The sequence below is a fragment of the Rahnella sp. GSA61A genome (assembly GCF_019969905.1).
In the GTDB taxonomy this organism is placed as follows: domain Bacteria; phylum Pseudomonadota; class Gammaproteobacteria; order Enterobacterales; family Enterobacteriaceae; genus Rahnella; species Rahnella aceris.
This window is the reverse complement of sequence record NZ_JAHXYO010000014.1, coordinates 114,804-156,330: the sequence shown is the minus strand read 5'-3', so window position 1 is coordinate 156,330 and position 41,527 is coordinate 114,804. Positions and strand designations below refer to the sequence as shown.

At 53.1% G+C, this 41,527-nt stretch carries 43 protein-coding genes (1 of these 43 running past the window's edge); 15 read left to right on the top strand and 28 right to left on the bottom strand.

Annotation, left to right across the window (positions count from 1 at the left end; all coding sequences use genetic code 11):
- Positions 1 to 148: 148 nt before the first annotated feature.
- A complete protein-coding gene (locus tag LC431_RS17965; protein ID WP_131638583.1) occupies positions 149 to 634 on the bottom strand; it encodes a hypothetical protein in 486 nt (161 codons plus the stop codon).
- Positions 635 to 688: 54 nt separating this feature from the next.
- Positions 689 to 1,591 carry a LysR family transcriptional regulator gene (locus LC431_RS17960; protein WP_013577332.1) on the bottom strand — a complete coding sequence of 301 codons (903 nt, stop codon included), beginning with the start codon at positions 1,589 to 1,591 and terminating at the stop codon, positions 689 to 691.
- Positions 1,592 to 1,712: 121 nt separating this feature from the next.
- On the opposite strand from LC431_RS17960, the gene LC431_RS17955 reads away from it, so the two are divergent.
- The 3 genes from LC431_RS17955 (at position 1,713) to LC431_RS17945 (ending at position 3,168) form a co-directional block, all read left to right on the top strand.
- Positions 1,713 to 2,453: an SDR family oxidoreductase gene (locus LC431_RS17955; protein ID WP_013577331.1), complete on the top strand. Its 741-nt coding sequence runs from the start codon at positions 1,713 to 1,715 to the stop codon at positions 2,451 to 2,453.
- Positions 2,454 to 2,569: 116 nt separating this feature from the next.
- The gene (locus LC431_RS17950) at positions 2,570 to 2,824 is read left to right on the top strand and encodes a transcriptional regulator (protein WP_223510138.1); all 255 of its coding nucleotides are present in this window, start codon (positions 2,570 to 2,572) and stop codon (positions 2,822 to 2,824) included.
- A complete protein-coding gene (locus tag LC431_RS17945; RefSeq protein ID WP_013577329.1) occupies positions 2,824 to 3,168 on the top strand; it encodes a type II toxin-antitoxin system PemK/MazF family toxin in 345 nt (114 codons plus the stop codon). Before LC431_RS17950 ends, LC431_RS17945 begins: the two co-directional genes overlap by 1 nt.
- Before the next feature lie 21 nt (positions 3,169 to 3,189).
- Here the strand turns inward: LC431_RS17945 and LC431_RS17940 are convergent, their stop codons facing one another.
- Together LC431_RS17940 and LC431_RS17935 are read right to left on the bottom strand one after the other, a co-directional pair.
- On the bottom strand, positions 3,190 to 3,570 hold the full coding sequence (locus tag LC431_RS17940) for a tautomerase family protein (protein ID WP_013577328.1): 381 nt from the start codon (positions 3,568 to 3,570) through the stop codon (positions 3,190 to 3,192).
- A gap of 116 nt (positions 3,571 to 3,686) precedes the next feature.
- Positions 3,687 to 4,592, bottom strand: a complete 906-nt coding sequence (locus tag LC431_RS17935; protein ID WP_013577327.1) for a DMT family transporter — start codon at positions 4,590 to 4,592, stop codon at positions 3,687 to 3,689.
- A 188-nt stretch (positions 4,593 to 4,780) separates the two neighbouring features.
- On the opposite strand from LC431_RS17935, the gene LC431_RS17930 reads away from it, so the two are divergent.
- The 3 genes from LC431_RS17930 (at position 4,781) to LC431_RS17920 (ending at position 6,937) form a co-directional block, all read left to right on the top strand.
- Complete coding sequence (locus LC431_RS17930) at positions 4,781 to 5,659, top strand: AraC family transcriptional regulator (protein WP_162906083.1); 879 nt, start codon at positions 4,781 to 4,783, stop codon at positions 5,657 to 5,659.
- An 85-nt stretch (positions 5,660 to 5,744) separates the two neighbouring features.
- A complete protein-coding gene (locus LC431_RS17925; RefSeq protein WP_013577325.1) occupies positions 5,745 to 6,278 on the top strand; it encodes a GNAT family N-acetyltransferase in 534 nt (177 codons plus the stop codon).
- A 35-nt stretch (positions 6,279 to 6,313) separates the two neighbouring features.
- Entirely contained in the window at positions 6,314 to 6,937 is a 624-nt protein-coding gene (locus LC431_RS17920) for a glutathione S-transferase family protein (RefSeq protein ID WP_217217597.1), read from the top strand.
- Positions 6,938 to 7,162: 225 nt separating this feature from the next.
- Here the strand turns inward: LC431_RS17920 and LC431_RS17915 are convergent, their stop codons facing one another.
- The gene (locus LC431_RS17915; RefSeq protein WP_015690537.1) at positions 7,163 to 8,278 is read right to left on the bottom strand and encodes an SDR family oxidoreductase; all 1,116 of its coding nucleotides are present in this window, start codon (positions 8,276 to 8,278) and stop codon (positions 7,163 to 7,165) included.
- A gap of 447 nt (positions 8,279 to 8,725) precedes the next feature.
- On the opposite strand from LC431_RS17915, the gene LC431_RS17910 reads away from it, so the two are divergent.
- On the top strand, positions 8,726 to 9,583 hold the full coding sequence (locus tag LC431_RS17910; RefSeq protein WP_013577322.1) for a PA4780 family RIO1-like protein kinase: 858 nt from the start codon (positions 8,726 to 8,728) through the stop codon (positions 9,581 to 9,583).
- 28 nt (positions 9,584 to 9,611) lie between these two features.
- On the opposite strand, the gene LC431_RS17905 is transcribed toward LC431_RS17910, so the two are convergent.
- The 3 genes from LC431_RS17905 to LC431_RS17895 form a co-directional block, all read right to left on the bottom strand.
- Positions 9,612 to 10,352 carry a molybdate ABC transporter substrate-binding protein gene (locus tag LC431_RS17905; RefSeq protein ID WP_013577321.1) on the bottom strand — a complete coding sequence of 247 codons (741 nt, stop codon included), beginning with the start codon at positions 10,350 to 10,352 and terminating at the stop codon, positions 9,612 to 9,614.
- Between the two features lie 47 nt (positions 10,353 to 10,399).
- Positions 10,400 to 11,488, bottom strand: coding sequence for an ABC transporter substrate-binding protein (locus LC431_RS17900; protein WP_112151065.1), 1,089 nt, complete (start codon positions 11,486 to 11,488; stop codon positions 10,400 to 10,402).
- Between the two features lie 81 nt (positions 11,489 to 11,569).
- Entirely contained in the window at positions 11,570 to 12,202 is a 633-nt protein-coding gene (locus LC431_RS17895; protein ID WP_013577319.1) for a LysE family translocator, read from the bottom strand.
- 157 nt (positions 12,203 to 12,359) lie between these two features.
- Here LC431_RS17895 and LC431_RS17890 point away from each other — a divergent pair, with 157 nt between their 5' ends.
- A complete protein-coding gene (locus tag LC431_RS17890; protein ID WP_013577318.1) occupies positions 12,360 to 13,163 on the top strand; it encodes an inositol monophosphatase family protein in 804 nt (267 codons plus the stop codon).
- A gap of 235 nt (positions 13,164 to 13,398) precedes the next feature.
- Entirely contained in the window at positions 13,399 to 14,961 is a 1,563-nt protein-coding gene (locus LC431_RS17885) for a methyl-accepting chemotaxis protein (RefSeq protein ID WP_223510137.1), read from the top strand.
- Between the two features lie 10 nt (positions 14,962 to 14,971).
- Here LC431_RS17885 and LC431_RS17880 read toward each other — a convergent pair whose 3' ends face one another.
- On the bottom strand, positions 14,972 to 17,065 hold the full coding sequence (locus LC431_RS17880; protein WP_015690534.1) for a bifunctional diguanylate cyclase/phosphodiesterase: 2,094 nt from the start codon (positions 17,063 to 17,065) through the stop codon (positions 14,972 to 14,974).
- 268 nt (positions 17,066 to 17,333) lie between these two features.
- Here LC431_RS17880 and LC431_RS17875 point away from each other — a divergent pair, with 268 nt between their 5' ends.
- The 3 genes from LC431_RS17875 to LC431_RS17865 all read left to right on the top strand — a co-directional run bounded on the left by LC431_RS17875 (position 17,334) and on the right by LC431_RS17865 (position 21,697).
- Positions 17,334 to 18,002, top strand: a complete 669-nt coding sequence (locus LC431_RS17875) for a glutathione S-transferase family protein (RefSeq protein WP_013577315.1) — start codon at positions 17,334 to 17,336, stop codon at positions 18,000 to 18,002.
- Between the two features lie 409 nt (positions 18,003 to 18,411).
- Positions 18,412 to 19,779 carry an NCS2 family permease gene (locus LC431_RS17870; RefSeq protein ID WP_223510136.1) on the top strand — a complete coding sequence of 456 codons (1,368 nt, stop codon included), beginning with the start codon at positions 18,412 to 18,414 and terminating at the stop codon, positions 19,777 to 19,779.
- A 268-nt stretch (positions 19,780 to 20,047) separates the two neighbouring features.
- On the top strand, positions 20,048 to 21,697 hold the full coding sequence (locus LC431_RS17865) for a Na+/H+ antiporter (RefSeq protein ID WP_013577313.1): 1,650 nt from the start codon (positions 20,048 to 20,050) through the stop codon (positions 21,695 to 21,697).
- A gap of 58 nt (positions 21,698 to 21,755) precedes the next feature.
- Here LC431_RS17865 and LC431_RS17860 read toward each other — a convergent pair whose 3' ends face one another.
- Positions 21,756 to 22,634, bottom strand: a complete 879-nt coding sequence (locus tag LC431_RS17860; RefSeq protein ID WP_119262147.1) for a LysR family transcriptional regulator — start codon at positions 22,632 to 22,634, stop codon at positions 21,756 to 21,758.
- 144 nt (positions 22,635 to 22,778) lie between these two features.
- Here LC431_RS17860 and LC431_RS17855 point away from each other — a divergent pair, with 144 nt between their 5' ends.
- Entirely contained in the window at positions 22,779 to 23,201 is a 423-nt protein-coding gene (locus tag LC431_RS17855; protein ID WP_013577311.1) for a CidA/LrgA family protein, read from the top strand.
- The gene (locus tag LC431_RS17850) at positions 23,194 to 23,883 is read left to right on the top strand and encodes an LrgB family protein (RefSeq protein ID WP_013577310.1); all 690 of its coding nucleotides are present in this window, start codon (positions 23,194 to 23,196) and stop codon (positions 23,881 to 23,883) included. The genes LC431_RS17855 and LC431_RS17850 overlap by 8 nt, the downstream gene beginning before the upstream one ends.
- Before the next feature lie 391 nt (positions 23,884 to 24,274).
- On the opposite strand, the gene LC431_RS17845 is transcribed toward LC431_RS17850, so the two are convergent.
- The 18 genes from LC431_RS17845 to msrP form a co-directional block, all read right to left on the bottom strand.
- A complete protein-coding gene (locus LC431_RS17845) occupies positions 24,275 to 25,036 on the bottom strand; it encodes an amino acid ABC transporter ATP-binding protein (protein ID WP_013577309.1) in 762 nt (253 codons plus the stop codon).
- 8 nt (positions 25,037 to 25,044) lie between these two features.
- Entirely contained in the window at positions 25,045 to 26,154 is a 1,110-nt protein-coding gene (locus LC431_RS17840; protein WP_041673173.1) for an amino acid ABC transporter permease, read from the bottom strand.
- A gap of 9 nt (positions 26,155 to 26,163) precedes the next feature.
- Positions 26,164 to 27,342, bottom strand: coding sequence for an amino acid ABC transporter permease (locus LC431_RS17835; protein WP_013577307.1), 1,179 nt, complete (start codon positions 27,340 to 27,342; stop codon positions 26,164 to 26,166).
- A 103-nt stretch (positions 27,343 to 27,445) separates the two neighbouring features.
- Positions 27,446 to 28,471 (bottom strand): amino acid ABC transporter substrate-binding protein, encoded by a 1,026-nt coding sequence (locus LC431_RS17830; RefSeq protein ID WP_013577306.1) that lies wholly within the window; start codon positions 28,469 to 28,471, stop codon positions 27,446 to 27,448.
- 417 nt (positions 28,472 to 28,888) lie between these two features.
- The gene (locus LC431_RS17825; RefSeq protein ID WP_112151061.1) at positions 28,889 to 29,074 is read right to left on the bottom strand and encodes a hypothetical protein; all 186 of its coding nucleotides are present in this window, start codon (positions 29,072 to 29,074) and stop codon (positions 28,889 to 28,891) included.
- An 86-nt stretch (positions 29,075 to 29,160) separates the two neighbouring features.
- Positions 29,161 to 30,081 (bottom strand): kdo(2)-lipid IV(A) palmitoleoyltransferase, encoded by a 921-nt coding sequence (lpxP, locus tag LC431_RS17820; protein WP_013577304.1) that lies wholly within the window; start codon positions 30,079 to 30,081, stop codon positions 29,161 to 29,163.
- 420 nt (positions 30,082 to 30,501) lie between these two features.
- Entirely contained in the window at positions 30,502 to 30,933 is a 432-nt protein-coding gene (locus LC431_RS17815) for a DoxX family protein (RefSeq protein WP_370447499.1), read from the bottom strand.
- Between the two features lie 197 nt (positions 30,934 to 31,130).
- Positions 31,131 to 31,427, bottom strand: a complete 297-nt coding sequence (gene fis / locus LC431_RS17810) for a DNA-binding transcriptional regulator Fis (protein ID WP_004097144.1) — start codon at positions 31,425 to 31,427, stop codon at positions 31,131 to 31,133.
- Positions 31,428 to 31,448: 21 nt separating this feature from the next.
- The gene (gene dusB / locus LC431_RS17805; RefSeq protein ID WP_013577302.1) at positions 31,449 to 32,414 is read right to left on the bottom strand and encodes a tRNA dihydrouridine synthase DusB; all 966 of its coding nucleotides are present in this window, start codon (positions 32,412 to 32,414) and stop codon (positions 31,449 to 31,451) included.
- Positions 32,415 to 32,803: 389 nt separating this feature from the next.
- Positions 32,804 to 33,556: a carbonic anhydrase family protein gene (locus LC431_RS17800; RefSeq protein ID WP_223510135.1), complete on the bottom strand. Its 753-nt coding sequence runs from the start codon at positions 33,554 to 33,556 to the stop codon at positions 32,804 to 32,806.
- 149 nt (positions 33,557 to 33,705) lie between these two features.
- Entirely contained in the window at positions 33,706 to 34,590 is an 885-nt protein-coding gene (gene prmA / locus LC431_RS17795) for a 50S ribosomal protein L11 methyltransferase (RefSeq protein WP_015690531.1), read from the bottom strand.
- A 43-nt stretch (positions 34,591 to 34,633) separates the two neighbouring features.
- A complete protein-coding gene (gene panF / locus LC431_RS17790; RefSeq protein ID WP_015690530.1) occupies positions 34,634 to 36,079 on the bottom strand; it encodes a sodium/pantothenate symporter in 1,446 nt (481 codons plus the stop codon).
- Positions 36,069 to 36,311, bottom strand: coding sequence for a YhdT family protein (locus LC431_RS17785; protein ID WP_015690529.1), 243 nt, complete (start codon positions 36,309 to 36,311; stop codon positions 36,069 to 36,071). The genes panF and LC431_RS17785 overlap by 11 nt, the downstream gene beginning before the upstream one ends.
- A gap of 85 nt (positions 36,312 to 36,396) precedes the next feature.
- Positions 36,397 to 37,746, bottom strand: coding sequence for an acetyl-CoA carboxylase biotin carboxylase subunit (gene accC, locus LC431_RS17780; RefSeq protein WP_013577297.1), 1,350 nt, complete (start codon positions 37,744 to 37,746; stop codon positions 36,397 to 36,399).
- 11 nt (positions 37,747 to 37,757) lie between these two features.
- The gene (gene accB / locus LC431_RS17775) at positions 37,758 to 38,222 is read right to left on the bottom strand and encodes an acetyl-CoA carboxylase biotin carboxyl carrier protein (RefSeq protein ID WP_013577296.1); all 465 of its coding nucleotides are present in this window, start codon (positions 38,220 to 38,222) and stop codon (positions 37,758 to 37,760) included.
- A gap of 32 nt (positions 38,223 to 38,254) precedes the next feature.
- Complete coding sequence (aroQ, locus tag LC431_RS17770) at positions 38,255 to 38,707, bottom strand: type II 3-dehydroquinate dehydratase (RefSeq protein ID WP_013577295.1); 453 nt, start codon at positions 38,705 to 38,707, stop codon at positions 38,255 to 38,257.
- Positions 38,708 to 38,948: 241 nt separating this feature from the next.
- Positions 38,949 to 39,551, bottom strand: coding sequence for a protein-methionine-sulfoxide reductase heme-binding subunit MsrQ (gene msrQ / locus LC431_RS17765; RefSeq protein ID WP_217243759.1), 603 nt, complete (start codon positions 39,549 to 39,551; stop codon positions 38,949 to 38,951).
- 18 nt (positions 39,552 to 39,569) lie between these two features.
- Positions 39,570 to 40,571: a protein-methionine-sulfoxide reductase catalytic subunit MsrP gene (gene msrP, locus LC431_RS17760; RefSeq protein WP_121019659.1), complete on the bottom strand. Its 1,002-nt coding sequence runs from the start codon at positions 40,569 to 40,571 to the stop codon at positions 39,570 to 39,572.
- Between the two features lie 316 nt (positions 40,572 to 40,887).
- Between msrP and csrD the strand changes: the two genes are divergently transcribed.
- Positions 40,888 to 41,527, top strand: the 5' portion of a protein-coding gene (gene csrD / locus LC431_RS17755; RefSeq protein ID WP_112151056.1) for an RNase E specificity factor CsrD. 1,295 nt of this gene lie beyond the right edge of the window; the window shows 640 of its 1,935 coding nt (coding positions 1-640); it begins with the start codon at positions 40,888 to 40,890; its stop codon lies off the right edge, out of view.

Genomic DNA, 41,527 nt, shown 5'->3' with positions numbered 1-41,527 from the left:
GGGGGCAGTGAGATTGATAATACCGAGAGCTTGTGAAAGTTCCATTTAAAAAGGGTCCATGATGAGCATGAACCCTTTTTACACGAGCCACCGGATCGGTCAACTGATCCTTAAACGATCGGCATTACCCTGACGGGGCTGTTAATCATTACATCTCAAATTTCATGCCTCTCACCACAATTTCATCAAATTGCAGATGATGCATAAATTCGCGCAAAATCAGCAGCGTGGCGGCGAAATCATTGCCGTCGGGGATACCTTCGAAATGCGCCGGGCGGCCATTAATGACCAGCGCCAGCCGGTCGAAAGTGCGTTCCACCGCGTCGAGCGACAACGTCATCACTTCATTTTCCGCCTCACCGGCAATGCGGGCCAGCGCACGGATATCGTTGTCCGTGCTGAACAGTTTAGCGCCCGGCGGAATGCCGTGCCGGATGCGTATCACTTCGTCCTCGACCACCATAATGGCAGTTTCCATTTCATCCGGCGTCGGCGGTGAATGATGAAAATAGCCGACAGAGGTGAGTTGTGAGCCCAGTGTCAGGAGCAAACTTTTATCGTCGTTATCATCATTACGGACGATAACTTGCGTTTCTTCGCTGCCGATATGCAGCAATACAGCAGGTGTGGTCATCGGCGTCTCCAGTCGTTAACGTTGTGACGTCATGCTTTCAGAGCAGAAAAACTATCATGTCAGATGCGGATCGCGCCGCGCAAACTCTTTCACCATCCAGTCGATAAACACCCGTACGCGCGGTGAAAGCTGGCGGTTACGCGGGTAAAGCAGGGAAACCGGCAGTGAACCGGCCGGGAAATCCGCCAGGATTTGTACCAGACTTCCCTGCGCCAGATCCTCCAGCAGGCCGTAATGCGGCACCTGAATAATCCCCATCCCGCGCCGTGCCGCTTCTTTCATGCTTTCCGCGCCGCTGACCGACAAACTGGTCGGCAGCAGGATTTCACGGTTTTTGCCCTGCACCTGAAAAATCAGCGGCAACAGCCCGCCGGTTGCGCTGGAACGAAAACCAATCATCCGGTGACCGGCGAGATCGTCTGGCGTTTCCGGTATGCCAAAACGTTGCAGATAGTCCGGGCTGGCGCAGGTAATTTCCGGCAGCGTACCGAGCGGGCGCGCCACCATATCGCTGTCTTTCAGTTCACCGGCGCGGATCACGCAATCAATGCCTTCCCGCACCAGATCCACCAGCCGGTCGCCTTCGCTCATGTAAAACTCAATGTCGGGATACTGCGCCAGAAAATCCGCCAGGCCGGGCAGCAGAAAATGCCGCGCCATCGAACCGTGTACATCCACCCGCAATAACCCCTTCGGCTGCGCACCGGCAAACGCCATTTCAGCATCTTCCACATCTGCCAGAATACGCAGACAGCGCTGGTAATAGGCTTCGCCATCCAGCGTCGCGCTGACGTGTCGGGTGGTACGCTGCAGAAGCCGGATGTTCAGCCGCGACTCCAGTTGTTTAATGGCATCGGTCACCGTGGAACGTTTCAGATTCAGCGCTTGTGCAGCCTGCGTAAAACTGCGCAGCTCCACCACGCGGGTGAATAACTGCATGCTGTCGAGTTTATCCATGATGATTGTTCGCCTTTTCCGGATAGTGATAACGAATATCAGGTAATTATCCGGCAGCGTCAATCGGCTACGCTTTCCTCACTGACAACAGATCCGAATCACTGAAAAAAGGAAACGCATCATGACTTCATCCAAACAGAACGTCGCGCTGGTCACCGGCGCATCACGGGGTATTGGCGCCGCCATCGCAGAACGTCTGGCGCACGACGGTTTTACCGTGATTGTGAACTACTCACGCGGTGCGGCAGAAGCCGACGCGGTGGTCAGAAAAATTGAACAGGCAGGCGGAAAAGCTATCAGCGCGCAGGCGGATGTCAGCGACGCGGCGGCGGTCGGCCGGATGTTTGCCAGCGCGGAACAGGCGTTTGGCGGCGTGGATGTGCTGGTGAATAATGCGGGTATTATGACGCTTTCCGCCATTGCCGAAACCGACGATGCAGCATTCGACCGCCTTATCGATATCAACCTGAAAGGCACTTTCAACACGCTGCGTGAAGCGGCGAAACATCTGCACGACGGCGGACGTATCATCAATTTCTCATCAACCGTGGTCGGGTTATATCAGCCGACTTATGGCGTGTATGCCGCGACCAAAGCGGCTGTCGAGGCGCTGAGCCGCGTGCTCACCAAGGAAATGCGCGGCCGTCAGATAACCGTCAATACTGTTGCGCCCGGCCCGACAGCAACGGATTTATTCCTCAACGGTAAATCGGATCAACTGGTGGAAACCATCGCCAAAACCTCGCCGCTCGAGCGCCTCGGTCAGCCGGAAGATATCGCCTCCGTCGTCGCCTTCCTCGCCGGTCCCGACGGTGCGTGGGTCAACGGCCAGACGCTGAAGGCGAATGGCGGGATTATTTAATCCTTCCGTTTAACGCAGGAAAATAAAAAGCCGGAATGCAGCTCGCAAAAACCCGTATCAGGAATACTGTTACGGGTTTTTGGTTGTATACTCTTTGTAGATACAACGGTGGAGAAATGAACATGCGTACTCAGGCCACATTACAGAAATGGGGTAACAGCATCGCGTTACGGCTGTCCGGAAATTTGAAGTCAATTCCACAATTCGAGGAAGGTGATGTCGTTGATATCGAGATTTCTGAAGACGGGCTGCAAATTCGTAAAGCCGATAAGCAGAAGGTCACTGAGGCCAGCTTGTTATCGGGGCTGAGCGCGTATAATGCTCACGCTGATGAATTGGCAGAACCGACTGACAGGGAGCTTGATTATTAATGTATTTACCAAAGCGCGGGGATATTTGCTGGCTGGATTTTGAGCCCACCAAAGGAAAGGAAATAGGCAAATATCGACCGGCGCTGATCCTGTCTCATGAAACGTATAATCAGGTTACCGGGCTGGTGATTTGTATGCCGGTGAGCAGCAGCATCCGGGGCGCGCCGACCGAAGTGCCGGTCAACAATCTGAGCGCACCTTGTGTGGTTGCCACCACGTTGATCCATACAATGGACTGGCGGCACCGTCAGGCAAAGTTTATCGCTGTTGCGGAAAGTGGCGTCTTTAACGACGTGCTTGCCCGAATCATTCCGCTGATTGGTGGTGAGAACTTGTTGGCCTGAAGTTTACCTTCAGACCTTTTCTCACGCGTATTGCGCTTCGCCGTTGCCGAAGGACCAGTTTTCTTTCGGCACTTCCACCAGGCTGATGAACACATCTTCCAGACGTAATCCGACTTTTTCATGCAGCCCGTAAGCGACGGCGTGATAGAACGCCTTTTTCATTTCCAGTGTACGGCCGGTGTTGAGCGTTACCTGAATCACAATGCAGTTCGGGCTGCGCTGTATATTCAGATAATCAGGGGAAATCATCATTTCTGCCGGAGAGTGTTCGGAGATGACAATAAACTTGTCGTTTTCCGGCGCATTAAGAGCTGAGCGCAGCGCGTCATAGATCACATCGCCGACGGTTTTGCGGTAGGTTTCGGGTTTTCCTTCGACCATATCAATACGTACAAAAGGCATTTTATTCTCCTCATTATTTTCTGTAGGGCGCGCATCTCTTAGGATGCGGCCTTTCAGGTATGCAACACGAGGAGGAGAGTTGTCGAGTGTTTTTTTGTACCCGCCGGTAAGCCGCCCTACGCCGCAGCGGCTTTGCGCCTGAACATCTCCAGCCAGGCCGGACGGCAGAACATCACCAGATTACCGAGCAGGATCAGCGCCAGCCCGATAACCGCATTGGCATGCCATTGATAATTTTCATAAAATGTGGAAACCGTCAGTGCGACCAGCGGGAACAGCAGCGTACTGTAGGCCGCCTGACTGGCACCGATGCGGCCGACCAGCGTGAAGTAAATGCCGAAAGCCAGTACCGAACCAAACACGGAAAGATAGACCAGCGAGCCGAGATATTGCGGCGTCAGGTCGATGGCGAAGGAAGCGCCCTGCATCAGGCTCAGCGCGCCCATGACGGCTGTACCGTAAAACATCGCGTAGGTATTGGTGGAAAGCACATCCAGCCCGTGACGCTGATGGCGTGAGCTGATCATGTTGCCGAGTGAGAAACCGTAAGTGCCGAGCAGGCTGAGGCCGATGCCTTTGAGCAATTCCGGTGCGATATGCGCGGCGCTGAGGTCATGCCAGAAAAGCGTGATAATACCTGCCAGCCCGAGAACCGACGCCGGGATCACTGCCGGAGCCAGTTTCTGACGGAAAAACAGCATGCCGTTGAACGCGTTGAACAGCACGGCCATCGAGAAAATCACCGATTCCAGCCCGCTGGTGATGTAGGCTGCGGCGTGATAGAAGCAGTAAAAATTGAAGCAAAAAACGCAGCAACCCTGAACCAGGCAGAAAAGGTGATCTTTCAGCGCCAGACGACGCAACCTGCGTGTCGCCAGCAATGCCACCAGCATGATCACCGCAGCCAGCAGGAAACGGTAGAAAACCGACACCGTGACCGGCACGTCGCCCTGTTGCAGATAAATCGCAAACCAGGTGGTACCCCAGATCAGGATCACCAAAATATAAAGCAGTGCGTTCATAGAATTCTCTCACTCAGACAGTAATGACTGAGGACATTCTGCGGTAACGGCAGACCGCTGGCTTTCAACGTTTTGCGCTGAGTTGCATATTCTTGCGCATTTTTTCAGTCACCCGCACAGCAAGATCTGGTACCGGGGCGGGGGAAAAACGTAAAATGGGCGTCATCTTTCCTCCACACGGGTACGCCATGACTAAGGTCTATCAGGCTTTTGAAACGCTGCGTCAGCACAAAGCGGTTCTGCATGACAGTGTGGAACTGGGTTCCGGTATTCAGCTGGCGGCGTGGTCGAACAAAAATGACATCGTGAATCAGGAAAGCGCTGATCACCATACGCTGAGCCTGTACGTTGCCGACGGCTACGAGTGTTACCACAAAACCCGCAGCGGCTGGCGGAACGGCGGCGGGCCGGATCGTTTTTGTCTGATGCCGAAAGGCAGTATGTCGAGCTGGGATGTGCGCGACGATTTGTCGTTTGTGCATCTGTATTGCTCCGACGAACACCTGCGACATCTGGTGGAACAAACCTGGGATCGCAGCCCGGCGGCGATTGAACTGGAAGAACGCACATTCGGAGAAGATCCGCAAATTACGCTGTTGTATCGCCACTTTTTGCTCAGCAGCCAGTGGCAGGAAAACAGCAATCAGCTGATGCTCAGCAGCGCCGCCAATCTGCTGATGGCGCATCTGGTGAAACATTACACCCATCTGCAATGGGCGCTGCCAACGGTACGCGGCGGGCTGGCACCGCATATGCTCAACCGCGTAAAAGATTATATTCACACGCATCTCGGGCAGCCTTTATTACTGCCGGAACTTGCCGCGCTGGCAGAACTCAGCGAATTCCACTTCGCCCGCATGTTTAAACAAAGCATGGGGCTGGCACCGCATCAGTACGTGATGAATGCCCGGCTGATCCGCGCGGAAAACTTGCTGAAAACCAGTCAGATGGACATCACGTCCATTGCGCTGGAATGCGGATTCAGCTCCGCCAGCCATTTCAGTAACCGTTTCAAATCCGTGCGTGGCATAACGCCGACGGCACTGCGCGGCGGCATTATCGTCTGATTTTTATTTCCCGCTAAAACCTCTCTTCCGGTCAGCACAATTGTGGTGCTAAGTTAATGGTAATTCACCTTATTCAGGAAAAACCATGCAGACCAGTGCTCCCGTTATCGAAACCGAACGTCTGATTTTACGTGGCCATCATGTTGATGATTTTGAAGATATTGCCGCGCAATGGGCCGATCCGGCGGTTGTGAAATACATCGGTGGCACGCCTTCGGGTCGCGAAGCCAGCTGGAGTCGTCTGCTGCGGTATCCGGGCCACTGGCAGATGCTCGGTTTCGGTTACTGGATTGTGTTCGAAAAAACGGCGGGTGCAGAAGGCGCGTTTGTTGGCGAAATTGGTCTGGCGGATTATCAGCGCGATATCACACCCTCGCTCAAAGGCATGGCGGAAATGGGCTGGGTCGTTTCTCCGGCATTTCACGGCAAAGGCTACGCCTTTGAAGCCGCGCAGGCAGTGCTGAAATGGGCCGGTACACACGTCGATCGTCAGCTATGCTGCATTATTGCGCCGGAGCATCAGGCCTCAGTTCGTCTGGCGGAAAAATGTGGTTTCGTGGCAAAAACGGATACCACTTATCACGGCTCAGCCACGCGGATCTTTATTCGTCCGTCGTGACCGGCTATTCGTGTACCACGTTAACAGGGGAAATCATGCTAAAGATTTTGGGTAAATCACCGTCGATCAATGTGCGTAAAGTGTTGTGGACCTGTCAGGAACTGGGGCTGGATTTCGAACAGGAACAATTCGGTTCGGGTTTTCAGTCTGTCCAGACTGCGGAATTTAAAGCACTGAACCCGAATGCGATGGTGCCGGTAGTGCTCGATGGCGAATTTGTACTGTGGGAATCCAACGTGATTTGCCGCTATCTGGCGGCGCGGGAAGGGCGCGAAGATTTGCTGTCATCTGACCCGAAACGTCGTGCGCTGACCGAACAGTGGATGGACTGGCAATCCGGTGAACTGAATAATTCCTGGCGCTATGCGTTTCCGGCGCTGGCGCGCAACAGTCCGCAGCATCAGGATCCGGCACTGATTGATGCCGGTGTCAGCGAATGGAACCGTCATATGCAGATACTGGAGGAACAACTTCAGCGCAGCGGCGATTATGTGCTGGGGGATAATTTTACGCTGGCGGATATTCCGCTCGGGCTGGCGGTGAACCGCTGGTCGATGACACCCATGTCCCGTCCGGCGTTACCGGCAGTGACGGCGTATTATGACCGCCTGAATCAGCGCGAAGGTTTCAGGCTGTATGGCCGAAACGGCCTTGTCTAATCCCCGTCATCCTTCACGCTGCTTCTGCGTTGGTTGCGTTACTCGGCCCATCCATGGACCTCGCTCCTGAAGGAGCCGCTGCAAGCAGCGTTCCAATCTGCTCCCTGCAGATTGGTCACTCACCCCGGTCACTTACTTATGTAAGCTCCCGGGGATTCATTCAGTTGCCGTCTTGAAGCAACTGAATGATTTAGGGGAGTGTTTAATATTTAACAGACACCGGGTTTATTTAAAATCAACCTGCATCAGTTCGCTGATAGATTGTCCGCGGGTTGAGGAAACACATTTATCAATATAACTGTTAAAGGCAGCAGGTTTTGGAATGCCCATATCTAATAAACGAGAATTATCAAACTTCACGTTTAACTGAGCAAAACCGCCATAAAGTTTAATGGCACGTAAAATAATTTTATCATTACACGGGCCGAGCACATCTTTAAATTGTTTGCGGATGCCGGTAAATTCCTGATAACTGGTCTGTTCATATTCACTGATAATACGTGAAGTATTATTGGCTTTTGCCACCGAGGTATCTATTGCATGGAATGGCGTACACATCTCTTCGCCGGAAGAAATATGATAAAAATTATGGCTGAGGTCTTTGGCGAGACACAGTTTTACCAGCACCATCGCGCAATAGTCTACCGGAATAACATCCACCTGATCGTCGAGCGTACAGGTGAATTTCTTCAGTTTAATCGCCATCATGAACACCCAAAAGATGCTGCTTGAAGGCTGGCAGCCATGCTGCGTGTGACCGACGATAATCGACGGTCGTGCAACCACGAACGGCAGCGACGGGCATTCGGCGCGGACAAGATTCTCAATCGCCCGCTTGGAAGCCGTATACTGCACCAGATCTTCGTTCTGTTCGTTGTCCGGCATGCCTTCGTAGAAGACGCTGTCTTTATCCGGCATCGATGCCATCGCCGTGCCAACATGCACAAATCGCTGCAAACCTTTTACCTGCACCATACGTTTGGCGAAGGCCAGTGAACCTTCGACATTCACACGCCACATGGCCGGATTATGACCAAACGAGGCGATGGCGGCGCAGTTAATAACGTGAGTGACATTATCTAAACGCGCGTCATGAATAAAACTTTCCGGATCGGCCAGATCGCCGGTCAATATTGATTGCTCAGTTAGCGGAGAAAGCTGAGTATCATGTAATTCAAACTTCTTCAAATTATCGATAATTCTGGCGAGTCCCGTCGCATTATCGTCAGCCCTGACTAAGAGTAATAATGCATTATTGGTGGTGAGTTGCTGGCGAAGAAAATATTCAACGACAGCTCCGCCAACAAAACCAGTGGCACCGGTTATTAAAATAGTATTCATATCAGAAGACCTGCAACGGGAAATTACCGGCACAGTATCACCTCTATTCTAAACGGAACGTATACCGTTTTTTGCCTTGAATAAACGAAGCGTAAACAGCACGAAAAGCTTAAGTTAAAGAAAAAGTTCCGAAGACATAAAAATTTATTAACTGGCATGCTTTATTTACAGTAAGAAATAATTAGCGGACATAAATTAATTATTTAAGTTAAATTTAATCAGGGTGCCATAAAACCCCGGCGGGCGTTGACGGTGAAAAGCAGCGGTAAAAAGTGATAACGTATGTGCATAAAGTATCCACTCCATCGCCACTACGTTAAACTGTACCCTTGAGAACAGTAAGCGATAAGGATCAGAAAGGATGACGCGAACGGCGTGTCTGGTGTGTAATGCAGGGAATATTGCGCAGGTCATTCCCTCATGCGCTGAAATAAGGTACAAGGCTGCATGAAAATCCCAAATAGAATCCAACCTCTGGTGGATGACGGCCTGATTGATGATGTGGTCCGTCGACTGAAAAGTGGCAAAGAAGCCGATGTTTACACCGTTTTATGCGGTGAAGAGATCCGCTGCGCCAAAGTGTATAAAGAAGCGACACAACGTAGCTTCAAGCAGGCCGTGCAGTATCAGGAAGGCCGTAAAGTCCGTAACACCCGCAACGCGCGTGCGATGCAAAAGGGTTCAAAGTTCGGGCGTAAACAGCAGGAAGAATCCTGGCAGACAGCCGAAGTGGATGCACTGTTCCGTCTGGCGAATGCCGGTGTGCGCGTGCCGCAGCCTTACATTTGTCTGGACGGCGTGCTGCTGATGGAGCTTATCACCGACGCTGACGGCGTAGTCGCGCCGCGTCTGAGTGACGTCATCCTGACTGAAGAAGAAGCGGTAGCCGATTTCGACACCATGATCCGCAACATCGTGCGCATGCTGTGCGCCGGTATCGTTCACGGTGACTTGTCAGAGTTTAACGTGTTGATGGACGCTGAAGGGCCGGTGATTATCGACCTGCCGCAGGCCGTGGACGCCGCTGCCAATAACCACGCTGAATCGATGTTCGAGCGCGATGTGAATAACATGACCGAGTACTACGGGCAGTTTGCACCGCAGTTGCTGGAAACGCGCTTTGCCAAAGAAATCTGGGCATTGTACGAAGACGGCAAACTGACACCGGAAACTATTCTGACCGGATTGTTCACCGAAGATACGCACAAAGCCGATGTGGATTCGCTGCTCGATGAAATCACTGCCGCTGAAGATGAGTATTACGATCGTCAGCGGGCAATGAAAGAAAGAGACCTCGATCACTAAGGTCGCGTTGTACCTGTTTGTATTTTTTCTATTCCGGCATCACCGCATGTCTCCCGCAAAAACCGGCGTTCTGCAAAATATGCTGGCCGGTTTCTGAAAGAATAAATTCTGCCAGCGGTTTCCCTTTCTCCGTGCAGGTCGCGAGCGCGTATCTGGCCCGCACGTTGTAATCCGCCGGAATGTTGTAGACTTCCAGCGCATCATTTTCCCGCAACAGCGCGGCATAACTGGTGTATCCGATAAAAACATCGGCCTGACCGCTGCAAATCAGCCATTCTGCCGCCAGTTTGCCTGCCGGAATTTTGGCCGATTTCTCACCGCCCACCAGACGCAGCGCCTTGTTGCGTAAAATAGCCCCGGCATCGGGATGTCGCCTTTCGATCTGCTCAAACATTTGCCAGGTGTAATCACCGGAAGGATCGCTTTGCGGCGTCGATGTCGCCAGCCGAAAACGGGGATCAAGTAATACGCTCAGCCAGTTGAGTTTATCCAGTTCCGGCCCTTTTCGGGCGGTGACACACAGGCTGTTGCCGCAAAATGCTTCCACGTCCAGCGCCTTACCGTGCTGCTGCAACGTCAGCGGATGCGCGGTATTGGCCGAGGCAAACAGATCGACCTTTTCCCCTTGTTCGATACGTTCGCGCAACAGCCCGGCGGGGCCGAATTCCACGTCGACTTTGCTGTCGGTTTCTTCCGTAAAAGCATCGCACAGCGGCGCCCATGCGCGGCGTAAACTCCCTGCCGCCAGCACTTTAATCGTATTTGTCATCAGGTCTCCTTGTCACATTGCCTCAACGTAAAGCGCCGGAGACGAGGCTATTTCCCCGCGCGCGCCGCGTCTGCCGCGGGTTTAAAATCCGTCCGGTAGAAGCGCTGGTACCAGGCATCAGCCTGTTTTTGCATATCGATGTCAGCGAATTTTTGCGGGTAGAGTTTTTTCGCCATCCACAGTTCGCCGATCGCCATCGCTTCAGGCATCGGATAGCCCCAGGCTTTGGCGTATTCCGGCATCAGATAAACGCGGTGATTTTTGACCGCATCAATACCCTGCCATTTTGGATCACCGGTGATCTGCCCGACCACTTCCGGATACCGGTCCTGCACGAAGATCACCTGCGGGTTCCAGGCGATCACCTGTTCCAGCGCGACCTGCTTAAACCCTTTCACTGTGGCTGCCGCAACGTTCATCGCACCGGCATGCGCCATCATCAGGCCGGTATATTTGCCGGAACCGTAAGTGGTCAGATCGGGATTTGCCATATACGTGCGGATCCGCTGATTGGCCGGAATATCTTTCAGCCGCTCGCCAGTTAACTGACGCTGAGAAAAAGTATAGTCGATCAACGCCTGTGCCTGTTTCTGGTGATTGACCACGTCGCCAATCAGCGCGATGCCTTTCTTCAGCCCTTCGGTGTACGCCTCATCTTCATCCGGCAGCACCGGGTTCATCATATGTTCTTCGCCTTTCGGATCATCCCGCAATGAAACCGCCACGACGGCGATCCCGGCCTGGCTGATCTGGTCGATCATTTCCTGTGGTGCATAGTTGGTGACGAACACCACTTGCGGATGAAGCGCCACCACGCTTTCCAGGTTCACGCTGGTCAGGTCGCCGACCACCGGCGTTTTCGCCAGTTCCGGCGCAAGACGCACATAACCGCTGCCCAGTTGTCGCTGCCAGTTGTTCAGCACGCCGACAATATCTTTGGTGGCATCCAGCTGAACCAGCAGATTAAGGGTCTGATGTTGCAAAACGACGACGCGATCCACCTGATCGGGAATCGTGACCTGACGGCCAAGCTGATCGGTTATCTGGCGTGTGGCAAAAGCGCAAGGGGAAGCCAGGCTCAGGGCAAGCCCGAGCAAGGCAACGGAAGGCAAAAATCGGGATGAAAATAGACGCATGGAAAAATCCTCTGGTTTCGTTATGCAAAGGATTATATAGCGTTGATGCGGAACTGAATATGACGCGTGACAAATGGCCGGTTATTTACGCCCGTCGAGCAACATACGCATAGCCAGCCCGCCCAGCACTGCGCCCATAAACCAGCGCTGGATGACCATCCACAATGGTCGTCCGGCCAGGAAGACGGCAATGTAACCGGCCGAAAGGGCAATGAGCGCGTTGACCGTCGCACTGATCAGAATTTGCGAGCTGCCCAGAATCAGCGACTGCGTCAGCACATGCCCTTGTTCAGGCACGATAAACTGCGGTAACAGCGTCAGATATAACACCGCCGCTTTCGGGTTCAGCAGATTAGTGACCAGCCCCATGGTGAACAGTTTTTTATTGCTGTCGCGGGGTAAATCCCTGACCTGAAACGGCGAGCGTCCGCCGGGTTTCACCGCCTGCCACGCCATATACAGCAAATACGCAGCGCCGCCGATGCGCAGGGCGTCATAAGCGAAGGGCACCGCCATCAGCAGCGCGGTAATGCCGAGCGCAGCAAACAACATGTAAAACAGGAAGCCCAGCACTACGCCGCCGAGGGAAATCAGTCCGGCTTTCGGCCCCTGACAGAGTGAGCGTGAAATCAGGTAAATCATGTTCGGGCCGGGCGTTAATACCAGCCCGAGACAAATCAGCAGAAAGGGCAACCAATGGGCGGCATCGGGCATGGAAATCTCCGGCAAAATTCAGAAAGTTGAAGCACACAGATATAGAGTGTTTTACGCTATTTTAGCAAGTGGCAGGTTGTCATTTTTTATTCATCGATTCCGATGCATTCTATGAAGACAGCTTTTGTTCCTTCCGACTGAAAACTCAGGATTTATCATGACCAACACTATGATGTCCCCGCGTCTGGCGGTTGCCAGTCAGATTGCGGCGCAGGCCGCCAGACTGGCGCTGGACTTTTTTCACCGCCGGGACGCTATCGAAATCAGCAGTAAGCGTACGCAGGATTTCGTTTCAGAAGCCGATCTGGCGGTTGAGCAGTTTATCCGCACCCGGCTGGCAGAGCATTTTCCGCAGGATGCGGTGATCGGCGAAGAGATGGGCGGCATTCTGACCGACGCGCCGTGCTGGGTGATTGATCCTATCGACGGCACCTCGAATTTCCTGCGCGGTTCGCCGCTGTGGGGCGTGTCGCTCGGGCTGGTGGAAAATAAACAGCCGGTGATCGGCATTGTGGCACTGCCGGTTTTAAACGACCTGTTTGCAGCAGAATCCGGAAAGGGGATTTTCCTCAACGACAAACCCTTCCGTCGCGATGATCGTTTTGAAGATGTACAGATTGTGTCGCTGGGCGACAGTGCGGACGACAAGCTGGACGAAGCCTCGGCCTTTTATCAGGGGATCCGCGCGGCTGACTGGTCAGTACATTGTTATCGCTGTACCACGGTCGGCATGGTGTTTGCGGCAAAAGGCATTATCGACGGCCATCTGCAACGGCGCACCACGCTGTGGGATATCGCTGGCGGCACGGTGTTGTGTCAGGAAGCCGGGCTGGAAACGGTGGTGAAATTCGCGAAGACAGCGGACGGCAGCGACAATTTCCGACACATGTCGGTGGCGGCCGGTACGGCGAATCTGTTGTCGGCAGTCACTCCGTTATGGCCCGCTTTTGAACCGAAGTGAGCCAAAGTGAGTCGCGCTGAGTGCTCTCTCTTTATGAGAGAGCAAATCTTTGCAACGCGTGGCAGATCATGTTTTTAAGGCGGGCCGGTAACATGAAAAATTCGTCCGGTAACCCTAAAATTACATTACGAAAGACAGCGCTTAACAAAATGAAATATAGTTTCATTTTCCCTAAAGTTCCCTTCATTCCGGCCGTTATGAGTGTTTCCTGTCACTGACTTTCCGATGTGCCCAGATGAAAAAGATCACCAACCTTTCCATACTTGCCCGTTTGCTGGGTGCATTCGCACTCGTCCTGAGCCTGCTGTTGATTCTGGCGGCGATGTCAGCCTGGCTGCTCAACAGCAGTAATCAGCAGATTGAAAACTACCGTGCCTACCGGCTTCCCGGCGTGCAGTATCCGCTGGTGATGCGCGGCACGCTGGCGGAATTACGCCTGCAACAGGTGCAATATATCGCCTCGCCAGAGGGGGCGCCGCGCGACGGCCACCGGGTCGAAATCCTTCAGGCGGTTGCCACTTTTAAAGACGCGGAAAATGCGTATCTGAAGCTGGACAGCGGCGGCAGTCAGTCAGATCTGTTTAAGCAAATCGTCGCTAATTTTGAGCAGTTTTCGCTGGCGAATAATGATGTAATTGCGGCGGTTGAACGCAACGACATTGCGCAGGCCACGAAAATCAGTGGCGATAACTCACGGAAATATCGCACACAGTTAATGGCGGATCTGGCAACGCTGGTCAAAAACGAGCTGACCAACAGTGAGCAGGCGGCAGCGGATGCGCGCAGCAGCTATCACACGGCCAGCGCAATGTTTTTAGTGCTGGTCGGCGTGGCGTTTATTCTTTCACTGACGATGGCGCTGCTGCTGGCGCACCATCTGGTGAAACAACTGGGTGGTGAACCGGCTTATGCCGCCTCTATTATGCGTGAAATCGCTGCCGGTAATCTGGCGGCAAAAATCACGCTGAAACCGGGTGATGACGGCAGTTTGCTGGCTTCGCTGAACGGCATGAACCAGCAACTGAATAAAACTATTCATCAGATTATGGAAGGCAGTGAATCCATCAATCATGCCGCCAGTGAAATTGAACAGGGTAATGTGGATTTATCACAGCGCACCGAAGAACAGGCGGCCTCGCTGGTGCAGACCAGTTCCAATATGCAAAACCTGACCGCGACCGTCAGCCAGAACGCTGAGAACGCCCGGCAGGCCAGCCAGCTGGCGCTGGAAACCTCGAGAACAGCGTCTCAGGGCGGCGTGATTGTTACGGGGATGCAGGCACATATGCGTGATGTTTCCGGCAGTTCGAATGAAATTATCAATATCATCAGCGTGATTGAAGGCATTGCCTTCCAGACCAACCTGCTGGCGCTGAACGCCGCCGTGGAAGCGGCGCGTGCCGGTACGCAGGGTAAAGGGTTTGCGGTGGTGGCGAGTGAGGTGCGGGTGCTGGCGCAAAAAAGCGGGCAGGCGGCGAAAGAAATTAAAGATCTGATTCAGGGCACCGTCAGCAAAATTGCCGAAGGGTCATTGCAGGCTGATCGCGCCAGTAAAGCCATGAATGAGATTGTCAGCTCGGTGAATAAGGTGGCTGAAATTGTCAGAGAAATCTCGACAGCAAGTTCTGAGCAGCACACCGGTATTCACGAAGTGGGGATTGCCGTTGACCAGATGGACAGGGTGACGCAGCAGAACGCCGCGCTGGTGGAACAGGCAGCGGCAGCGGCGCAATCCCTGACGGAACAAAGCGTTGAGCTACGCAACGCCGTGCGATTTTTCCGCACGGCGACAGCCTGAGCCGGGGGCATCAGGCTTTATCTGTGAGGGTTATCTGCGACTCCCAGTCCGTATCGGGGTGTTGGGCAATCTGCTGTGGCGTCATCGGACGCCCCAGAAGATAACCCTGTAAGGTGTCGCAGCCCAGTTGCGTCAGAAATTCCTGCTGTTGGATCGTTTCAACGCCTTCGGCCACCACTTTCAGGTTCAGCGTCTGGCCGAGGGCAATGATCGCAGAAACGATACTGGCGTCTTCGCTACCGGCAATCAGGTCATTAATAAATGCACCGTCGATTTTCAGCTCACTGGCCGGCAGACGTTTCAGATAGAGCAGGCTGGAATAGCCGGTACCGAAATCATCAATGGAGGCTTTTACGCCGTACTGTGTCAGGCGCTCCAGAATTTCCACGCTGGCATCCGGGTTACGCATCGCGGTGGTTTCTGTCACTTCCAGCGTCAGCATTTCAGGCGGGATCTGATGGCGTTCAATGGTTTCAATCACCATTTCGACCAGATTCGCCTGCTCAAATTGCAGCGTGGAAAGATTCACCGCTACCGTCCATTGCGTATGACCGGCCAGATGCCATTCCCGCAACTGGCGACAGGCTTCATTGAGCACCCATTCGCCAATCGGGATAATCAGTCCGGTTTTTTCCGCCAGCGGCAAAAACACATCCGGGCTGAGGAGGTTACCGTCGCGCTCCCAGCGCAGCAGCGCTTCGAAGCCACTCACCGGCCCGTAAGGCGCAATAAATTTCGGCTGATAGTGCAAACGCAGCTCATGGTGTGCAACCGCCAGACGCAAATCATTGAGCATTTGCAGCTGGTTCTGGGCATTGGCATTCATCGACGGCTGGAAGAAACTGTGACCGTTACGGCCGGAATTTTTGGTGTGATACATCGCGGCGTCAGCATTGAGCATCAGCTCGCGTTCATTCTCGCCATCGCCCGGATACACCGCGATCCCCACGCTGGCAGAGACCAGCAGTTCGTAGCGGGAAACGTAAAACGGACGCGCAATAAGATGCACCAGTTTATCGGCCAGTTGCGAGGCATCGGTGGGTTCGGTGATCTCAACCAGCAGCACAAACTCATCGCCGCCGAGCCGCGCCAGCGTATCTGTCGCCCTCAGCTGCGATTGCAGGCGTTCGGTGACTGAAATTAACAGCTGATCGCCGATGTGATGGCCGAAGGCATCGTTAACGGCTTTGAATCCGTCGAGATCGAAAAACAGCACCGCAAACTGTGATTCGCCACGTGACGCTTTCTGAAACGCCTGACTCAGGCGGTCTTCCAGCAACAAACGATTTGGCAAATGGGTCAGATTGTCGTGCAGCGCCAGTTGGGTCAGCTCGCGGTTCGCCTGTGCCAGCGAAGATGCCAGAATCGAGGTGCGTGCCTGCATCCGGCCATCAAGGATAGAAATGATCAGGGTGATCGCCAGAATCGCCAGCGTGACCACAATCACCAGCAGTGCCAGCCAGTTATTGTCTACGCCGCTGAACGCCGCCATACTGTGGCTGTCCATCGGGAATTGTGCCGCAGCCATGCCAATGTAATGCATACCGACAATGGCAGCGCCCATTACCACCGCAGCGCTGATGCGCAGCAGACGGACATTGGGTGACTGATGACGCAGATTGAATGCCATCCACAGCGCCGCGCCGGAGGCGACAATCGCCACTCCCACGGATAACGCGACCCAACGGTAATCGTAGACAATGGGCGGCATCATCTGCATCGCCGCCATACCCGTGTAATGCATCGCGGCAATACCGCCGCCCATCAGCAAGGCACCGGCAAGTAACCGCCCGGTGGGTAACTCCTCAAGGCATACCAGCCACAGCGCAAAAGCTGAGGAAATGATGGCAATCAGCATAGAAAGCAGGGTAATTAAAGGGTCGTAACCCATTGGCATCGAAGCATTAAAGGCCAGCATGCCGATAAAATGCATCGACCAGATGCCGATACCCATTGCAATGGCGCCACCTGTTAACCAAAGTCGGGAAGCCTTTCCCTCTGTGGTGGCAACCCGGCCTGCCATATCAAGCGCGGTATAAGAGGCAAGCATTGCAACAATGAACGAAAACATCACAAGCACATTGTTGTAATTACTGGAAAACATGTGAGGCTCCACCAACAGAGAGTCGAAAGCGACGGGTTAATTTGTTATCCGGCGATAATGGCATTAAGCCTTATTAAAGGCGAACGAAGTTGCGATAATTTTTTTGGCATAATTAAGATTAATCCGTAAGTGATTTTAATCAAATAAAAAGATTTTTGATAAATTAACCCTGAAGAAAGTCAGGGTTAATAAAGCGAATCTGATACGCGCTTTGAAAGTGTTGTCTATAGTTAACAAATAATTAATTGAAAAAGGACAGAAGACTTTTATGCTAACTGTGCATCATTTGGATAATTCCCGTTCACAGCGAATCTTATGGATGCTCGAAGAATTGGGCGTCCCTTACGAAATCAAATGTTATCAGCGGGATAAAGGAACCATGCTGGCGCCGCCATCGCTGAAAAAAGTCCATCCTCTGGGCAAGTCGCCGGTGCTGGAAGACAACGGGCTGATCCTTGCGGAATCTGGCGCCATCATTGAATACCTGCAGGAAGTGTACGATGAGGCGGGCACGCTGAAACCCACGGCGTTTGCTGAGCATCAGCAGTATCGTTACTGGATACACTACGCTGAAGGTTCTCTGATGCCTTTGCTGGTGATGAAGCTGATTTTTAGCCGTCTGGGTAAACCGCCGATGCCGTGGCTCATCCGTCCGATTGCCGGCGCCATAGGACAGGGCGTGCAGAAGAATTATCTGGATAAGCAGATTTATACGCATATGGATTATCTGGAACAGCATCTGAGTACACATCCTTATTTCGCCGGTCAACAGTTCAGCGCGGCAGATATTCAGATGAGTTTCCCGATAGAGGCGATCAATGCCCGCGCCGGACTGGGAAAATATCCTCTGCTGAAGGCCTGGTTATCGAATGTCACCGCGCGTCCGGCATATCAGAAAGTGCTGGAAAACGGCGGTTCGTTTAATATTTTGCGTTAATTTCTTATCCATTTTTTATATTTTCAGGCGTTCATTACGGGCGGAGTTTTACGTAATAAACGTCTTATAAAAGATAAACCACAATAAATACCCTGTTATTTATTTCCCTTCTTTCCCCTCCTTGTTTGTCTCTTTTTCTGCCACCGGATAAATTTCCACCACAACCGCGTTTTTATTGACCAGACAACGGTAAATTGTTGTCATTCACGGTTGATGTACGGCGGTTAAAGGCAGGATAATCGTTTGCGTAATTTTTTGTCCTGCCACACGCGATGCGAGTTAAACGTTTGCCTTGCCGTTCTGACGCCGTTTTCGGCGATTTCAGGCGACAAATAAGGAAGTGAACGTGCAGAAACGGTTTCATAATGACCACGCCGGCTAATCAGTAAAGACATTCAGAGGATTTTCCATGTCGAGTCAACAACCTCAAGCTGGCCGCGCAGTTGCGCCAAAAGGCCCGCTTGATGCTTTTTTCAAAATCAGTGCGCGTGGCAGTAACGTCCGCCAGGAAGTTATCGCTGGCTTAACCACCTTTCTGGCGATGGTCTATTCGGTGATTGTCGTGCCCTCGATGCTCGGCAAAGCGGGCTTCTCGCCAACCGCAGTGTTTGTCGCGACCTGTCTGGTCGCCGGTTTCGGCTCCCTGCTGATGGGGCTGTGGGCGAATTTGCCGCTGGCGATTGGTTGCGCCATTTCTCTGACTGCTTTTACCGCGTTTAGTCTGGTTCTCGGCCAGCACATCAGCGTACCGGTGGCGCTCGGCGCGGTATTTCTGATGGGCGTGTTGTTCACCATTATCTCGGTGACCGGCATCCGTTCGTGGATTTTGCGCAATCTGCCAACCGGCGTTGCGCACGGTACCGGTATTGGTATCGGCCTGTTCCTGTTACTGATCGCCGCCAATGGCGTCGGTCTGGTGGTGAAAAACCCGCTGGACGGCTTACCGGTGGCACTCGGCGCATTTACCTCATTCCCGGTCGTGATGACGTTGCTTGGTCTGGCGGTGATTTTTGGCCTGGAGAAACTGCGCGTTCCGGGCGGTATCTTGCTGGTGATTATCGCGATTTCCATTATCGGCCTGGTCTTCGATCCAACAGTGAAATATCAGGGTTTATTCGCCATGCCTTCTCTGGCGGGGGCTGACGGTAAATCGGTGATTTTCGATCTCGATATTCTGGGTGCACTGAAAGCTGCGGTATTGCCCAGCGTGCTGGCACTGGTGATGACAGCGGTGTTTGATGCCACCGGCACCATCCGCGCTGTCGCCGGACAGGCAAACTTACTGGATGAAAACGGCCAGATCATCAGCGGCGGTAAAGCCCTGACGGCTGACTCCGTGAGCAGTATTTTCGCCTCCCTGGTTGGCGCATCTCCGGCAGCGGTTTATATCGAATCGGCAGCCGGTACGGCGGCGGGCGGCAAAACCGGTCTGACGGCTACCGTCGTCGGTGTGCTGTTCCTGCTGATGCTGTTCCTCTCTCCGCTGTCTTATCTGGTACCGGCTTACGCCACCGCACCCGCGCTGATGTACGTGGGTTTGCTGATGCTCAGCAATGTCACCAAACTGGATTTCAATGATTTCGTGGATGCGATGTCAGGGTTACTGTGCGCAGTATTTATCGTTCTGACCTGTAACATCGTCACCGGTATTATGCTCGGTTTCAGCGCACTGGTGATTGGACGCATCTTCTCCGGCGAATGGCGAAAACTGAACATCGGCACGGTGATTATCGCCGTAGCGTTAGTGGTGTTTTATGCGGGCGGATGGGCTATTTGATCTGTTTGCTCCCTCCCCTGCGAAGGGGAGGGTTGGGGTGGGGTATTAATGACGAATCAGTAGGTTGAAGTGTGCTTTGGCATGAGTTTTGTCATTAAAACCCCCTCCCGTCCTCCCCCTTCGCAGGGGGAGGAGCAAACCCTCTCTGATGTAACCGCACGCACTGATTTAAATCCCGTCCCCTTTTGATCTACTATTCCAAGGTTCGCTCCGGACTCACTCACCTGTGTCTGGCTGAAATTCATAAAAACAAGAGTCTAAGGAAAGCATGGAAATCTTCTTTACCATTCTGATTTTGATTCTGGTGGTGTCGCTCTCCGGTGTCGTCACCAGAATGTTGCCATTTCAGGTTCCTCTTCCATTAATGCAGATTGCCGTCGGTGCTTTGCTGGCGTGGCCCAATTTTGGCCTGCACGTGGACTTCGATCCGGAACTGTTTCTCGTCCTCTTTATCCCGCCGTTGCTGTTCGCCGATGGCTGGAAAACCCCGACCCGTGAATTCCTCCACCACGGGCGCGAAATTCTCGGGCTGGCGCTGGTGCTGGTGCTGCTCACTGTCGTCGGTATCGGTTATCTGATTTATATGATGGTGCCGGATATTCCGCTGGTGGCCGCGTTCGCGCTGGCTGCGGTGCTGTCGCCGACCGATGCCGTGGCACTGGGCGGCATTGTCGGTAAGGGCCGCATTCCGAAGTCGATCATGAGCGTGCTGGAAGGTGAGGCGCTGATGAATGACGCGTCCGGTCTGGTGTCGCTGAAATTCGCTATCGCCGTGGCGATGGGCACGATGATCTTTACCGTCGGTGGTGCCAGTGTTGAGTTCCTGAAAGTCGCGATTGGCGGTCTGATGGCCGGTGTGGCGGTGACGTGGTTGTACAGTAAATCGCTGCGCATTATGAGCCGCTGGAGCGGTGATGATCCGGCGACACAAATCGTCTTCCTGCTGCTGTTGCCGTTCGCGTCTTATCTGATTGCCGAACACATTGGTGTGTCGGGCATTCTGGCCGCTGTGGCTGCAGGGATGACCATCAGCCAGTCCGGCATTATTCGTAACGCACCGCTGGCGATGCGTCTGCGTGCGAACAGCGTCTGGGCGATGCTTGAGTTCGTGTTCAACGGCATGGTGTTCATCATGCTGGGCCTGCAATTGCCGGGCATTCTTGAGAACTCAATTGATCAGGCGACACACGACCCGTCTATCGTGACGTGGCACCTGTTTGCCGATGTCGGGATTATCTACTTTGCGCTGCTGATCCTGCGTTTTGTCTGGCTATGGGTGATGAAGAATTTCAGCAACCGTTTCCTGAAAAAGAAACCGCTGCTGTTTGGCAGCTACAGTACGCGTGAACTGTGGGTGGCGTCTTTTGCCGGTGTGCGCGGAGCCATTACGCTGGCCGGTGTGTTGTCGATTCCGTTATTCCTCGCCGATGGTTCGGCGTTTCCGTCGCGTTATCAGCTGGTGTTCCTGGCGACCGGCGTCATTCTGTTCTCGCTGATTGCCGGTGTGATTGCCTTGCCGTTCCTGCTCAAAGGCGTGGTGGTGGCTGATGGTACCGCTTATCGCGAAGAAGAGCGCATGGCGAAATCGGTCGCGGCGGAAGTGGCGATTGAAAGCCTGCATAAGATGGAAGAGCGTCTGGCGGCGGATACCGAAGAAAACATTGATGAACAGACGCTGAAGGAAATCAGTTCGCGGGTTATCGGGACGTTACGGCGACGCACGGCCAACCGCGATGATATGGAAACCGCGCTGAAGCTGGAAAACCTCGAGCGCCGCTTCCGTCTGACCGCGCTGCGCGCTGAACGTGGTGAGCTGTATCACCTGCGTGCCACGCAGAAAATCAGTAACGAGACGCTGCAAAAACTGCTGCATGACCTCGATTTACTTGAAGCGCTGCTTGTCGAAAAAGAAGTGTAGTTTCTGTCAGAAATGAAAAAACCGCGTGCGCTGCCAGGTTCACGCGGTTTTTTATTGGCTATTTCCAGTAGTCGCGGCACAACGTGATCCACGCCTGTGCACTGTGCGAGAGATAGCTGCCCTGATGCCAGATCAGCCCGAGCTGCCACGGCATCAGCGGATCCAGTGGCAGCCACATCAGGACATTCTTATCCAGCCGCTGACAGACCGGTTCCGGCAAAATCGCCACACCCATACCGGTTTGTACCATCGCCGCCAGGAAATCCCACTGCCCGCTGCGCGCCGCAATTTTTGGCGTAAAGCCGTGTGAGGTAAAGGCATCCATCAGCTGGCGGTACAGGGCAAAATCTTCGTTATAAATCAGGATGCTTTCTTCAGCCAGATCACTGAACCCGATGCGCGTGCGGTTCAGCCAGTGCGGTGTGCGCGGCACCACAACGCACAGCGGATGACTGAACAGCAGCAGTGAGGCGATAGAAGGCACGGCGTCAGCGGGCAGGGCAGTCAGCGCCAGATCCAGCTCGCCGGAAATCACAGCCTGTTGCACGGTCAGCCCGCCAAACTCGGAAATAATCAGTTCAATGCCGGGATATTGCTGGCGGAAGCTGCCGATAAGCGGCGCGATTTGCGTCCCGACCATCGGCGGAATGCCCAGCCGCAGATGACCGGATTTCAGCGAGTTAATGTCTTCCAGTTCCGCTTCAAGCTGGCGGAATTCCTCAAGGATATTCAGGCCACGCTGATACAACGCCTGACCGCTGTCGGTCAGGTGTAAACGCCGTCCTTCGCGGACAATCAGCGTGCATTCCAGTTCTTCTTCCAGATGACGCAGCATTTTGCTGATCGTTGGCTGGGTGACGAACAACTTTTCCGCCGCGCGGGTAAAGCTCTGCTGGCGAACCACTTCGACAAAATAGCGTAAGGTACGGACGTCCATGGGCTGATGTTTCCCCGGTCAGATCGGCGAGTTACAAAGTATTCCAAACTGGAATCATTTTTATGATTTTAATTCATTTCTTTACCAGTTTCCTGCCAGCGTATACTTCATTTTCACACTTTTCCCTCTTTCGAGGTCGTCCCCATGTTGTTGGCGTTGCGCACTAAAGCGCCGTCCCTGCTGACCCGTTGTCAGATCCCTGTTCAGGTGGTGTTGTACGCGGTGTTATTCGTTATCGCTGATCGTCTGGTCACTGCGTTACATCTGCCGTTACCCGCCAATATTGTCGGGATGCTGATGCTTTTACTGCTGATTATGTTGCGTATTTTGCCTGTGAAATGGGTGAAAGCCGGTTCCCGCTGGTTGCTGGCGGAAATGCTGCTGTTCTTCGTACCAGCCGTGGTGGCTGTGGTGAATTACGCCCAGTTGCTGATGATCGAAGGCTGGAAAATCTTTCTGGTGATTGGGATCAGCACGATGCTGACGCTCGGGGCGACTGCCGTGGTGGTCGATAAAGTGTATCGTCTGGAGCAGCGTCTGGCGGCAAGGAAGGCGAGCCGTGACTGATTTACTGATCAGCATGTTGTGTTTTGTGGTCACCCTCGGGTTGTATTACGGCAACAAAAAACTGTACCGCCAGAAGCGCACACTGCTGCTGATGCCACTGGTGTTCACGCCGATTGTACTGGTGATTTTGCTGGTGGTGACGCACACGTCGTATCAGGATTACCTCGGTGAGACGCACTGGTTGTTATGGCTGCTCGGGCCGTCAACCATCGCGTTTGCGGTGCCGGTTTACGAGAATATGGCGGTGATCCGCCGTCACTGGATGTCGCTGAGTGCGGGCGTGCTGACGGCGATAGTCGTTGCCGTCGGCAGTTCCGTCTGGCTGGCGCGCATGCTGACCCTGCCCGAAGAAATCCAGCGTAGTCTGGCGGTACGCTCTATCACTACGCCGTTTGCGCTGGCAGCCGCGAAACAAATGGGTGGCCAGCCTGATCTGGTCGCGTTGTTTGTGGTGATTACCGGCGTATTCGGCATGGCGGTCGGGGATATGCTGTTTCTGCGTCTGGCGGTAAAAAGCGGCCTCGCAAAAGGTGCCGGTTTCGGTGCGGCGTCGCACGGAGCGGGTACGGCGAGAGCTTATGAACTGGGTGCGGAGGAAGGCGTGGTATCGAGTCTGGTGATGATGCTGGCAGGGGTTGTCACCGTGGTGATTGCGCCGGTGATCGGGGGAGTGATGTGGTGATGATCTTTTGAAAAAGATCTGAAACATTAAGGTCAAGACCTTGGGTTGCCACCCAAACTGGCCTTAAGGGCGGCTTATCGCCGCCGCCCTTAAGAATCCCGGGCTCTTTTACTGCACGCTTCGCTCGCTGGCTATGTTTCAGGTGCCGCAGCGATAGCCGCAAAATTCCGCCGCTGCGCGGTGCCCTCCGTTCGGGTTACAACCCGCGCAAAAAGACGCGCGGTTTTCCACCTCTCCTCCGGCGGTATTTTGGAACCGGCCTCAACTTTAACTTCACAACCTCACCATCCCCTTTTGGGCGGTTTCGGCGCAGCGCGATAAGTGATCACCGCTAATGAGAAACCGAAATTTTCACCATTCCGTCAGATGCCGGTCAAGCTGCGGCCTCAGCTCAGTGAATCACCTGTGACAAGAACTCCCGCGTCCTCGCTGACTTCGGATTGGCAAAGAACTCCAGCGGCGGAGCCTGTTCCACGATCTCCCCGCGATCCATAAAGATCACCCGGTCGGCGACCGTTCTTGCAAAGCCCATTTCATGCGTTACACACAACATGGTCATGCCTTCTTCCGCCAGCGTGATCATGGTGTCCAGCACCTCTTTCACCATTTCCGGATCGAGCGCAGAAGTCGGTTCATCAAACAGCATAATTTTGGGCTTCATACACAGCGAACGGGCGATCGCCACACGCTGTTGCTGACCACCGGAAAGCTGGCCGGGGAATTTATGCGCATGCTCGGCGATACGGACACGTTTCAGGTAATGCATCGCCAGTTCTTCGGCTTCTTTCTTTGGCATCTTACGCACCCAGCAGGGTGCCAGGGTGCAGTTTTGCAAGACGGTCAGATGCGGGAACAGGTTGAAATGCTGGAACACCATACCGACTTCGGTGCGCACGCGTTCGATATTGCGCAAGTCGTCGTTCAGTTCGGTTCCGTCCACCACGATGCGCCCTTGCTGGTGCTCTTCCAGATGGTTAATGCAACGGATGGTCGTTGATTTCCCCGAGCCGGAAGGGCCGCACAACACGATACGTTCACGCGGTTTCACGCTCAGGTTGATGTCTTTCAATACGTGGAACTGTCCGTACCACTTATTCACGTTTTCCAGCGTGATCATCATATTTTGGTTTTCAGTGACTTGATGGTCGCTCATGGTTTACCTCAGTGTGCGGAACGTCCGGTGTGAAAGCGTCTTTCCAAATGCTGGCTATAACGCGACATGCTAAAACAGAAAATCCAGTAGACGGCGGCGGCGAAGACGTAGCCTTCGGTTGACATGCCCAGCCATTCAGGATCGACGGTGGCTTGCTGGACGCTGCTGAACAAATCAAACAGGCCGATGATGATCACCAGACTGGTGTCCTTAAACAGCGCGATAATAGTGTTGACCAGACCCGGTATCACCATTTTCAGTGCCTGCGGCAGAATGACTAAGCCTTGCGTTTTCCAGTAGCCGAGCGCCAGTGATTCGGCGGCCTCCGTCTGGCCTTTCGGCAGCGCCTGTAACCCGCCGCGCACCACTTCCGCGACATACGCCGACTGGAACAGCACCACCCCCACCAGCGCACGCACCAGTTTGTCGATACTCGTCCCTTCGGTCATAAACAGCGGCAGCATCACCGAGGACATGAACAGCACGGTGATAAGCGGCACGCCGCGCCAGAACTCGATGAAAATCACCGACAGAATACGCACGACAGGCAGGCTTGAACGCCGTGCCAGCGCCAGCATAATGCCCAGCGGTAACGCACCGGCAATGCCGACAGCGGCAATGATCAGCGTCAGCGTCAGGCCACCCCACTGGCGGGTTTCGACGCGACTCAACCCCAGGAAACCGCCGTACAGCATGATCCAGGTGAAAATCGGGAAGAGCACCATCCAGCAGGCGATATAACGTCCGCGGCGTGGCATGGCTTTAAAGAAGATCGGTGCAAGGGTCAGCAGACCGACGATCAGTGTGACGTTGATGCGCCAGCGTTGATCGAACGGATACAGCCCGTACATGAACTGGCCGAAACGTGCGTGGATAAACACCCAGCACGCGCCAGCTTTGGTGCAGTCAGTGCGCGCCGTGCCAACCCAGTTGGCCTGGAAAATCACCCAGTTCAACAGCGGAGGGATCAGCAGCCACATCAGCCATAAACAGAACAGCGTCAGCAGGCTGTTAAACCAACTGGAGAACAAATTTTTACGCGCCCAGAGCACGGCCGTTCCGAGTGGCGTTCCGGGTTTCACGGCTCTGACTCCCGGAGGAAGTGTTGTCATTGTCATGGGATTCCCTTAACGCTCGACCAGCGCGATACGCCGGTTGTAAATGTTCATCAGGAAGGAAATTGCCAGGCTGATGATCAGGTACACCGACATCGTAATAGCAATGGTTTCAATTGCCTGACCGGTCTGATTGAGCACGGTACCGGCGAACAGCGACACCATATCCGGATAGCCAATTGCAGCCGCCAGAGAGGAGTTTTTCACGATATTGAGATACTGGCTGGTCAGCGGTGGAATGATCACCCGCATGGCCTGCGGCAAAATCACCTGACGCAACGTGACAGGATTCGGCAATCCTAACGAACGGGCGGCTTCATGCTGACCGTGTGAGACAGACTGAATGCCGGATCGGATCACTTCGGCGATAAACGTTGAGGTATAGACCGATAATGCCAGCGTTAACGCCGCCAGTTCCGGGATCAGCACCATGCCGCCACGGAAGTTGAACCCGCGTAGCGCAGGCACGTCCCAGTGCAGCGCAGGCCCGAAAATCAGGTGCGCCAGCGCCGGAAAGACAACCAGCATCACAATCGCCCACGGCCAGATATGCCAGATCCGGCCGGTGTGGATCTGGCGGAAATGGTTGTAGCGTTGCAGCGCGATGATGCCAAAAATCGCCAGCAGCACGGCGATAAAGCCCGCCAGACTGCCCGGTGCCAGTTCCGGTGAGGGCAGATACAGGCCACGGTTACTGACGAAAGCCAGGTCAAAAGCATTCAGACTCTGACGCGGTCCCGGCAGGTTACGCAGTACGGCGAAATACCAGAAGAAGATTTGCAGCAGCGGGGGAATGTTACGGAACGTCTCGATATATACCGTCGAGACTTTGCGAATCAGCCAGTTATCGGAAAGGCGTCCTAAGCCGATAATGAACCCGAGAATCGAGGCAAAAACGATACACAGCGCGGAAACCAGCAGCGTATTCAGCAGACCGATAACAAATACGCGGGCGTAGGTGTCACCTTCCTGGTAATCAATAAGATGCTGAACAATGCCGAAACCGGCACCTTTTTCAAGAAACGCAAATCCCGAGGTGATCCCTCGTGTAGTCAGATTGGTAATGGTGTTGTGGAGCAGGTAACCCAAACAGGCTACCAGCAACACCACCGCGAAAATTTGGTAAATCCAGGCTCGTACGGCTGGGTTGGTCAGCGATAACGAACCTTTTTCGGTTGGGCGTTGCGACATAGTGAATGGCCTTTAGCAATCTTTCACCGGGAAGTGATGCACCGGGGAACGACCGGTGCATCAACATCCTTAAACACTTTTCAACTTCATGAAGAAAGGATATTTAGCGAACTGGAGGAGCGTATTGGATCCCGCCTTTATTCCACAATGCGTTCTGGCCACGTTTGATTTTCAGCTCGCTGCCCTGACCGACGTTGCGTTCAAAGCTTTCGCCGTAGTTGCCGACCTGTTTAACGATTTTTACTACCCAGTCATTAGGCACTTTCAGGTCAGCACCGTAAGTCCCGGTTTTGCCCAGCAGGTTGCTCATATCAGGTGTCGTCGGGTTAGCCGCCAGCTTATCCACGTTCTGAGAGGTTACGCCCATTTCTTCAGCGTTCAGCATCGCGAACAGTGACCAGCGGACGATCGCCAGCCAGTCTTCGTCACCACGACGAACTACCGGACCCAGAGGTTCTTTAGAAATCACTTCCGGCAGAACGATGAATTCGTCTGGTTTGCCGAGTTTGATACGCAGTGCGTACAACTGAGACTGGTCAGAGGCCAGGGTGTCACAACGACCTGAGTCCAGCGCTTTCGCACTTTCGTCCGAGCGGTCGAAGGTGACCGGGGTGTAAGTCATTTTGTTGGCTTTGAAGTAGTCAGCCACGTTCAGCTCGGTATCCGTACCGGCCTGCAGACAGACCGTTGCGCCATCGAGTTCTTTCGCGCTTTTCAGGCCCGCTTTCTGGTGAGTCAGGAAGCCGATACCGTCGTAGTAGTTTACGCCAGCGAAAATCATGCCCATGCCCGCATCGCGGGAAGAGGTCCAGGTCGTGTTACGTGACAGGATGTCCACTTCGCCAGACTGCAGCGCGGTGAAACGCTCTTTGGCAGTCAGCGGGGTATATTTCACTTTCTCAGCATCACCAAACACGGCAGCAGCCACCGCACGGCAGACGTCAACGTCGATACCGGTGAATTTGCCTTTGGAGTCAGCGTAAGAGAAGCCTGGCAGGCCGTCGCTGATACCGCATTGAACAAATCCTTTCTTTTTAACGGCATCCAGAGTGGTACCTGCATGAGCCTGACCAGCCAGTGTCACGAAGCTTGCTGCGGCAATCAGTGTTGAGAGCAATATTTTTTTCATAAAGCGTCCTGTGAGACAAAACTGAAAATTATTATTGTGTAAGTGCCGGAGCACCCTGTCTGTTTATGGGGCAACGCCCTCTGCACCTGTCTTTGCAAAGGGAGTGCCAACATGAAAAACGCCCCATCAATCAAGTCATGTAGAGGAATTGCACAGTAACATTGACGAGGCGTATAAAATTTATTGCCCCGTTTCAGTGCGCGGTCAATGTGGCTGCGTTAAATGAGTGCGGAATATTTCAATATTGGAGTGCAGATCGCGCTGTTTGCAGCGAAGTGAAATGTGCATTCATATTTGGAAAAAAAATGAGGCAAAACGATGAGTAAATCTCTCAGACCAGGCGTTCTGAGAGATATGTTGGCATGACGGGATTTAAAACAGGGGACATTATCAGTGCAGCGGAGAAAATAGAGTGACTTATTTGGCCTGATCTTTACTGCCTTTGATCAGTTTACGCGCCGCCGCAATCTGGTCATTGTCCGGCGTTTTAGGTTTGGCTTTGTTGAGCGCAGAACTGAGGCCTGAGCGCCCCCAAAGGTCAAAGCTGTCATCCTCTTTGAGATGGTCAAAGATAGAAGGTGTCGCGTCGGGTTTTTTAGCCATAAAGATTACAGATCTCTTATTGGATGCGATGAATGAAAAAAGCCCGACGCGGTGGCATCGGGCTACTGTTTTATGGCCTCTGGCGCTTATCGATAAAGCGAAGGCGCACCCGCCGGGCGGGTTTTAAAGCGGCGATGCAGCCAGAGATACTGATCCGGCGCACGCATAATTTCTTTTTCGATCACGCGATTCATGTAGGCTGCTGCCGCCATTTCATCGTCGATCGGGTAATCCTGCAACTGAGGCTGGATAACCAGTTCATAACCCGTACCGCCTGCTTTACGTACCAGCACAACGGTCACCAGCGCAGGTTTTGCCAGACGCGCCAGCATAAAGGTTCCGCTGGTAGTTGCGGCCTGATCGACAGCAAACAGTGGCGCAAATACGCTGCCACGCGGGCCGTAATCCTGATCCGGCGCAAACCAGACAGCTTCGCCTTTTTTAAGCGCGTGAACCATACCGCGTAAATCTTTGCGATCGAGCATCGCCTTGTTAGACCGCATACGCCCCCAGGTCTGCACAAATTCCATCGCTTTATTATTGTGCGGGCGATACATCGCCATCATCGGCTGACATAAGCCCATCGCGCGGCCGCCTAATTCCAGCGACATAAAATGCACGCCAATCACCAGCACGCCCTGTTTGTTTTCCTGCGCCTTTTTCAGGTTGTGCAGGCCGCTGACATCAAACCACCGTTTAACACGGGCATCCGACCAGAACCAGGCCATGCCGGTTTCCAGCAGGCCCATGCCAAGGGATTCAAAGTTGCTGATGATGCGCGCTTCGACCTGATCAGCGGGGAGATCCGGGAAGCACAATTGCAGGTTACGGCGCGTTATCGACACACGACGTTTCAGGAAACGCATGGACGTCCGGCCCAGCCAGATGCCGAGACGGTTTAACACCGGATAAGGAAGCTGAACCAGCAGGAACAATACGCCAAGGCCAAACCAGGTCAGCCAGTAACGTGGATGTAAAAATGATGCGCGAAAGCGAGGAGAATTCATAAAAGCCCAATCATCTGCATAAAAAACCGGGGTAACGCGTCAGGGGTTAGCTCAGTCGCGATACGAATTGTCTGTTAAAGAGTGGGACAACGTGCGGGTGTAAACGTTTCCGAAAGCACATATATTGACTCACTTTTACTTTATCAAGACACAATTAAAAGGCGGGATCGCGAAGCTGAAGGGCTGTCCGTAGGCGTTGAGCGGGGCGAATTCGACTCTTGCCGTGAGTATAACATGTCGTGTGATCTAACCGCAGAGGGTAATTGTCCGATAAACGCACTCTTTACTGTTTATTTACGTGTGGGTTTAGACAATAAAATGAAAACACTACGGAAAGAAGGCATTAGCATTCAGACGTCGCGATATCCGCTACATGATATTTCAGCATGCTCCGCTGGCGAAACATGCTGAGAGGGAATATCAGCGATACAGCGGGTTGCTCATCACAGAGTACCGTCCACTGCCATACAGCGCGATCACGACGGCTGCCATGAAGTAATAGACGATATCTTCAATCGCCCAGGCACCGACCGGGGTGAGTGCAAAGGTGTGATGGATACCGACCATCATCCACGCAACAATCATTGTCGCTGCGGCAGACAGCGCGGCGAGTCGGGTGAAAATCCCCAGCATCATCATAATCGGGGCGATCACTTCGCCGATGATCACGCCGTAGGCGACAAATGCCGGAATACCATAGCCTGCCAGCATGCCCTGAATACCGCCCAGACCGTCATGCAGCTTATGCCAGCCGTGAAAAATCAGCAGTCCATAGGTGATCCGTAACAGCAAAATCGCCAGATCAGGTTTGTTCAGTGCTGCGGTAAAACGAAGATAAAGTTGCTTCATCAGAGTGACTCCCGGAGACGTTTTATTGTCCGTCTAAGGTAGTGCTTAATCGCTGAATGCAGGAGATAATTATTCTCATTTGGGTTGATCTGGGTTAGGTTTTGCGCAGATTTTGGGGTAAAGGTCTACGGGCAAAGCAGAAAACAAAAAGGCGCTCCCCTTGCGGAAAAGCGCCTTTTTAAGACATCGACTGATTAGTATCAGTTCATGCCGTATTTTTTCAATTTCTTACGCAGCGTACCGCGGTTGATACCCATCATCAGGGCCGCACGAGTCTGGTTGCCACGGGTATACTGCATCACCATGTCTAACAGTGGCTGTTCAACTTCAGCCAATACCAACTCATACAGGTCATTCACGTCCTGACCATTCAATTGAGCAAAATAGCCCTTAAGTGCTTGTTTTACCGAGTCACGCAGGGGTTTTTGGGTTACCTGATCCTGAGAATTAACGGTAGAAACGGTCAGTACGTCAGAATTCACGCGTTGTTCGAACATAGTTCTGTCAGCTCTTTTTTGTTACGCAAGATTTTCGAAATATGCTTCCAACGCCTCCAGCTGTTCGCTGGCATCCTCTATGGCGTTGAAGGAGCGCCGAAACTGGTCATTTGGGGCATGCTCCTGGAGATACCAGGAAACGTGCTTACGGGCGATACGGAATCCCTTGCCTTGACCGTAAAAGTCGTGCAATTCCCGTACGTGCCCTATTAACAAGCGCTGAACCTCACCCATAGGAGGTGGAGGTAACAGCTCCCCTGTGTCCAGATAATGCTGGATTTCCCGGAAGATCCAGGGTCTCCCCTGAGCGGCACGTCCTATCATCAGAGCATCAGCTCCGGTGTAGTCGAGCACCGCTCTGGCTTTATGCGGGTCAGTTATGTCGCCATTCGCGATAATCGGAATGGAAACACTCTGCTTAACTGTCCGAATACTGTCGTACTCTGCTTCTCCATTGAAGAGACAGGCACGGGTTCGGCCATGAATAGTCAGGGCCTGAATTCCACAGTCTTCAGCCAATTGGGCAATTTGTACACAGTTACGGTGTTCCGGTGCCCAACCAGTACGAATTTTCAACGTGACTGGCACATCTACCGCCTTAACAACGGCAGTCAGGATTTGTTTCACCAAATCCGGATACTGCAACAATGCAGAACCTGCCAGTTTGCGGTTCACTTTCTTGGCCGGGCAGCCCATATTGATATCAATGATTTGCGCACCGCTTTCCACGTTAATTCGTGCAGCAGCCGCCATATCTTCGGGGTCGCAACCGGCAATTTGCACGGCGCGGATCCCCGGTTCATCGTTATGTACCATGCGCAAACGTGACTTATCCGTCCGCCACACCTCCGGATTGGAGGAGAGCATTTCAGATACTGCCATTCCAGCCCCCATCGCATGACATAAGGCACGAAATGGTCGGTCAGTGATACCGGCCATCGGGGCCGCAATCAGGCAATTTGTAAGCTGGTGGTGTCCGATGCGCATGAACTAGGAATGACCATACTGATGTCCGCAAGGGCGCGTATATTACGCATTTTCGCTGCGATATGAAAGGCCAAACTTTGAGCAATTTGATAAGAAAATGTCTTGTCAGCGCTGAAGTTCATGACGATTTGTTTTTTTATCGTGGTTTTACATTGAGTTATGTGACTTCGGTCAAATTGTGCGCTTGGGCAAATTCCTAATAACTCTCTGAATCATCCGGTTATAACAGTTGATTCTAAGGGGAGATCTGACGTTTTAAGCAGCAACAACCACAAAATTCTGTGATGCAGATCGTCTTTTGGTTAAAAAGTGACTCATTTTCAGAAAGGTGAACAAACAAGACAAAGAGATCCAGAAACAGGTTCTGCACCTTAATCTGCAGTACGGAATTACTCTGCCACTACCACGCGGCCATGCAGTCCTTGTACCGGGCGATTGTTCGCATGATGCATCGCATGCTGGAATTTCTTCAGCTGCGCCTCAGACAGCGTCTGAGGTTGTTTAACGACCAGCCAGCGAACGCCTTCTGTACAAGGTGGCGTAGTCAGTGACCCGCTGAAACGATAATGCGTCAGATCGGTGGGCAGCAGGCCATCAAGACTGACTTTCTCTTTCAGCGTGACAGATTCGCCTGCTTTTTCCGGCATCTGTTGCCAGATTTTTTCCAGCTCGGCATTAGCTTTGCCGGTTTCAAACATTACGGCAATCACCGCAATTTCACCGTCAGCATCCATATGAACAAAATGCGCCTCCATCGGGAAAGATTTACCGTTGAGGGTATTTTCGCTCGGAGAGTGGAAGTGGAATTGCTGGAGGACGAATTTATCCCCGTCCAGCGTGGCAAAATCACCCTGCTGAACATTGACCTGCACGCTGTGGCCGTTATTAATGACATTCACCGGCGGTAACTGATAGCTGAGTTTAAGCGGGCGAGGGTGCACCTCTAACGCCTCTTTGATATCGATAGGCGACTGTGCTTTGCCCTGCTCGCACAGATGGAAGTCAGGGCTGAGTTTTGACCAGTTTTGCGGGGCGGCGTCGCCATCATATGACCAATGTGGCGTTTCGTTTGCGAAGGCGGGTTGTGCAGAAACTGACAGCGTAAGTGCAGCCAGCGCGGCAGACAATATTGTTCCTTTCAAGAGTTATCCCTTTCATTTGCTGAGTAATAAACCTTGCGAAGTGTAAGGGGTTTAGGCGGCAGGAGAAATACGGGAAAAGGCCGGAAAAGGATTTTGGGGGGAAACCCGCTCTTTCTGCACAAACAAACAGAAAAAGCGGGAGGCTGACATCAGGCTTTTTTAACACCGGTTATACGGCACCATTCTTCTTTCTCGGCCACCGGATCCAGTTCGAATTGGTCTTTATAGGCATCCGCTACGCTTTGCGCCTGGCTGGCCAGTACGCCGGAAAGCCCCAGATGGCCACCTGCTACCGGCAGCACGCTGATCAGTGGCGCCAGTTCGCGCAGAGGGCCTGCGAGAATATTGGCGACCACCACGTCGGCTGACAGGTTATCAGGCTGGTCTTTCGGCAGATAAAGCGACAGACGCTCTGATACGCCGTTACGTTCGGCGTTATCGCGGCTGGCCTGAATTGCCTGCGGATCGATGTCGATCCCAACCACGTGTTTTGCACCCAGCTTCAGCGCGGCGATCGCCAGAATGCCGGAACCACAACCGAAGTCGATCACGGTTTTATCGGTCAGATCCAGACTGTCGAGCCATTGCAGACACATCGCGGTGGTCGGGTGGGTGCCGGTACCAAACGCCAGTCCCGGATCCAGCATCACGTTCACGGCATTCGGATCCGGCACATCGCGCCAGCTCGGGCAAATCCACAGACGTTCGCCAAAACGCATCGGGTGGAAGTTATCCATCCATTCGCGTTCCCAGTCTTTGTCTTCCAGTTGTTCTATTTTGTGTACGAAACCTTTGCCCAGCAGGGGTTCGTTTTCCAGCATGGCGATCACTTCGTCCATGTCGGTTTCCGCATCGTACAGGCCGATGGCGTCGGTATCACCCCACAACAGGGTTTCGCCCGGCAGCGGTTCGAAGACCGGATTATCGTGGGTGTCCTGGAACGTTACGGACACGGCGCCACTTTCGATAAGCGCGTCGCTCAGCGTTTCCGCGTCGTTACCGGTGGTATTAATTTTCAGTTGGATCCAAGGCATAGCCATTCTCTTCTTAACAATCTGTAAAATCAGTGCCGCCTGTTCAGGACGGCTTGAGTACGTTTTCGCGTGGCTGTTTACCAAACTTATTGCCGGTATAAAACGCCAGCAGGCTCAGCAACAGCGACGGCACAATCGGATGCAGACCGGCAATATGCAGGTCAATACTGGCGAGCAGGGTATAACAAACCGCGCCAACAATCATTGAGCTCAGTGCGCCCGTGGCGTTCGCCCGCTCCCAGTACAAACCGAGCACCAGCGGCCACAGGAACACCGCTTCCAGCCCGCCAAACGCCAGCAGGTTCAGCCAGATAATCATTTCCGGCGGACGCCATGCGGCCAGTAAGACCAGTAATCCCAGTATAAAGGTGGCCCAGCTTGAGAAGCGTTTTAACTTGCGCTCGTTAGCCAGTTGTTCCGGTTTAATACCGAGGTACAAGTCTTTAACGATAGTCGCAGATGATTGCAAAAGCTGCGCGTTGATGGTCGACATAATGGCGGCCATCGGTGCCGCGAGGAAAATCCCGGCGGCGTAGGGCGGCAGCACGGTGATCATCAGCGTCGGGATCACCTGATCGGGAATTTTCAGATCAGGTAAAATGGCACGCCCCAGCGCACCCGCCAGATGCATACCAAGCATCAAAATGGCGACCACGATAGTGCCGAGCACAATGCCACGGTGTACCGCTTTGCTGTCTTTGTAGGAAATACAGCGCACGGCGGTATGCGGCAGGCCAATCACGCCAAAGCACACCAAAACCCAGAAAGAAGCCATAAACGGCAGTGAAAGGACGTCATCCCCGCCATGCACGGATACCAGTTTCGGGTCGATTTGCTGGAGCTTATCCACCGCACTGTGCAGGCCACCCGCCGCGTGAATGACAGCGATCAGGAGTAAAATGGTGCCGAGCAGCATCACCAGTCCCTGCATGGCGTCATTGAGCACGCTGGCACGAAAGCCGCCAAACGCGGTATACAGCGCGATGCTGATGCCGAAAATCAGCAGTCCGGTGTCGTAAGGAATACCGGCTGCTGTTTCCAGCAGGCGTGCACCACCGATGAACTGAACGGTCATCGCGCCCAGAAATGCCACCAGCAGACTCAGGCTTGCCAGCCAGACCAGCAGACGGCTCTGGTAGCGGGCAAACAGCATGTCGTTCAGCGTGACCGCATTATAGCGGCGCGCCAGAATGGCGAATTTTTTACCCAGTACGCCGAGTGAAAGCCAGACGGCAGGCAACTGAATCATTGCCAGCAATACCCAGCCAAGGCCAAATTTGTAGGCGGCACCGGGGCCGCCGATAAAGGAACTGGCACTGATGTAGGTGGCGGTCAGGGTCATGGCCAGCACGAAGCCGCCCATGGAGCGGTTGCCGAGGAAATATTCAGTCAGGAAGTTGCCCTGCTCGCGGCGGGTATATGCATAAACAGACAACCCGAAAACCAGCAGCAAATAGGCAATCAGTGGCAATAAGACTTCAGTCTGCATGACTGTCCTCCAGCGGAATATCGCGGTAAATCACGCGAACCATCAGCCAGCTTAAAAGAACGAATATCAGCGGTACCAGCAGACAGGCCATTTCGAACCAGTGCGGCAGGCCGGTGATGCCCTGTTTATCGTCAGGAATATAGGCGGCAAAACTCCATGCCAGCAGATAAGCAATCGTCAGCCCAAAAGCCCATCGGGCTTCACGGTTGGCTTGTAAGAAACGTTTGTCCAACGCCATTTACTTGTCTCCCCTCAAAACGTAAAAAAGGCCGGAATATCCGGCCTTGATAAGAGAGTACGCAACGGTACGGTCTTTTTTATTTTTCCTGCAAACCGAGTTTTTTCTCAAGATAGTGGATGTTAGTGCCACCATGCTGGAAATTCTCGTCGTCCATAATGCGCATTTGCAGTTCAATGTTGGTTTTGATGCCGTCGATGATCAGTTCTGCCAGCGCATTTTTCATGCGGGCAATGGCCACTTCACGGGTTTCACCGTAAGTGATCAGTTTACCGATCATGGAATCGTAGTACGGAGGCACTGTGTAGCCTGCGTAAATGTGCGATTCCCAACGAACACCGAAGCCGCCAGGGGCGTGGAAACGGGTGATTTTGCCTGGGCTTGGCAGGAAGGTGTTAGGGTCTTCCGCGTTAATGCGGCATTCCACCGCATGGCCTTTGACTTTCACTTCGCTTTGTTTGATCGACAGTGGCTGGCCGGACGCAATGCGCAGCTGCTCTTTGATCAAATCCACACCGGTGATCATCTCGGTAACCGGATGCTCAACCTGGATACGGGTGTTCATTTCGATGAAGAAGAACTCGCCGTTTTCATACAGGAACTCGAAAGTACCTGCGCCACGGTAGCCAATATCCACACAGGCTTTGGCACAACGTTCGCCGATGAAACGACGAAGATCTTCCGTGATGCCCGGTGCTGGCGCTTCTTCAACGACTTTCTGGTGACGACGCTGCATGGAGCAGTCACGTTCAGCCAGATAAACGGCGTTGCCCTGACCATCAGCCAGTACCTGAATTTCCACGTGACGTGGATTTTCCAGGTATTTTTCCATGTAAACCATGTCGTTGTTGAAAGCTGCTTTAGCTTCCGCACGGGTCATGTTGATGGACTGTTCGAGGTCTTTGTCGCCGCGTACAACACGCATACCACGACCGCCGCCGCCGCCAGAAGCTTTGATGATGACCGGATAGCCGATACGTTTTGCGAAGGCACGGTTTTGATCCATGTCATCGCCCAGCGGGCCGTCAGAGCCAGGTACACAAGGTACGCCAGCCGCTTTCATCGCCTGGATCGCAGAAACTTTGTCACCCATCAGGCGGATAGTTTCAGCTTTCGGGCCGATGAAGATAAAACCAGAACGCTCAACCTGCTCTGCAAAATCGGCATTCTCGGACAGGAAACCGTAGCCCGGGTGGATAGCCACCGCACCAGTGATTTCCGCCGCAGCGATGATGGCAGGGATGTTCAGATAGCTTTTTACTGAAGGTGCAGGACCGATACAGACGGTTTCGTCTGCCAGCAGCACGTGTTTCAGGTCACGGTCAGCGGTAGAGTGCACAGCAACGGTTTTGATGCCCATTTCTTTACAGGCACGCAAAATACGCAGAGCAATCTCGCCGCGGTTCGCGATAACAATTTTATCTACCATGGTACGCCTCGTTATTCGATGACGACCAGCGGCTCGTCGAATTCAACCGGTTGGCCGCTTTCTACCAGAATTGCTTTAACAACACCGGATTTGTCTGCTTCGATTTGGTTCATCATTTTCATCGCTTCAACGATACACAGGGTATCACCGGCGTTCACTTTCTGACCCACTTCGATGAAGGCTTTAGCGTCCGGGCTTGGCGTACGGTAGAAGGTGCCTACCATCGGTGAGCGAACGATATGGCCACTGATTGCAGCCGGAGCTGCTTCTGCAGGCGCAGCTGCTGGCGCAACCGCAGCAGCCAGACCTGGCTGTTGTTGTACAGGCATAGCGTAAGCCTGTTGCATCATAGGATAAGCCTGCGCAGGTGCAGCACGGCTGATACGTACTGATTCTTCGCCTTCAGAAATTTCCAGTTCAGAAATGCCTGATTCTTCAACCAGTTCGATCAGTTTTTTAATTTTACGAATATCCATGGGTGTGATTCCGTACTCTTTTTGCGTAGAAATTAGTGGGTTTTTGACAAGCGGTTAACCGCTGCCTGTAATGCAAAGTGGTAGCCATCTGCGCCAAGTCCGCAAATAACGCCCACTGCGATGTCGGAAAGATAGGAATGGTGCCGGAACGCTTCGCGGGCATGTACATTCGACAGATGGATCTCGATAAACGGAATCGACACCCCCAGTAATGCATCGCGCAGCGCCACGCTGGTATGGGTAAAGGCCGCGGGATTGATCAGGATGAAATCGACATTTCCGCGTGCCTGATGAATACGTTCAATCAGGACATGTTCTGCATTGGATTGCAGATGGCTCAGTGCTACATCAGCAGCAGCAGCCTGCACTTCCAAACCCTTAACAATATCGTTGAGCGTGGTGTGTCCGTACGTTTCAGGCTCACGGGTGCCTAACAAATTCAGGTTAGGACCGTTCAGTAGCAAAATGTCAAACTTATGCGCCATTGTGAGCCTATCTCCGGCAATTAGACAAAGATTGTAGAAAATACCCTGATGTCACCGGTTTGTCACCTATTTCGCGGCAAATCGGCCCGTCTCTTCGGCATGAGGTCGGGCATTATAATGATATCGTGGCAATTCGCAGCTAAATACTGGTCTTATCAGCGAAGATAATCAACCCTCGGCCGGTCAACGTGGGTGCAATTGTCGAAATTATGAGGGGCAACCGGGCCAAAAGTTCCACGGCTTATCGCAGCCACTGGCGGAATTTTTTATAACGAAATGCCAGCAAGATGACGGCAAGTATTGCGTAAATCACCGGTTGTGGCGACAGCACTTTTACCGACCAAAGGTAGTGGATCGGCGCAAGTATGGCGATGAGATAAATGAAGTTGTGCAACTTTTGCCAGGTTGATCCCATTTTGCGTTGTGCCCACACGGTGGAGGTGCAGGCCAGTGCCAGCAGCAGGATCCAGCAGATGATACCGAGGGTGAGATACGGGCGCGATATCAGTTCACTTCCCAGCAGGCGGATATTGTTGATCCCAAGCTCCAGGAATGAATAGCTGAGAAAATGCAAGGTTCCCCACGCAAAACACCACAACCCCAGCAAACGGCGCGTGCGGATCAGTAATGGCTGTTTGCCATAGCGTGCGACGGGCGTGACCAGTAATGTCACCAGCAAAAATTTCAGAGTCATCCTACCGGTAAAATGCTGAATATCTTTGGCGGGATCGGCGCTGAACCCGCCCTGATTAATCGAAAGCACAATCCAGAAAAAAGGCAAAATGGCGCAAAGATAGATGATCACTTTCAACCCGGTAATATTGGCAGGGCTTAAACGACGCATAACTGAACCGCCTCTTCCTTAATAGAACTTACGTAAATCCATACCGTGATACATCGATGCTACCTGCCCGGCATAACCATTGAACAGCAATGTCGGCTGGCGTTGCACGTCGAGTAAGCCGCCGGAACCGATAAACCGTTCCGTTGCCTGCGACCAGCGCGGGTGATCCACATGCGGGTTCACGTTGGCGTAAAACCCGTATTCGTTGGAGGCAATCTGGTTCCAGGTTGTCGGCGGCTCATCTTGAGTAAATTTGATGTTCACGATGGATTTGATGCCTTTGAAACCGTACTTCCACGGAATGGTCAGGCGGATAGGCGCGCCGTTTTGCGGCGGAAGTGCTTTGCCATAAACGCCGACCGTCATCATCGCCAGCGGGTTCATCGCTTCATCTATACGCAATCCTTCAACGTACGGGTAATTCAGTCCACCGCCGATAAACCGGTCTTTCTGCCCCGGCATATGTTCCGGGTCATATAAGGTAGTAAACGCGACATAACGCGCTTTGCTGGTCGGTTCGGCAAGTTTGAGAATCGCACTCAGCTGAAAACCGATCCACGGCACCACCATCGACCAGGCTTCGACGCAACGCATCCGGTAAATACGTTGCTCAAGCGGGAAGCGCTTCATGATGTCATCCATATCCAGCGTCATCGGTTTAGCAACTTCGCCTTCTATTGTTAATTTCCACGGCGAGGTAACCAGTTGCCCGGCGTTGGCGGCCGGATCAGCTTTATCCAGCCCGAATTCATAGAAATTGTTGTAGCCGGAAACTTTGTCCTCGGGGGTCAGTGTCAGGTCATTTTGATAAGCAGCGGGTTTGGTGAAATCCAGCGGTTTACCGGCGGGCGCGGCAGGGCGGTCATGGCCTTTGAACCAGGAAAGGATATCTGCGCGTGCATTTTGGGGAACAGCGAGTGCCGCGGCACTGATCCCCAGTGCCTGTAAAACTTTGCGCCGGTCATAAAAAATACTTTCGGGTGTGACGTCTGCTTCGGTTAGTTTGCGGGGTTTGAACATAGCCTTCTCCGGCATTCTCATTTTCGTGATTCATTTTTATGGTTATAAACAAAGCATGGCGTGAAACCGGACGCTTTGCGAGATATCACGCTAAAAAAGCGCATTTTGCCGCAGGCATTGAGGAGGCGTTTACCATTTATATAAGAATTACGAATTGATTGGTTTTTGTATTGCTATGCTATGAATGTATGCGAATGACTCTTTCGAAAATTTCTCCTTTCATCGCATTTTTCTGTTTTATAGTAGCGGCGTTTTTTCGTGGCAAGCTCAGAGAAAGGGTTTGTTTCCCCCTCACCGTAGCGAGTAAGGCACAGGGATGCGATTTACTACCAGACTATCGGCACTGATGACGATGTTAGTTGCGCTGGCAATGTTACTGATGTTGCTTGGCGTCACTTTCAGCTTTATCTATCTGAACAAACAAGATACCGAACAACATCTTCAGGCACTTGCCACGACTTATGATCAGGCATTACTGACGCATCCCCCCGCAGATGCCCAACGCTGGATGCCTCAGGCTATGCGTATGCTTGATGTCACGGATATCGAAGTCAAACTTGATAACACCACCGTTTTTGAATACCACGAGCGTCCGGATGTACACCGCTCGTGGGACAGCGTGATGCCGGAATATGACACTGCCATTATCCCGCTGATGCACAACCACGCCATGTCGCTGCACATTTCCTATGTTGATCCTGTCAGCAGTTACATCCGCTCCCTGCGTTCTACGTTCACGATTGGGATCGCCATTCTGGTCATGCTCGCTATGCTGCTGCTCAGTTTTCGCTGGTTACGTCAGGAAACGGACGGTGTGGAAAAGCTGGAAGACCGCGCGGTCAGAATATTACGCGGTGAACGGGAAGGGCTGTCCGGTCATGTGGGCGAATGGCCGCATTCTGCCAGCAGTGCGATAGATCGTCTGCTAGGGGATCTGAATGAAGCACGTGAGCAGC

Coding starts and splice junctions, on each gene's coding strand:
- LC431_RS17965 (WP_131638583.1), bottom strand. CDS start 634: ATGACCACACCTGCTGTATTGCTGCATATCGGCAGCGAAGAAACGCAA.
- LC431_RS17960 (WP_013577332.1), bottom strand. CDS start 1,591: ATGGATAAACTCGACAGCATGCAGTTATTCACCCGCGTGGTGGAGCTG.
- LC431_RS17955 (WP_013577331.1), top strand. CDS start 1,713: ATGACTTCATCCAAACAGAACGTCGCGCTGGTCACCGGCGCATCACGG.
- LC431_RS17950 (WP_223510138.1), top strand. CDS start 2,570: ATGAACATGCGTACTCAGGCCACATTACAGAAATGGGGTAACAGCATC.
- LC431_RS17945 (WP_013577329.1), top strand. CDS start 2,824: ATGTATTTACCAAAGCGCGGGGATATTTGCTGGCTGGATTTTGAGCCC.
- LC431_RS17940 (WP_013577328.1), bottom strand. CDS start 3,570: ATGCCTTTTGTACGTATTGATATGGTCGAAGGAAAACCCGAAACCTAC.
- LC431_RS17935 (WP_013577327.1), bottom strand. CDS start 4,592: ATGAACGCACTGCTTTATATTTTGGTGATCCTGATCTGGGGTACCACC.
- LC431_RS17930 (WP_162906083.1), top strand. CDS start 4,781: ATGACTAAGGTCTATCAGGCTTTTGAAACGCTGCGTCAGCACAAAGCG.
- LC431_RS17925 (WP_013577325.1), top strand. CDS start 5,745: ATGCAGACCAGTGCTCCCGTTATCGAAACCGAACGTCTGATTTTACGT.
- LC431_RS17920 (WP_217217597.1), top strand. CDS start 6,314: ATGCTAAAGATTTTGGGTAAATCACCGTCGATCAATGTGCGTAAAGTG.
- LC431_RS17915 (WP_015690537.1), bottom strand. CDS start 8,278: ATGAATACTATTTTAATAACCGGTGCCACTGGTTTTGTTGGCGGAGCT.
- LC431_RS17910 (WP_013577322.1), top strand. CDS start 8,726: ATGAAAATCCCAAATAGAATCCAACCTCTGGTGGATGACGGCCTGATT.
- LC431_RS17905 (WP_013577321.1), bottom strand. CDS start 10,352: ATGACAAATACGATTAAAGTGCTGGCGGCAGGGAGTTTACGCCGCGCA.
- LC431_RS17900 (WP_112151065.1), bottom strand. CDS start 11,488: ATGCGTCTATTTTCATCCCGATTTTTGCCTTCCGTTGCCTTGCTCGGG.
- LC431_RS17895 (WP_013577319.1), bottom strand. CDS start 12,202: ATGCCCGATGCCGCCCATTGGTTGCCCTTTCTGCTGATTTGTCTCGGG.
- LC431_RS17890 (WP_013577318.1), top strand. CDS start 12,360: ATGACCAACACTATGATGTCCCCGCGTCTGGCGGTTGCCAGTCAGATT.
- LC431_RS17885 (WP_223510137.1), top strand. CDS start 13,399: ATGAAAAAGATCACCAACCTTTCCATACTTGCCCGTTTGCTGGGTGCA.
- LC431_RS17880 (WP_015690534.1), bottom strand. CDS start 17,065: ATGTTTTCCAGTAATTACAACAATGTGCTTGTGATGTTTTCGTTCATT.
- LC431_RS17875 (WP_013577315.1), top strand. CDS start 17,334: ATGCTAACTGTGCATCATTTGGATAATTCCCGTTCACAGCGAATCTTA.
- LC431_RS17870 (WP_223510136.1), top strand. CDS start 18,412: ATGTCGAGTCAACAACCTCAAGCTGGCCGCGCAGTTGCGCCAAAAGGC.
- LC431_RS17865 (WP_013577313.1), top strand. CDS start 20,048: ATGGAAATCTTCTTTACCATTCTGATTTTGATTCTGGTGGTGTCGCTC.
- LC431_RS17860 (WP_119262147.1), bottom strand. CDS start 22,634: ATGGACGTCCGTACCTTACGCTATTTTGTCGAAGTGGTTCGCCAGCAG.
- LC431_RS17855 (WP_013577311.1), top strand. CDS start 22,779: ATGTTGTTGGCGTTGCGCACTAAAGCGCCGTCCCTGCTGACCCGTTGT.
- LC431_RS17845 (WP_013577309.1), bottom strand. CDS start 25,036: ATGAGCGACCATCAAGTCACTGAAAACCAAAATATGATGATCACGCTG.
- LC431_RS17840 (WP_041673173.1), bottom strand. CDS start 26,154: ATGACAATGACAACACTTCCTCCGGGAGTCAGAGCCGTGAAACCCGGA.
- LC431_RS17835 (WP_013577307.1), bottom strand. CDS start 27,342: ATGTCGCAACGCCCAACCGAAAAAGGTTCGTTATCGCTGACCAACCCA.
- LC431_RS17830 (WP_013577306.1), bottom strand. CDS start 28,471: ATGAAAAAAATATTGCTCTCAACACTGATTGCCGCAGCAAGCTTCGTG.
- LC431_RS17825 (WP_112151061.1), bottom strand. CDS start 29,074: ATGGCTAAAAAACCCGACGCGACACCTTCTATCTTTGACCATCTCAAA.
- lpxP (WP_013577304.1), bottom strand. CDS start 30,081: ATGAATTCTCCTCGCTTTCGCGCATCATTTTTACATCCACGTTACTGG.
- fis (WP_004097144.1), bottom strand. CDS start 31,427: ATGTTCGAACAACGCGTGAATTCTGACGTACTGACCGTTTCTACCGTT.
- dusB (WP_013577302.1), bottom strand. CDS start 32,414: ATGCGCATCGGACACCACCAGCTTACAAATTGCCTGATTGCGGCCCCG.
- prmA (WP_015690531.1), bottom strand. CDS start 34,590: ATGCCTTGGATCCAACTGAAAATTAATACCACCGGTAACGACGCGGAA.
- panF (WP_015690530.1), bottom strand. CDS start 36,079: ATGCAGACTGAAGTCTTATTGCCACTGATTGCCTATTTGCTGCTGGTT.
- accC (WP_013577297.1), bottom strand. CDS start 37,746: ATGGTAGATAAAATTGTTATCGCGAACCGCGGCGAGATTGCTCTGCGT.
- accB (WP_013577296.1), bottom strand. CDS start 38,222: ATGGATATTCGTAAAATTAAAAAACTGATCGAACTGGTTGAAGAATCA.
- aroQ (WP_013577295.1), bottom strand. CDS start 38,707: ATGGCGCATAAGTTTGACATTTTGCTACTGAACGGTCCTAACCTGAAT.
- msrQ (WP_217243759.1), bottom strand. CDS start 39,551: ATGCGTCGTTTAAGCCCTGCCAATATTACCGGGTTGAAAGTGATCATC.
- msrP (WP_121019659.1), bottom strand. CDS start 40,571: ATGTTCAAACCCCGCAAACTAACCGAAGCAGACGTCACACCCGAAAGT.